Consider the following 54121-nt stretch of genomic DNA (forward strand, 5'->3'; position numbering starts at 1 on the left):
CTGCAGGAACCACTGTGATGTCCGACAATAGGCTTTGTATGATCGAGGCGACCCTGGCCTAGGTGAGGGGAATTGAGCGGATCTGTGCGGCTGTTGGGGTGGTATTGTAGGGTCACTTGATGAATGTCATATTTTCAATTCAGGGTTGAATATTTTGCTTTACGTTGACGATTTGATCCTTTTATAAACTGGATCATGTAAGCCACGTAGAGGTGGATTTTTTAGCGGTACCTCGATTAACCAATTAACCAATTAACCTATTAATGAAAAATTAACGAATGTTTATTGCGTACCCGACACCCCCTATTTAGATCGCCTCCTCGGATGGAAATGGCTCCTCCGGAATGGCTAGATGAGCATTGCTAGAATGAGAATTAAGTTAACGTCTTTAACCATGTGTTTGGCTTTTGTCGCGTCGCAGGCAGTCGCTATTGAACCGTTGATCATCAAGCGGGGGTCGGGCTGGTCGGCGGGGGGAATTGTTGGCACCTATGCCAAAAAGGCAGAGCATTCGATCAATACCGGTCAGCGTATCGAGATTCGTTCCAAAGCCTGCATCAGTGCCTGTACCTACTTTGCGCTGTCGCCCTACACCTGCGCCTTGCCGGAAACGCGTTTCAAGTTTCACGCGCCGCAGCGTGCCCTTTTGGCGTTTGCGGGGATACCTGGAGCCGTTCACCAGCCCAGCTTGAAAATCATGGTGGACGATTTCAACATGATGCGTCCTGCCATTATTCCGGGCTACCCTGCGCTAGGGGATTGGTTTCTTGAGAATGCGGGCAAGCTAACTGGTCCGTTCTTTCGTGTGCTGACTGGTGCCGACATGAACCGAATCTACGGGCTTGCTCTGTGTGACGAGGAAGACGCGTAGGCGTTAGCTCAGCCAGATTTGTCTGGCGCAAGTTGTACTCAGATCAATCCTGCCACAGTTGCAGTGCCGATCAAAATAAGACCGGTTAGCGCTTGTGCTATAGCTCCGCCTGTCAGAACCCAAATGGCCCGTCCGTCGCTGTCGGCCTCTGACAGGGCGTCGCGCCTGACCAGCCAATAGAAGCTGTCATTGGGAAGGATCGCGATGAACGACCCAAGGCAAATTGCAAACACGGCGGCTACATTGGAGATATTACTGCTGGTGACCAAGGGCGCCGCCACGGGGGCAACCGCTGCAAACGTCGCCATGCTCGATCCTTGGGCAAGCTTGAACAGGGTTGAAAGGGCGAACAGGCTCAGAACACCCATTAGCCCGGTGCCGGACGGGAAAAGCGCGCTGACCGAGATAACCTGGATCAGGATCGCACCAAAGGCTGTCGCCGCGCCGATGACAAGCAATAGGGATCCGGTTCGGCGGACTGCGCTTTCCAGGCATGTACGGCGGTGGGCGCTTGGGCAGTCAAACATCGCTAAGGTTGCAGCTACCAGTAGCGCGCCCTTGGGGAGCGTCAGAAAGTCGAGTACCGGCGTGTTGGTTAGGTCGATGGCAGCGCCAGTGAGAAGCAGTAGTGCCAGCACCGCAAACGGGGTGAGGGGGCGAAAGCTTTGCAGATTGACTGGAGCCGATATGTTCTCGGCGGACATGGCGGGAACCGCATTGATACTCCGCGCCCAGAGCGATCCTGCCAGCCAAACCGGCACCAACAGGACCAACCCATAGACTGGCAACATCGGGTCAGTGACGCTTAGTCCGGTTGCGACTATCAATGGTCCAGCCGGAAACAACAGTTTAAACCCCGCATAAGACCCAAAGGCGACATCCAGTTTTTGACGGCCGGCAATAGGCGACAGGGCCGCATAGGCCGTATCTGGACAAATCATGCCAGCCCCCGCAATCGGTGACATTGCCGCCGCTAGGCCTTTTGCTGGGGTGGACGATTGGCGCGATAGGGCCGCGGCCAAGGCAAACGAGGGCAGCAAGATCAGGGCGAATTCCCCTAGAGCACTGCCGAACCCGGTGTTGAACACCCTGATCACCTCGGGCGCAGACATGCCGCTGTAAAAACCCATGCCGATAGCCAAGAGTACCATCCAGATCACCAGTGGCATATCCGGTAGATATGAGGTGATTGCACGCTCGCGTGGAGTTGTGATGTCAGACATGTCGCTAGGCCCTAAAATTCCCTTGCCTTATGATAGATTGAGGCCCTAGCGTTCTAAAATGAGAAATTTGACGGTGTTATCATGAGTTCATGGAATGATAGGTCTCCGCTTCCACTACGTGCCTTGCAGGTGTTTGAGGCCGCAGCCCGGTTTCAGAACTTTACTGCCGCAGGAGAGGATCTGGGGATCACGCAAAGCGCGGTTAGTCGGAAGGTTTCTGAACTGGAGGTTATCCTAGGGGTCCAACTCTTTCAGCGTTCAGGTCCTAATCTTTTCCTGACGCCGCAGGGGAGCGCGCTGGCAGTGCGTGTGACCTATGCCTTGGGGGATCTGAACCGGGCCTGCGCCGAGGTTCAGCCAGCCGCAAAGTCTGATGTTGTGACCCTCTCGATGCTGCCTTCGGTGGCTGCAAAATGGCTAGCGCCTCGGCTAGGGCAGTTCACAGATTTGCACCCGGAAATTGACTTGCGTATCAGTGCGTCGCGGGATCTTGTTGATCTGAGGGTCAACCAAATAGATGGAGCAATCCGGTACGGCGCGGGCCAGTGGCTGGGGTTGGTAGCTGTCTGGTTGGGGGCCGAAACGGTTTGCCCTGTCTGTGCGCCGGACTTGATCGACAAACTCGGCGTAACCACGCCAGCGGATTTGCTCTATGCTCCGCTGTTACATGCTGACATTGTCGAGGACTGGGCCGCCTGGTTTCGCGCGGCAGGCCTTAACGATCCGCAGGTGCCACGTGGGCCTAAACTTGGCGATGATACGGCCATTTTACAGGCCGCACTGTCCGGGCAGGGTTTTGCGCTGGGCCGATCGCAGCTTGTTGCGGATGACCTGCAAGCTGGTCGCTTGATCGCGCCATTTGAGGTGACGCTTGAGGCAAGTTTCAGCTACTGGTTTGTGTCGCCGACAGAGCCCGGCGACAACCTGAGCCTTGTCAGGGATTGGGTTATAAAGGAATTCAACAGGTGCTGACCCGTACAAAACGGGGCGGGATCAGCCTTCGTGGTGCATCCTTAGTTCTTCGCACTCTTGCCGGGCTGCACGCAATCCGTCCATAGCGGCATGCAATTCAGCCTCGGTCTGGGCCAGTTGGTTGCTCAGCTCCGCCTCGCGCTGCTGCAAGTATGTGATGGCCTGATCGCGGGTTTCTTCGGCTTCATGCAGTTCCTGGCTCATCCGATCCAGATCAGCGACATCGCTTTGCTTTACACGGGTGAACCGGTGCACCAGCCAATTGGCAAACCAGCCCATCACAAAAGCGGCGAACAGGATTATGGCGGTGGTGATGATGAACTCAGTTCTGTTCATTGTTCGGGGTCTCCTGTTCGGTGGGCGCATCCGCTTCGGGGGTGGTTTCACCGTTCGCTTCACTGTCTGATGCACTGGCGGCATTTTCACTTGCTGCGCTGTCCAGCGTGCTTGGCGTCTCCGGGCCTTGTTCAGGGCGGATCAAGTGGAAGGTAATACGTCGGTTCTTCTCACGGCCGTCTTCGGTGCCGTTGTCTGCAATCGGGGTGCTCTCGCCATAACCTTTGGCGGCAAAGCTAGAGGTCACAACCCGGCGTGACCGCAATTCGTTTAGAACCGATTGCGCCCGCGCCTGGCTTAGGTTCTGGTTCATTTCTTCGCGGCCCTGACTGTCGGTGTGGCCTTGGATTTCAAGACGAACTTCGCCGCATTGATCCAGTATCACGGCAATCGCATCCATAGTGCCGCGACTTTCGGCGGCAACCGTTGCCGAACCAGGTTCAAAGGCAATTTTGCCCACCTGTTGAATAGACGCCAACTCAGACTCGCACTGCTCGGGCTCCATCGGCTTGTCTTCGGGTTCTGGCAGCGGCTCATAGCTGATCTTCAGATCATAGATCTCGGCCCCGCCCAGTTTGGCAGACAGCAGCTTTGAAATCTCGGCGCTGGCGTCTTCCTGATGGCTCATCCCACGTAGGGTGACGTGGTCAGGTGTCACCGTCAAAGACCCTCGCTGAAGCTCGGACAGGGCTTCTAGCCCGGTCAGTACCCGGACTGGCCAATTGGCTGGCAGGCCGACAACCACACGTGCGGCAACATGGACGTTTTCCGACCCAAACCGCGCCTTGGCAAAGCTGTCGACTAGGTGGCGCATCGTTTCGTTCGATAGCCGTCCGCGCAGTTGGACTTGCCCTTCAGGGCTCAGGGTTGCGGTGAATTCGGGAGGGCCGACTTCAGCCTCGGTCTCAGGCTCTGGCAGTACAGCATGCAAGGCAAATACCTTGGGTAGTGCGTTTTCCAACTCACCTACCACTTGGTCGAACAGCTCGTGGCTGGTGTCAGCGGTTGCGACTAGGGTGATGTCTGCATTGGCGATGGTGACAGAGCCTGCACCGAGTTGGGCAAGGCTGGCAATGCTTAGCTCTGCGGCGCGGGACCAGTTGGGCGAGGGCACGCCCATTCCGATCACGCAGGTGGCCGGAACAGCCAGTTTGGCCTCTTCGGCAGCCGTCATGATCCGGTCACGACTGACCTCACTTTCGGCCGAGCAGGCGTCAAAGCGGCCACCGTTTTCATCGATGTGATAGCGCAGTGTAAACGGTGTGATCACCGGACGGGGGGCGGCAATGTCCAGCGCTAATCGCAGACCCGGAGGGGCGGTGCGGTTCAGAACTTTCTCCAGCGCCTGCTTTTCCTCGGCGCTATCGGTAATAGCGGTGATCGAAACCTGCCCCGCCACCACGGATATTTTTGCCCGTGGCAGGCGTTTTAGAGATTTGACCGCGTATCCCATTGCATCGGACCACCCGTTGGGTGCGTCATAACGGGCGGTTTCCAGCAGGTCGGCAACCCGATCTTCGCCCACCACTCTGGCCAGTTGCTCGACAATGGCTGCACGCCCTGCACCGATTGGGATCAACCCAATGATAGAGATACCACTTTCATTGCGCAGGATTTCTACGGAAAACCGGGGAGGCGCTAGATCTTCTGTTGGGGTGACATCCATCTCATCGATGATGCGTGCAGCGTCGACAGTTCCACCAACGACCGAGATCGCGGTGAAGCGGTTGGCTTCGTCCGGTGCGGTGCCGTTCAGGACAACCCGCAACCCGTCGGCAGTCACTTCGGCCCAGTCGTGGCCTGTTCGGTCCAGTGTTCGGCGCACCGCGATTTCGGTGCTGTATTCCATCCCGGTAACGGCAAATCTTGCGGCGACCAGGCTTAGACCTGCGGCAGCTAGAAATGTAAGGCTGACAATCAGTAGTGAAGAAAGGCGCATAGGCGGGGGAGTATCGTCCAATTAAAGTTTCGTCTTCTTACCGGTTGAAACGCCTCGGATCAATCACGCGAACAGGGCTGCGGCAAAGAAGATCAGCGGAATCAGGCCGGTGTCACGGTTCAGGCGGAACAATTTCAGCAAGTTATCATTGTTATCAGTGTCTAATGCGCGCAATTGCCAGGTCAGGTGCCAGCCCATGGCCCATGGTGCAATCAGGGCCAGCAGCAGCGCCAGAATAGACCCGTTGGGCATTACAGCCATAAGTACCGCCAGCCCCATCAGGCAGACAACGGCGACCAGAAACCTGCGGAGCCAGGTTGCGGTATCCTTGCCGAACAATCGGGCGGTGGACTTTACGCCGATCAGCGCGTCGTCCTCGGTGTCTTGGTGGGCATAGATGGTGTCATAGAACAGTGTCCATGCGATCCCGGCTAGATACAAGTACACAGCCGGCCAGTTCAGAGTGCCGGTATGTGCGACCCAGGCCAGCATTGCGCCCCAGTTAAAGGCCAGCCCAAGAAATATCTGCGGCCACCAGGTGAACCGCTTGGCAAAGGGATAGATCGCAACTGGGAACAGGGCCAGTATGCCCATTGCAACGGCGGCGTAGTTGAAACTGAACAGGATCAGGGCCGAAATCGCAATTTGTATGACCATCCAGACCACAGCGCCTTTGACGGAGACCTGGCCAGAGGGGATAGGACGGGATCGGGTCCGTTCGACCTGTCCATCAAAATCCCGGTCGGTGATATCGTTCCAAGTGCATCCCGCGCCGCGCATCAGCCAGGCCCCAGCCGCACAGGCGATGAATATCCAGGCGTCCTCCCAGCGAGGGCTTTGATCCCACAACATCGCCAGCGCCAGCCCCCACCAACAGGGAATCAGTAGCAGCCAAGTGCCAATCGGACGGTCTGCGCGCGACAGCCGCAGATAGGGGCGCGACCATGCCGGCGCACGGGTATCCACCCAATTGTCTGTAACAGCGTCCGAAACTTGACCTTCAAGGTTCGGTTCGTCTGGATTAGGGGCGTCGCCTTGCATATGTAGGGCCTCATGAGCGCAAAGATCAGACTGTATGTAGAGCACCCGCTGGGGGCAGGGCAATCGCTTCCTCTGGATCGGGATCAGGCACATTACCTGTTTGGGGTGATGCGGCTAAGTGCGGGCAGCCAGGTGCTGCTGTTTAACGGAACAGATGGCGAGTGGCTGGCCGATGTGACCGAGGCCAAGAAACGGGCCGGGGTGTTGACCAGTGTCGAGCAGACCAAGCCGTTGCAAATGCCACCCGACCTGTGGCTTTTGTTCGCCCCGATCAAAAAGGCCCGCACCGATTTCATCGTCGAAAAAGCCGCCGAGATGGGCGCGGCGAAAATCCTGCCTGTGCAGACAGAGTTCACCAATTCTGAACGCATCCGCCAAGACCGCCTGCAGGCCCATGCGGTCGAAGCGGCTGAGCAATGCGGTGGCACCTATGTGCCCGAAGTGGGCGAGCTTCAAAAGCTTGGCCGCCTGCTGGACCACTGGCCCGAAGATCGTCAGCTGATGTTCTGCGACGAGGCTGAAGTAGGGAATGCTCTGGCGCTTGCAGCCGCTGATAAATCCGACGCGCCCTGGGCCATTCTGATCGGTCCCGAGGGTGGCTTCTCCCCATCCGAGCGCAAGCGCTTACACGCTTTGCCCTATTCCCATGTCGTCAGTCTTGGCCCCCGCATCTTGCGGGCCGATACTGCTGCCGTGGCAGCAATGACCCTATGGCAACAGGCGCTTGGGGATTGGGGGTGACCTGGCGGGTCGCTCAGGATGGTGACTTGGATTGGATCCAGTCCTTTCTGATGGCCAACCTTCAGTCGTCGATGTTCCTGCTCAGCAATTTGCGGGACCATGGGCTTCATGACGGGACCTCGGACAAGGGTATGACCATCTGGTTGTCCGAAGGTGCTGCACCAGGCGTTTTTGCCATCACCAACTCAGGCATGATCCTGCTTCAGGCCCCAAATGCCGATGCTGCTATGTGGCGGCGCGCAAATGATCTGATTGCTGATCGGCCAGTTCTAGCCGGATGTATCGGTGAAACCCGACAAGTCCGCGCCTTTCTGACATCGGCAGGGCTGAACGATCTACCAACATTGATCAACGATGATGAACCGGCCTTTCGGCTGGATTTGGCAGAACTGGCAATGCCACAGGGGCAGCAAGGTGAGCTGGTCCTTCTTTCGGCAGTGCCACGTGATTTGATCGTGAAATGGCGGACGGAATATCATCTTGAAGTCATGGGTGCCCCGGAAGCCAAAGCCGCAACACTGGCTGAAACTGACATCGCTAGCTACATCGAGAAAGATAGCCATCGTATTTTGCTGATCGATGGTCAGCCCGTGGCGATGACCGGGTTCAATGCAACCTTGCCATCCGTGGTGCAAATTGGCGGTGTCTACACGCCGCCCGACCTGCGCGGTCGCGGTTATGCGCGTCTTGCTTTGGCGCTGCACTTGCAAGAGGCCCGCGCCAAAGGCGTGACAAAATCTATTTTGTTTGCCGCTAGTACCGCCGCAGTTCGTGCCTATATGTCCTTAGGTTACCAACGGGCAGGAGAGTTCTCGTTGGTCATCTTTGATACTGATGGGAAGGACGCAGCATGAGCTTTATCAGACCCGAGGCCCAGGCCGCGATCTGGCGCTGGCGAGAGATAATTGTTGCGGCAGTTGTTTTGTTGATGGGCCTGCGCTGGGTTCTGGGGGCATTTGGCCTGCTGTTCTGGGGCGGCTGGGTTCTGCTGATCATTGGTACCGCTCTGGCTGTCATCGGTTACCAACGGATGCGATTTCGCCTTGGGGTTGGTGGCCCCGGCGTGGTGCAGGTGGACGAAGGGCAGATCGCCTATTTTGGTCCTCTGACTGGTGGCGCGGTTGCGGTGTCCGAGCTGACTCAGCTGGCGCTGGATCACACCGCCAAGCCACCCCACTGGGTGTTGAACCAACCGGGGCAGGAGCCACTGCACATTCCGGTCAATGCCGAAGGCACCGAGATCCTGTTTGATGTCTTTGCCAGTTTGCCCGGATTGCGCACAGAAAGAATGCTAACCGAGCTGCGCCGTGGCGGGCCTCACACGGTCGTGATCTGGGAAAAACAAAACACCCGCCCCCCGGTTCAAAGGCTGCATTGACAGTCGGCGGGATTCGCACCACGACTTATCCTCTTACATGATTATCCAGCAACGGAGCGCTGCGCATGTCTATTCCCCAGTCCGGTGGCGGACCGATTGAACATCACAGCCAGTTGGCTGGTTATCTGGCCGAAGGCTGCAAGCCCAAGGCCGACTGGCGCATTGGTACCGAACACGAGAAATTCGGGTATTGCAAAGACAGCCTGAAGCCGCTGCCTTTCGCCGGAGAGCGCTCTATTGTGGCGGTTCTGGAAGGATTGCGCGACAGCTATGGCTGGTCGCCGGTCACCGAAGGCGGCAACCTGATCGGGTTGGAAAAGGACGGTGCCAATGTCAGTCTCGAACCGGGTGGCGCGGTAGAACTGTCCGGGGCTCCGCTAGAGACGATCCACGAGACCTGCGACGAGGTGAATGTTCACCTGCGCGAGGTCAAGGATATCGCTGACAAGATTGGCGTCGGATTTATCGGTCTGGGCGCGGCTCCGATCTGGAAACACGATGAAATGCCGCTAATGCCCAAGGGGCGTTATCAGCTGATGAATGATTACATGACCAAGGTGGGAACCATGGGCCGCGACATGATGCGCCGGACCACCACCGTGCAGGTCAATCTCGACTTTGGTTCCGAGGCCGACATGGTGCAAAAACTGCGCGTCGCGCTGGCTTTGCAACCGGTAGCCACTGCGCTATTCGCCAACTCTCCGTTCTTTGAGGGCAAGCCAAACGGGCACAAATCCTGGCGCAGCCGGATTTGGCGCGATCTGGATGACGCTCGAACCGGGATGTTGCCATTTGCGTTTGAAGATGGCTTTGGGTTCGAGGCTTATGCGGAATACGCCTTGGATGTGCCGATGTATTTTGTCTACCGCGATGGGCAGTACATCAACGCGCTGGGCATGTCTTTCCGTGATTTCCTGAAAGGTGAATTGCCGGCACTGCCCGGTGAAAAGCCGACGATGTCGGATTGGGCTGATCACCTGACTACAGCCTTCCCCGAGGCGCGGATCAAGAAATACATGGAAATGCGCGGTGCTGATGGTGGCCCTTGGCGGCGGCTATGCGCGCTGCCGGCATTCTGGGTTGGTTTGATGTACGTCCAGTCCAGTCTTGACGCGGCCTGGGATCTGGCCAAAGGCTGGGATGCTGAAACCCGCGACGGTCTGCGTGTCGCCGCGTCAGAGCAAGGACTTCAGGCGCAGGTAGGCAACATCAAAATGCACGAACTGGCCCGCGAAGTTGTCTCAATTTCCGATGCAGGTCTAAAGGCCCGCGCCCGTGCTGGGGCTGGCGGGTTGGTGCCGGATGAAACCCATTTCCTGAACGCACTGAAGGACAGCCTGGACAGTGGCAAAGTTCCCGCTGACGAGTTGCTGGATCGTTATCACGGCGATTGGAATGGTGACCTGACCAAGATCTACGGCGAGTTCAGTTATTAAAGCCATTAATGGCGCAGCCCGGCCTATGGCGGGCTGCGCTTGGCGCCTTATGGCGCCTGCCTTCGGCAAAGGTATTTGTAACAAGAAGAAACAAACGAGTGTTGTGACGGGTTAGGCTTTCTTGGCCTTTGTCTTTGCGGCTCTTTTTAGGCTCCGATCATAAAGCAAGGCAAATACCAATCCCCAGAGCGGTGCAAAGAACGACCCCAGCCGCAGGCAGAATTCGCCAAACTCTGGGTGTCCAAGCAGGTAGATGCCTGCTGTAACCAAGCCATTCACCGCAAGCATAAGCAAGGCGCAGGCCAGGGGACGGGCTGGGTTGTTTTGTAGGTAGACCCACAGTGCAACGCCGCCAAAAAACAGGTATTGCAGGCCTCCAAAAACTGGCGACAATCCGGCGATCAGCTGTGCGACTGGTAGCACCAAAACAGCTTCGTCCAGGCCTTCTTTTCCTGCTGGCAAAAGCAGAACAAGAGTGGGCTGCAGGGCTAGGAACACAACCGTTAGAGCCAGGAGCCCAAGGCTGGTGATGATGGGAGAGGCGATCAGAGCGAGGATAAACCTGCTATCCGGCACGGAATATGTTGGAGCTATAGACACTCTAAAGAAATCCAAGTGATTTGAAAGTATGGCTTAGGGCACTGAAAATGGGTTTTGCCACAATGGTCTAACGTAATCTAATCTGGGGTTGTTCGCATTCATTTTAGGAGAAAGCCATGCGCGACTTTTTTATTTCATCTCTGGAGAAGCTCATAACCGTTGTTGTGATCCTTATGTGTATCGCCGTTGTTGTTGGTGCCGGCGGCATGATGATGAGCCCAGAAGGCGGGTTGCTGGCGGCAGTTGGTGTTTTGATCGCTGGCAGTCTTTATGTCGTTCTAATGGGGGGGATGATGTATCTGTTCTTGGGTATTTACGACAATACCAAGCGCACCGCCGAGGCCACCGAGAGAATGGCGCAAGGCGGCTGACGTGGCCTTCGGCGAAGGTATTTTTGACAAGAAGAAGCGCAGGTGCCCAGTTTACTTCTGTCCGATCTTTGGTTCGGCACCTGCGAGAATACGGGTAATATTGGCAGAGTGCCGCCAGAAAACGATGGCCGCGAGTAGGGCAGTAAGGGCGCTGGAATTGCTGTAGCCCAGAGCGATCGCCCAAACCGGGGCAGAAGCTGCCGAGACCAATGCGCCCATGGATGAGATCCGCGAAACTGCGGCTGCTGCTAGCCAAGTTAGGCAGCAGGCAACGCCCACAGGCCAGGCGAGCGCCAATATCAGGCCCAGGAAGGTCGCGACACCTTTGCCGCCCTTGAACTGTAGCCAAATTGGAAAACAATGGCCCAGGAATGCGGCAAGACCAGCCAGTTGCGCTGCATCTTCGCCAGCCAGAGCACGGGCCAGCAGCACCGCCGCCGCGCCCTTGCCGCCATCCAAAAGCAGTGTCATTGCCGCGGCGGCCTTGCTCCCGGTGCGCAGCACGTTGGTGGTGCCGATGTTGCCTGATCCGATGTCACGCAGGTTACCCAACCCCATGGCGCGGGTCAGCAGCAGGCCAAAGGGAACAGATCCCAGCCCATAGCCAATCGCGGCCCAAAGCAGCAGCAGGGCGGCAGACGTCTCAAATACTGGCATTAATCTCTCCGATAAACCGGTTCCCCGGCGACATAGGTTGCCAGCACCCTACCTTGCATCCGCTGGCCGTCAAACGGTGTGTTCTGCGATTTGGATTTCAGTGCAAACCGGTCCATCACAAAAGGCACATCTGGATCAAACAGCAGCAGGTCAGCTGGCGCACCGGCACACAGACGACCGCTCTCCAGCCCCAACCGTTTGGCCGGGTTCAGGGCCATGGCGCGGAATAGGGTGGGCAGGTCCAGATGGTCAGAATGATACAGCCGCAGGACGGCAGGCAGCAGGGTTTCCAGAGCAACAGCACCGGCAGCGGCCTCTTCAAACGGCAGGCGCTTGCTTTCTTCATCCTGCGGGGTGTGCATCGAACTGATGATGTCGATCAGTCCTGTCCGCACCGCCTCGACCACCGCCAACCGGTCTTCCTCGGATCGTAGCGGTGGTTTTACCTTAAAAAAGGTCCGGTAGTCGGCTGGGTCCAGCTCGTTCAATGTCAGGTGGTGGATTGAGGTGCCGGCGGTGATGTCCAGTCCGTTGCCCTTGGCGCGTTCCAATGCGGGCAGGGCGCGGGCTGTGGTGATTTGGTCGGCGTGGTATCTCGCACCGGTCATTTCCAGCAGCGCGATGTCACGGTCCAGCCCCATGCGTTCTGCCATAGGCGACACGGCAGGAAGCCCGCGCAGAGCGGCAAACTTTCCGCTTGTAGCAGCCGCGCCTTTGGACAGAATCGGTTCTTGTGGGTGGGCAATGACCAATGCGCCGCAGGATTTGGCATAGGTCAGCGCACGAGAAAATACCTTGGTGTCTGTCACCACTCGATCACAGTCGGTAAAGGCCACTGCACCGGCGTCCATCAAGAACCCGATCTCGGTCATCTCACGTCCGTCCCGCCCCTTGGTCAGGGCGGCCATTGGCAGCACGTTGACCGGCGCATCGGCCTGCGCGCGGCGGGTGACAAATTCCAGCACTTCGGGGCTGTCAATCGCGGGCGAGGTATCAGGGCGTGTGACCATGGTGGTGACACCGCCCGCCGCCGCCGCAAGCCCCGCCGACTTGTAGCTTTCCTTGTGGCGCTCACCGGGTTCGCAAACTTTGACACCGATATCGACGATGCCGGGGGCCAGACAGCGGTTTTTGCAGTCAATGATCTCAACAGCGTCGGATGACAGCCCCCGTTGATCAACCAGCGCGTCGGGGCCGGCACTTGCTGGAAAGGCTTCGACAATCTTTCCGTCTTGCACCAGCAAATGGCCCGGCGCGTCGGTTCCGGCCACTGGGTCGATCAGGCGGGCATTGGTGAAGAGTAGGGTCATGCTGATGTTCCTTTGTCCTTGGCCTGGATCCTTCGCATCAGACGATAAACTTCGCGTCCGTCTGCAAGGCGCTCAAAACCAATTGGGACTGTGTAACTTCGTTTTTTGGTTCGTTTGGTTTCTTCGGCAAAATTCACGCTGCTTAGCGCTCCGTCGATCAGTTCAAGCGAGGAGTTGGCATTGATCGGGTAAGACTTAAGACTTTTGCCACGTAGGGGGATGTTGACGGCAATAAAGGCCCGCCGATCAGTCAAAGTGTACCAACTGTGGCGGCGCTTAAACGTCGCCCAAAATAGTGAGTGGAGCACAAGGCCGAAACCAACCGCAAAGTGGATGAGCCCGAACATCCAAAACTGGCCGTCGCCTTGCGACGCTTGGGCCATCCAGAATACCGCAAAGCCTGCAAAGACCATCCCAAAGAGGGCCGAGAAGACATTGGAAATACCTAGGGCGAAACCACCATCAGGGCGGCCCTGCCAAAGTATCGTTTCATCCGGATCCAAGATGCCGGCCCACTGATCAAGGTCACTCATTATATGTGCCTCTCTATCGTACGAGCGGCACCCGCCGGATCCGCCAAATACTTGATCAGGTGCTTGTCGCCACTCTTGGTCACTACCTGCACATAGCTGCCCATGGTGCGCACCCGCTCGATCTGGGTCAACGGTATGTTCCGTTCAGCGGGGCCGGTCATGTGATGTCTTTCCGTTCTGCTGTCGGAGCCTGTAGTTTACGCAACAATCGATATACTTCGTGACCGTCTTTGATACGCTCAAAGCCAATTGGAACGATGGAATCGCTATGAGCACCGTAATCGTGGATGGCGCCTTGCACTGTTTTTTCAGCGAAAAAACTGATTGCAGTCGGCCATCTTGTAGTTCCGGAGCTTTACAGTCCTGGATCATAAAGGATTGTCGGTACTTGCCGATAAAAGGAATACTGGTGGCAATAAAAATTTGTTTGGTAGTTAAAGTGTACCAAGTATTTTTTTGTTTGCACCTCGGCCACAAAACAGCAGAGGCCATTATTCCGAGACTGATAGCAAGAAGACTCGAGAGGAACAACCAAATCGAAAATACTGTTTCAGGAGTTCCCGTGATTTCTTGTTTAGCTAATTCTGAGCGCAACATTGCCATGAATAGTAACGTACCAACGGCAAAGAAACCTCCAATGAACAAAATGAAAAAGCCAAAAACGGAGGGTATAAAACTCGGCACTGGCTGACCCTGCCAAAGGACGTTTTCTCCTGAAGTTAATACGCCCAATCTAAAGTCACCCGCGCTCATGCCTTGGCCCTTTGTATTGCCATCATCGCTGCAGCCGGATCCACCAGATACTTGATCAGATGCTTGTCGCCACTCTTGGTCACCACTTGTACATAGCTGCCCATGGTCCGTACCCGTTCAATCTGGCTCAGTGGTACATTACGTTCAGCGGGGCCAGTCAGGTGAGTGTCAGATAGCGTCCAGACCACCGCAAGATCTTCGGACATCAAATACCAACCGCGCAGGACGATCGCGGCCAATCCGCCGATGGCTCCCGTCCAGACATGGGGGTTGCCCATTGCCCACAGAATTACCATGCCCGCTGCCATGGCCAGTGCTGCCATCCAAGCATGCGAGCGGATATAGGCGGTGCGGTCGGGGATGAATGTGGTCATGGCCAACCTACCAGTTTGCTTAGCAGCGCAAGAAGCAACAGCATCACCACAGCGAAGATGCTGGCGCCGATGCGGCGGGCTTTGGCGCGATTGGCGCGGGGCGATAGGCGTGGGGCGGAATAGGGTTTGGCGCTGTCGGCCTGAATTTGTGCGCCGGTCCAATGGGTTTGGTCTTCGCCGTAGGCCCCGATGAATGTGATTTGTTCAGCAGGTGTCAGGCGCGTTTCCTCGCCGCCAAACGCACGCGAGCGGATCAGCATCACATGACCGGTCAGCTCCATTAGGCGCTCGCGGTCGGCGGTTATGTGATCGGCTGGAACTGCGCAGCCTTCGGTTAGGTAACCTACAAGACCCAAGTCTTCGAGATCGCTGATCGGGAAAATTTCAACCTGATCCAGGTTGATGTCTTCGATACCCAGCACTTGAGGCAGCGCACCGGGTTCGCGCAGGAAACGGGCCTGTTCAGGGCGCATGTCCAGATTAAAAACGCGGATCATGCCGCGTTCTCCGCTTGGGATATGCACCACCGTGTCCATTGGTTAGCTCGCTGCTGCCTGTTGTTCGGCGCGTAGGTTTTGCGCCAACAGGTCCATCACCGCCATACGCACGGCGACGCCCATTTCGACCTGCTCCTGAATGACCGAGCGGTTGATGTCATCGGCCAAGGTACCGTCGATTTCCACGCCGCGGTTCATTGGGCCGGGGTGCATGACGATGGCGTCGGGTTTGGCCATTGCCAGTTTGTCGGCGTCCAGACCATAGCGGTGGTAGTACTCGCGCTCAGACGGAATAAAGCCGCCGTCCATGCGTTCCTTTTGCAGACGAAGCATCATCACGACGTCGACGTCTTTCAGGCCCTCGTGCATGTCGTCATAAATCTCGGCGCCGAATTCCGCGAATTGGCTCGGCACCAGCGTTGGCGGGCCGATCAGGCGGATGCGGTTTTCCATTTTACCCAGCAGGATCAGGTTGGATCGTGCAACCCGGCTGTGGGCTACGTCGCCACAAATGGCGATGTTCAGGCGGTGCAAACGGCCCTTGGCGCGGCGAATGGTCAGCGCATCCAGCAAGGCCTGAGTTGGGTGCTCGTGGCGGCCATCGCCGGCATTAAGCACTGCACAGTTGACCTTTTGTGCCAGCAGATCCACCGCGCCGGAATGGGGGTGGCGTACGACCAGCAGGTCGGGGTGCATAGCGTTCAGGGTCATCGCGGTGTCGATCAGGGTTTCGCCCTTTTTGATCGATGACGCCTGCATCGCCATGTTCATCACGTCTGCGCCCAGCCGTTTGCCGGCAATTTCAAAACTTGCCTGGGTGCGGGTGGAGTTCTCAAAGAACATGTTGACCTGGGTTAGCCCTGCCAGCGCGTCAGACCGTTTCTCGGCGGTGCGGTTCTGGTCAGCGTATTTGTCGGCCAGATCAAGGATCGCTGTGATCTCATGCGGGCGCAGGGGTTCAATGCCAAGCAGGTGTTTGTGGCCAAATGGGGTGGGGGTCATGTGCAGGCTCCGCGCTGGGTCGGGGGTGTTATAGGGATGTGGGCTGTGGCGGGCAAGATGTTGTGCAGTGGGAAATCCGGGGCGTCGCATGTGTCGTAAGTGTCGGATTTTGAGTATTTTTGGCAACGAGAAGCTGGGGTGTTTCGTATCCGGGGCAAGCGGGGTAGTTTGACGCCATGGAATCGGCATTAGATTATCACAGCGCGCGGGCGCTATTGCAGTGGCAGATCGAACTGGGGGCTACCGAGAGTATCGGTGACGAGCCGGTTGATCGTTATGCGCTACAGGCGACGGTGCCAAAAGCGAAGGCGGATCAAACGCCTGCGGTGATCAAGCCCAGGGAAGTAGACCCCGTTGAGCAGGCGCAAAAGGCAGCGCGGGCGGCCACTGGGTTGCCCAGCTTGCGGGCGGCGCTGGAGGGGTTTGAGCACTGTGCCTTGAAAAAGGGCGCGCGTAATCTGGTGTTCAGCGACGGGCAGGCCGGGGCGCGGGTCATGATCATTGGCGAGGCACCGGGGCGCGAGGAGGACCGGGCGGGGACACCGTTTGCGGGTCAGCCGCTTGGGTTGCTGGACAAGATGCTGGACGCGATTGATCTGTCGCGCGACAAGAATGTTTATCTAACCTGTGCGCTGCCGTGGCGGCCTCCGTTAAATCAGGAATTGCAAGCGTCAGATATCGCGATGATGGTTCCGTTTCTGCAACGACATGTCGAACTGGCCGAGCCTGAATTTCTTGTGTTGATGGGCAATGCGGCCTGTCAGGCTGTGCTGGGGAAACGTGGCATCAGCCGATTGCGGGGGCAATGGCAGCAAGCCTGGGGTAAGGCCGTACTGCCGATGATGCCGCCGGATCGTTTGTTGGGGCAGCCGCATGGAAAACGCGATGCTTGGGCTGACCTGTTGTCGCTTAAGGCGCGGCTGGGGGCTTTGATGTGAAGATACTGGCCTTTTCCGATTTGCATGCGGCACGTGCCCGGGCTGCCGACTTGGTGGCTGCCAGCGCCGATGCGGATCTGGTGATTGGGGCGGGTGATTTTTGCAATATGCGACAGGGGCTGGATCAGGCGATGCAGTTGCTTTCAGGAATTGCTGCCCCGATGGTGGCGGTTCCGGGCAATGCCGAGAGTGCGGATGAATTGCGCGCGGCGGCTTTGGCGAACATGACCGTGCTGCATGGTGCTGGAACGGAAGTTGAGGGTCTTCGGCTGTTTGGTCTGGGTTATGGCGTGCCGGTGACGCCGTTTGGCGATTGGTCCTGTGATTTGACTGAAGCGTTTGCCGGGCAGATGTTGGCGGAGTGTGGTGAGGCGGATATCCTGATCACTCATTCTCCCCCCAAAGGCCTAGCCGATTTGACATCAAATGGGATCTCGGTTGGCTCAACTGCGATACGGGATGGGATTGAGCGGGTTCAGCCGCGACTGGCGCTTTGTGGGCATATACATGACAGTTGGGGGCAGCGCGGCCGTATTGGCGCGACACAGGTGGTGAATCTGGGGCCGACAGTGAATTGGTTTGAGGTGGATCAGTGATCTGCCAAGGCTACTATATTTAAAGGAAGAATTGGCAGCATGTCGCGCATCGACGAAAGCAAAGAGTTTATTCCGGTTCGCATCGCAGTGCTAACCCTGTCAGACAGCCGCACCCTGGCCGAGGACCGCTCGGGGCAGGTGCTGGTGGACCGGTTGCAGGCGGCTGGGCATGTGCTGGCGGATCGCAAGATCATGCCGGATGACCGCGCCGATATTGCCGATCAGCTGCGCGCCTGGGTGGCCGACCCTGATGTGGATGTGGTGATTTCCACCGGTGGCACCGGGCTGACCGGGCGCGATGTCACGGTTGAGGCACACAGGGATGTCTATGAAAAAGAGATCGAGGCTTTTGGTACGGTATTCACCATTGTCTCGATGAAGAAGATCGGCACCAGTGCGGTGCAATCGCGGGCCACAGGTGGAGTGGCGGGCGGGACATATTTGTTTGCTCTGCCTGGTAGTCCGGGGGCTTGCAAAGATGGTTGGGACGAAATTCTGGCGATGCAGTTGGATTATCGGCATCTGCCCTGCAATTTTGTGGAAATAATGCCCAGATTGGACGAACATCAGCGACGGAAATAATCTGATGCTGCGTGTAACCTCGCAAACCCCGCCGAAGCTTGATAAGTTTCAGTAGGGTGCAGAGGGTTGGATTAGGTAGCGGTTGCCACCTGAAAGGTATGATAGATGCGCTTTTTGCGTCAGAGTTTGACGGGGATTTTTCTGGCGGCGGTCAGCGTGGGTTTGCTGTTGTATGCCGGTCAGATGATCTTTGGCGCTGTGCAGCAGCGGATGAGCAATGAGCGCAAGGCGCCGCCACCGCGCGAACGTGTTTTTGCAGTCAACCTTGTTACCGCGCAGTTGCAGGATATTGCGCCCGAGCTGATCGCGTTTGGTCGGGTCGAAAGCCGTCGGCGGCTGGAACTGCGCACACCGGTGGCTGGGCGGGTGACTTCGCTGGCTGAAGAATTTGAAGAGGGCGGAGAGGTTTCTGCAGGGCAATTGTTGTTGCAGATCGACCCGGCGGATGCGCAGTCGGCACTGGATCGGGCCGAGGCTGATATGCAGGACGCCCGTGCCGAAGAGCGCGAGACTGGCAGGGCCTTGATATTGGCGCAGGATGAATTGGCTGCGACACAGGATCAGGCGCAGCTTCGCCAGCGCGCTTTCCAGCGGCAGGTGGATTTGAAAGCGCGCGGTGTTGGCACAGCGGCCACTGTTGAGGTGGCGGAACTGGCTGCGGTTCAGGCTAGCCAGGCGGTCATCTCGAGGCGGCAGGCGGTGTCACAGGCCGAGGCGCGGGTGGATCAGGCCGCGTCTAATCTGGCGCGGGCAGAGATCAATCTGGCGACCGCGCAGCGAGATTTGGCGGACACCACGGTAACGGCGCAGTTTGGTGGCACATTACAGTCGGTTAGTTTGGTTCAGGGGCGATTGGTTTCGGCGAATGAAAAGCTGGCTGAACTGGTAGACCCAACCTTGCTAGAGGTAGCGTTTCGGATTTCCACCGTGCAATACGCCCGGTTGCTGAATGACAGTGGTCAGTTGATTGCGGCCCCGGTTCGGATCTCGCTGGATGCCACCGGCGCAGATCTGAGCGCCGAGGGTGTGATCAGTCGTGACAGTGGTGGCGCTGGCGCTGGGCAGTCTGGGCGTTTGATCTATGCGCGCCTGAGCGCCACGCCGGGCTTCAAGCCGGGTGATTTTGTAACGGTGTCGGTGCGTGAGCCCGAGCTGAGCGCGGTGGCGCGTTTGCCTGCCACGGTGCTGGATGCCAATGGTACGGTTTTGGTTCTGGGGGCAGAGGACCGGTTAGAGCAGATGCAGGTCGAACTGGTGAGGCGTCAGGGTGATGATGTGCTGATCCGGGGTATAGGGCTGGCTGGCCGCGAGGTCGTGTCGGGGCGCACGCCTCTGTTGGGCGCAGGCATCAAGGTGCGGGCGCTGCGCAACGGTGCTGCGCTACAGCCGCAGGCGGAATTCATCGAACTGAGCGACGAAAGACGCGCGCGACTGACCGCGTTTGTTCAAGGAAACAGCCGGATGCCCGAAGAGGCCAAGAAGCGTGTGTTGGGACAGTTGGCCGAGGCCAAGGTGCCCGCCAAGTTGGTGTCTCGCATTGAATCGCGGATGGGGGGCTGAGATTATGGTTCCGACAAATATGCTAAGGGCCGCGCTTGACCTTGGGGAGGTGCAAAGCGCCTTCCCGTTTTGCCAAAGGCAAACCTCCGGTTTGATGGGAAGGTCAGGCGCGGCCCGGCGGTGCCGGGCCAAAATAGAACCAGCACACAGAGCAATCCAATGATCCGGGGGCTTCCCCAATCAGCGGGCGGATTGCTTAGCTATTTCACCCGACACCGGACGGCTGCCAACCTGCTTTTGGTGGTGCTGATGGTGGCGGGGATGGCCGCCATTCCCAATATGCGAGCGCAATTCTTTCCAGATGTTGTGCTTGACCGGATTACGGTCTCGGTTGGCTGGGACGGGGCTGGCCCCGAGGATGTAGACAGCGCAATCGTGCAGGCGCTAGAGCCTGCTTTGCTGGCGGTTGAGGGGGTCGAAACCTCGTCTGCAACATCCCGCGAAGGGCAGGCATCAATCCGTCTGGAGTTCGAACCCGACTGGGATATGGCCCGCGCTGCGGATGATGTGCAGTCGGCGGTGGACTTGGTAACAACGCTGCCCGAGGCCGCAGATGAGCCGACGGTCAAGCGCGCAGTCTGGCGCGATCGGGTTACCGATGTGGTGATCTCGGGGCCGCTGGCGCCTGCGCAGCTTGGGCTGTTAATGGACGAATTGATAACCCGCCTTTTTGAGGCTGGTGTGACCCGCACAACGATCCGTGGCGTTGCCGCTCCGCAAACTTTGGTTGAGGTGCCGTCGTCGAACCTGATCGCCCATGACGTGACCCTGACCCAGATTGCAGATGCAATTGCGGCCGAGGTGGATGCGGATCCGGCGGGGGATATCTCGGGCGCCAATGCGCGGGTGCGTACCGGACGAGAGAAACGAAAGCCGGAAGAGATCGAAGGCATAGTGTTACGCTCTAATGCCGACGGATCTTCGCTGACCATTGGCGATGTGGCGCGGATCTCGGTCGAAGGTGTTGACCGGAACAGGGCGTATTTCGTTGACGGAAATGCTGCAATGTCGCTGCGGGTTGACCGGTCCAATAAGGGCGATGCCATTGGCATTCAGCGTACTGTTGAAGACGTGGTTGACCAGATGCAACTGAGCCTGCCGCAGGGGGTTGAGGTCGAGTTGATCCGCACCCGTGCCGAGGCAATTTCAGGACGTCTAAACTTGTTGGTGGATAACGGGCTGATGGGGCTGGGGCTGGTGGTAATGCTGCTGTTCCTGTTCCTAAATGCGCGGATCGCATTTTGGGTGGCTGCGGGGATACCAGCGGCGATGTTTGCTGCCATTGCCATCATGTATGCAGCTGGGCTGACCATCAACATGATCAGCCTGTTTGGTCTGATTATCACGCTGGGTATGGTGGTGGACGATGCTATTGTGGTTGGCGAACACGCCGATTTCCGCGCCCGACGGTTGGGAGAGCACCCAGTGGTGGCATCAGAAAAAGCGGCACAACGCATGGCGATGCCGGTACTGGCTGCAACCTTGACCACCATCATCGCGTTCTTTGGGTTGGTTGTGATCGGCGGCCGGTTTGGAACCTTGATCAGAGACATACCATATACCGTGATCGCGGTGTTGGTGGCGTCCTTGGTCGAGTGCTTTCTGATTTTGCCCAACCATCTGGCCCACGCCATCGCCCACGGTGCCAAAAAGCACTGGTACGACTGGCCAAACCGGGTCGTAAACCGGGGCTTTCGCTGGGTGCGCGACCATCTGTTCCGGCGGTTGATATCCTGGGTGATCTGGGGGCGATATGTTGTGCTCGCCGGTGCACTGGCTCTCATGGCCAGCCAAGTGTCTCTGATGATCGGTGGCGATGTGAAATGGCGGTTCTTCAACTCGCCGGAACGCAGTTCGGTCACCGGGAACTTTGCCATGGTCGAAGGCGCCAACCGCAGCGATACCCTGGAAATGATGCAAAAGATGCAGCGTGCGACCGAGGCGCTGGGCGCAGAGTATGAAGAGCGTTATGGTCTTAACCCGCTGGTCTTTGTTCTGGCCGAGGTCGGCGGCAATGCGGGCCGCAGTCTGTCGGGGGTGGATACCAAGGATACAGACCTGCTGGGCGGCATTTCAATCGAATTGATCGAGGCAGACCTACGACCAGAGTATTCCAGCTATGCCTTTGTTGCGGAATTGCAGGACAAGGTGCAGCGTCACCCAATGGCCGAAATTGTCTCGTTTCGCGGCTACCGCTCGGGGCCGGGCGGGGATGCGCTGGATGTTCAATTCTTTGGGGCCTCGGTACAGACCCTAAAAGATGCCTCGGAAGATCTGAAAAGCGCCTTGTTGCGATACCCCGAGGTGTCGGCGGTAGAGGATACACTGGCCTATGACAAAGAGGAGGTCATGCTGGACCTTACCCCACAGGGGCAGGCGCTCAACTTTACCATCGACACATTGGGGCGGGCACTGCGCGCGCGTTTGAACGGGATCGAGGCGGCGACCTACCCGGACGGCCCACGGTCGGCCACCATTCGGGTTGAGCTGCCCGAAGGCGAGCTGACGGCAGACTTTCTGGAGCGCACGTTGATGCGGACACCTGCAGGGAATTATGTGCCGCTGGCCGATATCGTCTCGGTGACACAGCGCACGGGATTTTCGACCATTCGGCGTGAAAACGGCATTCGGGTGATCTCGATCACCGGTGATATATCCGAGGATGATCCGGCGAAGGCGGAACAGATTTCGCAAGCATTAGAGACTGAAATACTGCCGAAAATCGCCAGCGAACGGCAGGTCGAATGGCGACTAGCCGGGCTAAGCGAGCAAGAGGATGAGTTCTTGAAGGATGCGCGTACCGGGCTGATCCTGTGCCTGACCGGCATCTATCTGGTGCTGGCCTGGGTGTTTTCTAGTTGGACCCGGCCGATTGTGGTGATGGCGATCATTCCGTTCGGGCTGGTCGGGACGATTTATGGGCACCACTTCCACGGCGTACCTTTGTCGATGTTCTCGGTCGTTGGGTTGCTGGGGATGACGGGTATCATCATCAACGATTCCATTGTGCTGGTGACAACCATTGATCAATACGCCGAGGATCGCGGGCTGATCCCTTCGATCGTTGAGGGGGCGGCAGACCGATTGCGGCCCGTTATGCTGACCACGATGACGACAGTACTGGGGCTGGCGCCATTGCTGGCCGAAAAGTCGCAACAGGCGCAGTTCTTGAAACCGACGGTTATCACTCTGGTCTATGGTCTGGGGTTCGGCATGGTTCTGGTGCTGTTGGTGGTGCCCGCATTGGTGGCAATGCAAAGTGACGTGGCGCGGCCCATGGCTGCCCTGCGCCACGCGGTCAAAGCCGGGGCAACGCGGTGGTTGATACTGGGAGTTGGCGCGGTGCAAGCCGCATGGCTGGCACTGACGATGGGGCAGACAGTGGTCACCGGGGCTTTGTCCCCAACCCTGGTTGAGATGCTGCCGGGGCTGGCAAGTCTTGACCCGATGCGCGCCGCGCTATTGGCATTTTTGGGCGGGGCAGCGGTGATTGTGGTTGTCGGTTACGTGTTAGCTGCGCTGGGGCTTGGGCTGCGATCGCGCAGTCGCGCCTGAGCCATACACGCCACGTCGGCGACCCGATCCAATAGCGGCAACCCGCAACTGTCCAGATCGTTGACTGGCATCCAGATTGCCTGCTCCGCATCGTCAGCCGGGGTTGGCGTGCCCTTTTGATACTCGCACAGCACTGCCACCAGCAGGTACTGGTGCGCAATTTCACCATCGTCGTTGCGCAGGATCACGTCGACATTGGTAAGATATTCCAACGGGAGAGCGGCGACCCCGGTTTCCTCATGCAGCTCACGGACAGCGGCCTGAAGTGCGGTTTCGCCCAGCTCTAGATGGCCGCCGGGGAACCCCCACATGCCAGCGCTGGGTTGCTTACCCCGCTGCACCAGAACGACACGATCACGATGGCAGACCACGGCAATGACGCCGACAAGAGGACGGTTCATGGATGGGGCCTTTTATTATCCAGCGGTGCAGCCGCGAATGTCCACCGCGTGGCGACTGCCTAGTACGGTGATCCGTAGTTTAGAGCGCTCCAGTGCGAAACCATCGTTGCTGGCGGGCAGGAACTCGGTAGTAGCGACCAGCATATTGCCGCGCCGCTCGGTTTCAGTCGCTCCGCCAACGGCCAGCGGTGTCCCGGATTCAATTACCGCCACCTCGGTTCCTCCCGCCGTGGGCATCGAGATATGAGCCTCGACCTGCATACCGTATTTGGTTGGCGACAGTTTACACTTGGCTGACCTGACCCCGGCCTCTTTGGCGGAATAGGGGCGGTTGGCCATGGCGGCGGCGATTGACGGGTTTCGGCCTGATTGCAAATCTAGTTGGTGATCAAACGACACTTCGGCTGGTACGCAGATGTCTTTGCATATTCCCAACTGCATCTCACCGGCCAGAGTCACCGGGGCATCGGCGCTGTTAGGAGTGATTTCAATCGGCAGCACCAATTGACCATGATAGCCGATGGTTTGGAAACCAGAGGTCATGGTGACCTCGGGGGTGGGCCAGATGATTGCCAAGGCTGCGACATTGCGGGATCCGCGCCAGTCAAAACTGGGAGGAATGCCAGCATCGCCGGGGCTGCGCCAATAGGTCTTCCAACCATCCTGCAAGGTCAACCGCAAAGCACCCATATAGGTGCCGCGTGTTGTTGCACCGCCGTCCAGTACCTCTATCTCTACCAATGGGGCAGTGTCACTGGCCGCCAAGGTGGGAGTGACAAGGGCAACAAGCCCGGCGGTTAGAATGTTGAGTGCCTGTTTCATGGCTCAATAGATGCGCTGTTGGTTTCAAAAAGCCAAGTCACGTTGTGGTTAGCTGGCGTCAAAAATTGCTTTGACATCAACCGCTCGGGCTTCCCGCCCTTGCGCAGGGCGTCTGGCCGCGTCATGGTTGAGATAGGACCAGCGCCATCCGATTCACACAAAGTGACATCGGGGCTATGCGGATCAATCACCGTAGAGGCCTATACCACGTTGGAGCAGAGAGGGGACGGCTTATGGATCTCACCGGCAAACTTCTGATCGCCATGCCAGGCATGGGAGACGAGCGGTTTGAGCACACGGTGGTCTTTCTGTGTTCGCATACCGAAGACGGTGCGATGGGGTTGATTGTCAACAAGACTGCCCCCGAAGTGCAATTGAGCGATCTTCTGCGTCAGTTGGACATTGCGCCGGACCCGGCTGCGCGAGGAAAGATTCCGGTTCGTTTTGGTGGTCCAGTCGAGACCCAGCGTGGATTTGTGCTGCATACTCCGGATTATGAGGCCAGCCTGAACTCGCTGCATGTGACCGAAGAGTTTTCAATGACGGCGACGCTGGATATTCTGGAAGACATCGCGGTTGGCAATGGCCCTAATCGGGTCTTGATGATGCTAGGTTATGCAGGTTGGGGAGCAGGGCAGTTGGAGAATGAGATTGGTCTGAACGGTTGGCTAACCGTCGAGGCGAGCTCTGCGCTGGTGTTTGACACTGATGATGACCAGAAGTGGGGTGCAGCTTTGCAATCCATTGGCGTGGATCCGCTGGGATTGTCGAGCGAAGCTGGTCACGCGTGAGAGACTAGTGAATGCCCGGTGAACTCCCGTCCAGCGCCGATCTCCTGACGGAGATCATTGCCGGTTGGGCGTGGCACTGGGCCTGCGGCCCAGTGTGATAGATCTGCTGTGACGTGCTTTAGGTGCAGTTCTGCCCCTAAAGGCACCTGTTCGAGGGTATTGCAGACCTGTACCGCATCAACGAGCTGCGCCCGCGCCCAGGCGCGGTGGCCTGCGGCCATCATTGACCCGGCACCGGTCTACCTAAGAGTCGATATCAGGTCAGAGGATTAGTCCCGGGGGGCAGCGGCGCGTTGCAGGCGGTCATTGATGGCCTGGCCTAGCCCGTGCATTGGGATTGGGGCCACGGCGATGGGCTTGTTTAGGGCGTCGAGCTGGTGAAAATGTCCAAAGAGATTGGCTGCAGCTTCGGCCAAGCCCCCATTTTCGGACAAGTTCAGATCGCAGGGCATTGCGCCAAACCCCAGCAATAGTTCTCCGGGTTCAGCTTGGGTGGCGTTCAACCGGACACGTTCGTTAGGGGCATAATGGGACAGCAGTTGGCCGGGTGCTGTCAGTGGGTCCTGGGTGTCGCGCTGTTGCAGCGGGTGCCCCAGAACAGCTTCGATGTCCTCGGCAGCAAGACCACCGGGGCGCAGTAACATGGGGCGGGATCCGGCCAGACCGATAATGGTGGATTCCAGTCCAACACCGCAGGCTCCGTCATCGACAATTGCGGCCAAACGCCCATCCAATCCGGCCTGAACATGGGCGGCGGTTGTTGGGCTGATCCGCCCTGACGGATTAGCCGAAGGCGCGGCCACTGGGCCATCAACCAGCGCCAGCAAGCGTCGTGCGGTGGGGTGGGCTGGCACACGGATGGCCAATGTCTTCAACCCAGCGGTGACCAGTGGCGAAATGCCGTGTCCATCGCGCAGGGGAAGCACCAGTGTTAGTGGCCCAGGCCAAAAGGCATCTGCCAGTTGCTGTGCCTGATCTGTCCACTGAACATACCGTTGTGCCGTTTCAACCGAGGGTAAATGCGCGATCAGCGGGTTGAAAGTCGGGCGGCCCTTGGCCTCAAATATCCCGGCGACGGCTTGGCCTTGGCGGGCGTCGCCGCCCAGCCCGTAAACGGTTTCTGTGGGGAAGGCGACCAGCTTGCCTGCCCGCAGGATTGCGGCGGCCTGAACCAGGTCGTGCTCTTCAGCCCCCAGTATTTTGGTATGTTCTTTGTTCATATAGGTGACGCCGCGTTTTGGTTTGCTTGAGCGGCTTGCCCCGCTAGGTTCTCGTCCAAGCTTTGACAGATACCGGCTGCGCAGAGGGAAGCCAAGCCCGCGCTGCAGTGACATAGAAAGACATTGCCATGAGTTTTCGCGCGCCCGTTCCCGAGTATGAATTTCTATTGAAGCACATTGTCGACTACGGGCAGGTCGCCGCGACTGACAGGTTTGCCGAGGCATCAAGTGATGTGACAAGCGCGATCCTGACCGAGGCTGGCAAGCTGTGCGACGAGGTGATGGCGCCGTTACAGCGGGTTGGTGATCTACAACCGACAGCGCTAGAGAACGGTGTCGTGCGAAGCTCTCCCGGTTTTGCCGAGGGATGGAAAGCCATCGCCGAAGGCGGCTGGATCGGCATGAGCGCCCCCGAAGAGCAGGGCGGCATGGCGTTGCCGATGACGCTGACCACCTGTGTGAACGAGATGATGAGCGGTGCTTGTCTGTCATTGCAGCTGGCCCCGTTGATGTCTCAGGGGCAAATCGAAGCGTTGGATCATCATGCCAGTGATGCGCTGAAAGATCTGTACATGCCCAAGCTGATATCCGGTGAATGGGCGGGCACCATGAACCTGACCGAACCGCAGGCCGGGTCGGATGTTGGGGCGCTGTCGTCAAAGGCGGAACCAAACGGTGATGGCACCTATGCGGTGAGCGGGCAGAAGATCTTCATCAGCTGGGGCGACAATGATTTCTGCAGTAATATCTGCCATCTGGTGCTGGCACGGCTGCCGGATGGTGTGCCGGGAACCAAAGGGATCTCGCTGTTTCTGGTGCCCAAGTTTCTGCCGGACGAAAACGGTGATGCCGGTGTGGCCAATGATCTGAAGGTGGTTAGCCTTGAGCATAAGATGGGCCTGCATGGCTCGCCGACCTGTGTGATGCAATACGATGGCGCCACCGGTTGGTTGGTCGGCAATGAACATGGCGGTATGGCTGCGATGTTCACCATGATGAACAATGCACGTCTGGGTGTTGGCGGTCAGGGTGTTGGTGCAGGCGAGGGTGCCTATCAGCACGCGCTGGAATATGCGCTAGAACGCAAACAGGGCCGCAGCGAAAGCGGTACCATTGTCGACCACGCCGATGTGCGCCGGATGCTGATGACAATGAAGGCGGATTTGTTCGCGGCCCGCGCGATCATGCTGTCCTGTGCGGTGGCGATCGATATGCAAGCTGCCACGGGTGATGCGACCTGGGCGGCCCGTGCGGCGTTTTTGACCCCGATTGCCAAGACATTTGGCACTGACACGGGGATTGCGGTGGCAGATACGGGCGTGCAGGTGCACGGCGGCATGGGCTTTATCGAAGAAACCGGGGCAGCGCAGTTCTTTCGCGATGTGCGGGTAACCGCGATCTATGAAGGGACCAATGGCATTCAGGCGATGGATCTGGTGGCGCGTAAGATGATGGATGGTGGCGAAATGGCCAACCGCTTGATGGATGAGATCGAGGAACAGGCAGAATGCGCCCGCTCCACCCATCCCAATATGGCCGAAAGCGTCTGGCAGGCTTGCGAGTCCCTTCGTGAAGCGACCGAATGGTTGGTGGCACAGGGCAATATGAACGACCGCTTCGCCGGTGCCGTTCCATATCTGCGTGCCTTTGCCCGCGTGTTGGGTGGGCATTTCCACCTGAGCGCGGCAATGGCTGATCTGGGTGGCCCACGTGAAAAACTGGCGCGGTTCTATATTACGCGACTATTACCGGAACATGCTGGGCTGCTTGCCCATGCTCAGACCGGTGCCGATGGTGCCTATGTACTCACCCTAGAAGAATTGGCAGGCCAATCATGACCAGCGTTCCCGAAGTTTCCATGCGACACCCGTGGGAGGAACCTCCCGCACCGGGCGAGGCTATCGAAGTGGCAGACGGCGTGTTGTGGATGCGCTTGCCGCTGCCAATGAAACTGGACCACGTGAACGTCTACGCGCTGGATGACGGTGACAGCTGGACAGTGATCGACACCGGGTTCTCTTCAAAGAAAACGCGCGCCATATGGGAGCAACTGATGGCTGGCCCGCTGGCAGGTAAGCCGGTCAAACGGGTGGTCGTGACCCATCATCACCCCGATCACATCGGCAACGCTGGTTGGTTCCAGTCCGAACACGGGGCAGAACTGGTGACCACACGCACCTCCTGGCTGTTTGCCCGCATGCTGACACTGGACGTGCAAGAGGTCTGGCCTCAGGAAACGCTAGACTACTATCGCAGTGCCGGCATGGATCCTGCGATCTACGACAAACGGGTTGCCGACCGGCCCTTCAATTTCGCCGATGTGGTTTATCCGATGCCGCTTGGTTTCACTCGCATTCAGCAGGGCGATGTGTTCCGCATGGGTGGGCGCGACTGGGATGTGCACATGGGCAACGGCCACGCGCCAGAACACGCAACTTTCTGGAGTCGCGATGACAATCTGGTGATCACTGGCGATCAGATCCTGTCGTCGATCAGCCCCAATATCGGCGTTTACGCTACCGAACCCATGGCCGATCCTCTGGCGGATTGGCTAGAGGCCTGCGAGCGCCTGTCGCTTTTGGCGCAGCCGGATCATATCGCGCTAGGCGGTCACAAGCTGCCCTTTACCCGCCTGCCGCTCCGGATGCGGCAGTTGATTGATAACCACCACGGTGCGCTCGAACGGCTGTTGGATTTCCTCGATCAGCCCAAAACCGCCGCCGAATGCTTCTCGGTTCTGTTCAAACGCAATATCGGCGAAGGCGAATACGGCCTTGCCTTGGTCGAGGCTGTGGCGCATGTAAACCACCTATATTGTATTGGAAAACTAGACCGCAGCCGCCGCGACGATGGCGCTTGGCTGTACCAGCGCAAGGGGTAGGCACATGGGCGACGAAATTATGACATCCGCAGAGGCGGTCGAAGCAGCTGTGCTGCCCAGCCTGCACGAGGTCCACGCCGACCCCGAGGCGAAGGCAGGGTTGAACACAGTGCCAGCGGCGCTGAACACTCCGGTTGAAAAGAAAAGCCAGGCGCGCTGGGCCTATGAGCGTCTGATCCTCTATATCCAGAATTTCGAACAGCAGCTGGACGGCGAGCACGAGGTCGCCATGGGCTTTGTCGGCGGCGAGGCCGGGGTGCTGCGGATCGAAGGCATGGGGTATTTTGATCCCGATATCATCACCTTCTACGGCACCGATGGCGCAGGCGGGAAAACTCAGCTGGTGCAGCATGTCAGCCAGTTGAACGTGATGTTGCGGGCGCTGCCGAAACCCCAACAGGACAAACCCGCCAACCGGATCGGGTTTAAACTGGCCTCAGACCTCGAAGAGACCTGATTGCCCACCCCTGCATTGTGGCGGGTCAACGATGGCCGACAGGCCACCGCGCCTCTGGCGCGGGCATCGCTCGTTGAGGCGTCTCAAAGCAGACCATACTTGATTTGGCGACCTTAGGGGCAGACCTGCTCCTAAGGCGCTTCTCAGCAAAGTTACTACGCTGATCCGCAGGATCAGCGCCGGGCCCAACGGGGCAAGTGCCTCCGGCAGGAGGCCGAGACCGGGCGGGAGCCCTTGGTTTCGTAAATGACCAAAGTTCCAAACTCAGTTCTGCTCTTGCGATCCGGCGCGTGCCGTCGTTCTATCGGTGTCATTGATCAGGAGTGTTGTTTTGAAGTTTGTATTGGATGTTCTCCAGGCCTATCGCGGTGCCAAACACCGCTGGCGTTTGTTTCTGTCGGTGCATGTGTCGCTTCGATTGCTGGCTTTTGCGCTTATTGCGCCGCTGCTGGGGGTGCTGGTCAATCTCGCGGTGTCGTTCTCCAGCCAGCCTGCGCTAACCGATCAGGATATTGCACTGTTCATCCTGTCGCCTATCGGGTTTGTGCTGTCCCTTGTGGTCCTCAGTATCGTGCTGGTGGCAGAGGTAACCGGCTTTGCGGTTATGGCCGCTTCGCTTCGGTATGAGCAGTCAAATCGCTGGCAAACCGCTCGTGTTGCTCTGCTGGCCGTGGTTCAAAAGCTCTATACACTGGCGGTTTTCATTGGCCTGCTGCTGCTGCGCATTCTGCTGCTGGCGGCCCCGTTTGTCGCCGTCTCTTGGCTGATTGCATGGGGGCTGCTGACTGAATATGACATCAATTACTACCTGACATACCACCCGCCTGCTTTCAAACTGGCCGTGGCCCTGATCGGTGTGGTCGGGTTGGCGCTGGCATTGGTTCTTTTGCAACGCCTGTCAGCTTGGGCACTGGCCCTGCATCTGGTGTTGTTCGAGGATCAGTCACCGCAAGGTAGCTTTGGTCTCAGTGCCGAGCGGATGAAGGGGCACCATCTTAAACTACAGCTTGAATTGGTGGTATGGCTTGCCCTGCGCACCGCGTTGGCGGCTGGTTTGGCCTTTGTCGCCGGGATAGTCATCGCCTGGATGCCGGTTGGGGCTGATGCCAACATGCTCCGTGTTTTGTTGCTGTCACTCTTGGTGTTGCTGCTCTGGGTGATCGGCGATGCGGTGCTGTCGGCCATCGCACTTGGCGCATTGGCACTGATCCTTGATCGGCACTTTGGCGGCGCGCATCCGCCCCTGCCGGACTATCTGCAAAAGCAGCCACGACTACGGATAGGCCTGTACGGTGCTGCGGGTGTAGCCATTGTGCTGGCTGGGTTTTCCATGTGGTTGGGGCAGTCTCTGTTTGATGCAGCCAAGGCCGAGGATAACGTCGAAATCATCGCCCACCGCGGTGCGGCCGGAAGCAAGCCGGAAAACACAACGGCCGCAATTGAAGAGGCCATTGTGCAGGGCGCCGACTGGGTCGAGATCGATGTACAAGAAAGCGCAGACGGTCGCATTGTGGTGATGCATGACGCAGATTTGATGAAACTGGCCAAGGTGAACCTGCAAATCCACGCCGCCCCGTTAGATCAGCTGCAGCAGGTGGATATCGGCAGCTGGTATGATCCGGCCTATGGTGATCAACGCATTCCATTACTCAGCGATGTGTTGGCGCAGGTCAGTGGTCGCGCCAAGCTGCTGATCGAGTTCAAACACTATGGCTTTGATGTAGATCTGGAAGGCCGCACAGTAGAACTGGTCGAGGCGGCGGATATGGTGGATGACATCGCACTTATGTCGCTGAAATACGAATCGGTGCAAAAGGCAAAATCCCTGCGCCCGGATTGGCGCGCGGGTATTCTTGCAGCCACAAAAGTGGGCAATCTGGCGGGATTGGACGGGGATTTTGCCGCCGTACGCGCTGAAATTGCCACTCCTTCGCTCCTCTCGTCGGTCCATGCTGCGGGCAAAGAGCTGTATGTCTGGACCGTCAACGATCCGTTGCAAATGTCCAAGATGATCTCGATGGGTGTGGATGGGCTGATCACGGACGAGCCGGGACTGGCGCGCGATGTGCTGCGGGTGCGGGCCGAGCTGAACACTCCGGAACGCATGGTATTGTGGCTGGTAGAAGAGCTGGGGCTTGATCTTAACCCCAAGGAGTACCGAGATGTCAGCCCATAATTACATACATGTGTTCGCTGCCATTGGGACACTCGCCGCTCTCTGGTCCGGTTCAGCTTTGGCTCAGAATTGGGATCAATTGGGGCGTGGGCTAGAATTAAAGGCGCATCAGGCGCTGATGAAGCAGGTGAAAAAAGTCTCGTCTCCACAGCCCTTTACCACTGATGGCTGTAGCGGTGGCATGTCCAGCGCCTGGCAGGGCGTCGCTGCCTACTGGCCACAGTTTGCGCGTGATCATCAGCAACAGCCACCGTTTGAATCCTGCTGTATCAGCCATGATCGCACCTATCATGATGCCGGTTCGGCGTTGACTGCAACAGACAGCTACGAGGCACGGCTGTCTGCGGACCGCACCTTGCAGTCCTGCGTGATTGAGACAGGTCAGGCGCGCCGGGATGATCTGGCAGAGCGATACGGGGTCAGCACATCGCAGGTCACCGAGGCCTATCAGCTGCTGGCAGGCAGCATGTATTACTCTGTGCGTTTTGGCGGAGGGCCATGCAGCGGGCTTAGCTGGCGCTGGGGTTATGGCTATGATCAGTGCTGGAGCGGAAATTAACGCCGTTTCTGCCTGCCTGCGCTGCAATGACGTGGTGACAGGCTTTTTCATTTGCGATATCCAAGGCGAAATGTACGCGAATAGGATACTACCCATGGCTGATCACAAGCACGGAACTATGGACACAACGGTTCAGGAAAACACTTACTCTGGCTTCATGACCTTCGTGACCCGCTTTTGCATTGCGATGGTCTTTCTGGCCGTTTTCCTGGCGGTTTTCGCAACCTGATCCGAGGTTTCCCTTGCGAGTTTTTTCAACATTGGCGGCATCGCTTTTGGCGGTGTCTGTTTTGGGCGGTTGTGCCAATCAGCCACAGCCCAATGCAACTGACGCAACGCTGTCGACTGTCTCGTATCGCGAGCCGGGTCCCAGCACCCTGACGTTGTATACGATGGTCAATAATCGCAGCGGGCAGGGTGGTCACACCTCGCTGATGATCAACGCGTCCGAGCGTGTGATATTCGATCCAGCCGGATCGTTCTATGCTGATGTCGTGCCAGAGCGCGACGACGTTCTGTATGGTATTACACCGGCCGTCGAAAAAGCCTACCGCAGCAGCCACGCCCGCAGCACGTTCCATGTTGTTGTGCAAACAGTGGAAGTGACAGCCGAGCAGGCCGAAGCTGCCTATCAGCTGGCCAAGGCGAGCGGCCGGGTTCCGGGTGCTTACTGTGCCAAATCCACGTCAGCCTTGTTGGCCAGCATTCCGGGCTTCGAGCAGGTGAAGCAGACGTTCTACCCGGTAAAACTGTCTGATAGTTTTGGGGCGTTTCCTGGTGTTGTGACCAACAAGTACTTTGAGGATGACAGCGAAGACCTGCAAGAAGGTCTAGCCAGAAACAACGCTGCGCTGAACGGCTAGGGCGGTAATGGATAAACGACTGGCGGCCAATATGATGACCGCCGTTGTGTTTAGTTGTTGATACGCGGGTTGCCCGCGCGCCTGTCCTGACGCCGATCAGATCTACGGATTGTTCCAGTTGCGCAGGTCGGCCCCACGGCGCAGGGCTCAACAGTCGTTGTGCCACTCTGCTCAGGCGTAGTCTCTGTCGTTACCACAGTGGTGGTCTCGGTGCCGTCTGGCGCGGTGGTTGTGGTGGTTTCTGTCACTGTCTCGACCAGCAGCGCATTCGCGGGCAGGGCGACGACAAATGCGATCATCAACGCGGTCCGTTTCACGCTATCATTCATAGCTCTCTTCCTTCGCTGAATTATTACTTAACAAATGTAGTAATTCAGGTTTGGTCTGCCAACCCCGCGACCTCAATTTATCCGAATAAGAACAGCAACCCGGCAAGAGCTGCCCCGCCGCAGGCCATCGCCACCAGAACATTCTTGCTGAAATACCCAGCTGCCAAAGTGACCAAAGCGGCCAATAGATGCGGCAGGCTTGTCACGCCATCGGTTGGGGTGGGCCATGCCACCAGCGGGGTGACCAGTGCTGGGATGATCGCCACGGCAGTGTATCGCAGGTGGCGCATCAGCCAAGTGGGCATGGTGCGGTTGGCCATCAAGCCGATAAAGGCAAAACGCAGCCCAAAGCTGCCAATGGCCAGGCCGATGATGACAGTCCATAGAATGGTTTGGTCAATCGTGCTCATTGTACGGCCTCCGTGGCCAGTTTGCGCCGCTCCAGCCACAGCTCGACCTGCGCGCCGACCATCATCCCGACCAGTCCCGCCACGATCAGTCCCAGATTATAGGGTAGCACCACTGCAAACAGAGCGGTGACAATGGCCGCAAAGCAGGCCGCCAGATGTGCGGCTGTACGCAGCATCGGGCCAATCATCGCCAGAAACGCTAGCGGCAGCACAAAATCCAACCCCCAGCTGGCCGGGATCTGCGACCCCACCATCACGCCCGTGACCGTGGCGATCATCCAGACCGGTGCCACCAGCCCATTGGTGCCAAAGAAATAGGCCATCCGCTGTGGCACCGTCATCTTGGGCTCAGACTCAAATTGCACAATGGACAGGGCATAGGCCTGATCCACCGTCAGATAGGCCGCCAGTGCACGCTGCCACAGCGGCGCCGACCCCAGATAGGGTGTCAGCGAGGCCGAATACATCGCCACCCGTAGGTTCACCGCAAGGGCCGAGATCAGCACAATGAACACCGGCGCGTTTTCTTGCATCAGCTGCAGGGCGGTAAATTGCGCCGACCCGGCAAAAACCGCCATCGAAAAGGCAAAGGCTTCGGGGACAATTAGTCCCGCTTCGGCGGCAAGAACCCCGAACAGCAACCCAAAAGGACCCGACACCAGAATAAAGGGGGCGCTATCGCGAAAGCCCTTCCAGAAAGCCGATTTGGTGGTGGTGAATGGCATGGCAAGATCCTAGATTGGCTTTGACGAGACCTAAGGCGGAACCGGGAGAATTTCAATTGGCCAGCAGTGTTGACCTAAAAGAATATTTGATCGCACCTGATCCTTCCAACGCCCGGCTGACCCGCGCAGTCACTGGTATGGATCACAATGGTGAGGCCAGTCAGATCGCTGTGGTCGAGGAACGCCCGCTGACCATCTATCTGAACAGCCAGGAAATTGTTACGGCGATGACCATAGGGGATTACCCCGAATACCTGGCGTTAGGGTTCTTGCGCAACCAGGGCATGCTGCGCGACGACGACGTGATCACCGGGGTGGACTATGACGACGATCTTGAGGTGGTGGTGGTCCGCACCGAGGTTGAAACCTCTCACGAAGAGAAGCTGAAGAAAAAGACCCGCACCTCGGGCTGTGCGGTAGGCACGGTGTTCGGCGACATGATGGAGGGGCTGGAGGGAGTGAAGCTGCCAGCTACCCCGGTCAAGACATCGTGGCTCTACGCTCTGGCAAACAAGATCAACCGCACGCCGTCCTTGTACCTTGAGGCCGGGGCTATCCACGGCTCGGTTCTGTGCCAACAGGATCGCCCTCTGGTCTATATGGAGGACGTGGGCCGCCACAACGCGGTGGACAAAATCGCCGGCTGGATGGTGTCGGAAAAAGCCCCGGCAGCGGACAAAATCATGTACACTACCGGGCGGCTGACCTCCGAGATGGTGATCAAAACCGCAATGATGGGCATCCCTGTGCTGGCATCGCGTTCAGGGTTTACCGCCTGGGGAGTCGAGATTGCGCGCGAAGTGGGCCTGACCCTGATCGGTCGCATGCGCGGACAGCGGTTTGTGTGCCTGTCCGGTGATGAGCGGCTGGAACGGGATGTAGACCCGTCGACCGTGGCGGTCGAGGACAAAAAGCACCGAAGGAAGAGCGCGGGATGAGTAGTATTCATCCCGGCGATGCCGGACAAAGGATAAGAAGGAGCTGCCTTGATGAGTGAATTGATGTCAGTCAAAGCAGTTGTTTCAGAGACTGATTATGAACCATCGACATATTTGAACCTTACAAAGGCTACATAATGACCAAGCCCCTCGGCATAATCCTCGCTGGTGGCCTCGCCACCAGAATGGGCGGTGGTGACAAGAGCCTGCTGGAACTTGGTGGCCAGTCCTTGATGTCCCTCGTAATCGACCGGCTCGCACCTCAGGTTTCCGACATAGCTCTAAATGCCAACGGCGACCCAACCCGCTTTGCCGATTTTGGCTTGCCAGTTTTGCCCGACAGTATCCAAGGCTACGCCGGACCTCTGGCCGGGGTGCTGGCAGGGCTGGACTATGCTGCCGAACAGGGCGCCGACCACATCGTCACCGCCGCCGCCGACACGCCGTTTTTCCCGCAGGACTTGGTCGAGGTGCTGCAACTCGCGGCCAAGATGGACGACACCAACATCGCCCTTGCTGCCACGCCTGATCCCGACCGCGGAACGCTGCGCCAGCCGACCTTTGGCCTCTGGCCGGTTGCCCTGCGTGACGACCTGCGCGCGGCGCTGAACGACGGGGTGCGCAAGGTGGTCCAATGGACCAGCCGCCACAACGCCGCCGTCGCCATGTTCCCCAACTGGGACTATGACCCCTTTTTCAACATCAACCGCCCCGAAGACCTGCAAAAGGCCGAGGCTATGCTGGCAGAACACTCATGAAGATTTACGGCGTCACAGGATGGAAAAACTGCGGCAAGACCGGGCTGATGGAGCGGTTGGTTGCAGATTTTACCGCACGTGGACTGACGGTTTCCACCATCAAACACGCACATCACTCAACGGACGTTGACCAACCCGGCACCGACAGCCACCGCCACCGGCAGGCAGGCGCGGCCGAGGTGATCCTGGCCTCGCGGCAACGGGTGGCAATCATGCAGGAACTACGCGGTGCGGATGAGCCGCCGTTAGGCGACCTTCTGGCGCGGCTGTCTCCGGTCGATCTGGTGCTTGTTGAAGGTTACAAGCGCGAGGCCCACCCTAAGATCGAGGCGCATCGCCAGGCTGCTGGCCAACCACTGATCGCCCGCGATGATCCCTCCATCCGCGCCGTGGCCAGTGACACTCCGCTGGATCTGGACCGCACAGTGTTCGACCTGAACGATACCCGCGCGATTGCAGACTTCATCCTGTCGGAATTGGAGCTCACGAACGAGGCCCCGGCATGATTAAACCACCCCCCCTCCGCAACGACTGCTTTGCCCTGCCAGCGGGCACACATTGGACTCCGGTAGTTGAGGCCTTGGCAACTCTGCGTGAGCGCCTTGGCCCGGTCACCTCATCCGAGGTGTTGCCATTGGAACAGACCTTGGGCCGAGTATTGGCTGAGGATGTCATCGCTCTGCGTTCAAACCCGCCACTGCCTAATACGGCTGTCGACGGCTATGGTTTTGCTGGTCCGATACCCGAAGGTCCACAGATCCTGCCACTGATCGAAGGCCGGGCTGCCGCCGGCATCCCTTTTGACGGTGTTGTGCCAGAAGGGATGGCCATCCGCGTGCTAACTGGCGCCCCGCTGCCGCAGGGGGTGGATACCGTGATCTTGGAAGAAGACGTCAATTGTGACGGTGACCAGATCGCCTTTCACGGCCCGCTGAAAAAAGGCGCCAATGCGCGCCGAGCAGGCGAAGATGTCTCAGTCTCGGATGTGATTTTTGCACGGGGCAGGGTTGTGACACCTGCGGACTTGGCCTTGGCCGCTGCAACTGGCCTGTCCGAATTGCCCGTGCGCCAACAGCTGCGGGTAGGGGTGCTCTCCACTGGTGACGAACTGGTCGAGGTCGGTGAAACGGCGGGCAAAGGCCAGATCTATGACGCCAACCGCCCAATGCTGCTCGGCTTGCTGGAACAGATGGGATTTGCCGCCGTCGATCTAGGCCGCGTCAAGGATGACCGCGATGCACTAGAGGCGCGGCTGAACAACGCCGCAGAACAGGTCGATGTGATCCTGACCAGCGGCGGTGCCTCAGCGGGTGATGAAGACCACGTTTCGGCTCTGTTGACTGAAAAAGGCGCGATCCAGCACTGGAGGATTGCCCTGAAGCCCGGCCGCCCGCTGGCTCTGGGTATGTGGCAGAATACGCCGATCTTTGGATTGCCCGGCAACCCGGTGGCGGCTTTGGTCTGCACGCTGATTTTTGCCCGTCCGGCACTGGGTCAGATGGCCGGGGCTGAATGGACGGTCCCACAGGGATTTGACGTGCCAGCAGGGTTCAGCAAGCGCAAGAAACCCGGCCGCCGTGAATACCTGCGCGCCCGCATCCGAAACGGCCGGGTGGAGACCTTTGCCTCAGAAGGCTCTGGCCGGATCAGTGGTCTGAGCTGGGCAGAAGGACTGGTAGAACTGGGCGATAGGGCGGCCGAGATACAGCATGGCGATCTGGTCCGATACATCCCTTACGGCAGCTTCAACTTGTAAACCAAATCTCCCGCCCGTCATTGGGCCTTGCGGCCCGCTTCCCGTTGGGCCCGGCGCCGCGCTGCGCGCGGCGGGACGTACCGCCGCTGAGCGTGGATCGTCGATAATGCATGTGTCAGCCCAAGACATGGCGCAGGCTTCATGGCCTCTTGCGCAAAGACTGGCTTTTGCGAAACCTTATCTTCTTTTTGTCAAAAATACTTCCGCCGGAGGCCGCCGCGCATAGCGCGGCGCCAGGCCCAACGGTCACCACGCATCTTTGATGCGGCAGTGGTCGGCGGGAGATCTTGTGGCGATTAATCGAAGGTGCCAGCCACGCGTCCCAACAGCATAAATGCGCGTGCAGTTCGGGTTTCACTCAGCGCAGAGACCTCGCTGTCAGAGGCTTCGCTTTCGAATTCAGAGAACATTTGATCAAACCGGCGCAGGAAATGGTGCGCGGCGTCGCGAAAGATCGGGTCTTGCTTCATGCGGGCGGCGGTCAGTGCCAGCGAGGTTCGGTCGCGTACCCCACCCAGAGCAGCCACAGGGCGGCCGCGTGCGCCCAAGGCAAATTGCCGCCAGATTTCAGGGCGCGCCATGTCTGGCCGCAGGTCGTCCATGTAGATGCCGTCCTGGCTTAGCAGGGTCAGAACGTCCTGTGCCGCTTGGATGATCTGCGCTGCCTTGCGATCCTGCAACGCCTGACGCAGGGCAGCAAAGCCTTCCTCATCTTCGCTGGTTTCCGGGAAATTCAGCGCCCGGATAAAGTCGGTCATCGCTAAGGTTGGGGCGATGTCCTCAGCGGTGGTTCCCAGCGCCAGCAGCCCCTGATCCTCGGCGGGTTCTTCAACCACTGGTGCCGGAATCGCCGCACGAGGTGTTTCGCGCCGCGTGGAGTGGAACGTCGCCAAAGTGGTCTCGGTCTTACGTGTAGCCTCGGCGATTTCATCCAGCTTTTTACTTACTGATGGCTCGCTGCCCGCCGTTGCCAGCTGTTGTTGCATGACATAGGCGGTGCGCAACCCATCAATCGCGGCATGCAGGCGCTGGCTCTCTTCGCGCATCTCCTTGCTTGATCGTATCGTTGTCGCCGCCACCCAAACCATGATCACTGGCAGCAGGACCACCAGAATCGCCATCAGTTGATGCAACCCGGCAAGATCTGCCGCCTGATCATCACCCGACAGCCCGAACCAACCAGCCCCCAGAACCCACAAAACACTGATCACCAGTGCCGAGATCTCGACGTGAGTGATCGCGACTGGCCGCGGCTGGTCATACAGTCCCGCCGGTGGGCTGCGCTTGCTGTCTTGGTCTACTTGAGGTCCGGTCATTGGTGAGGCTCAGAAACAATAAATGGGGTCAGGAATAGACGATTTTCAATACTTCATATGAACGCTGTCCACCGGGGGTGCGAACCTCGACACTGTCGCCTTCGTCTTTGCCAATTAGCGCACGGGCGATGGGGGATTTGATATTCAGCATACCGCGTTCTACGTCCGCTTCATATTCGCCGACGATTTGCCATGTCTTCTCTTCGTCAGTGTCTTCATCCACCAGCGTGACCTTGGCGCCGAACTTGATGGTGCCGGACAGTTTCGCCGGGTTGATCACATCGGCAAAGCTCAGCACGCCTTCCAGTTCTTTGACGCGACCTTCGATGAACGAGTGCTTTTCGCGGGCAGAGTGGTACTCGGCGTTTTCAGACAGATCACCATGTTCACGGGCTTCGGCGATGGCCTGAATGATGGCCGGGCGTTCAACGGTTTTCAGTTGCTTCAATTCAACTTCGATGGCGGTGAAACCCGCGGGGGTCATCGGAATTTTATCCATGTGACTTGGTCCAGATATCTAAAACAGTGCGTGTCGATTTAAAAACCGGCGCCCCGATGCAATTTGCAACGAGGCGCCAAGTTTGGTTGACAATTATCTGACCTAAACCTGCCCCAAAATGCAAGGGGCAGGGGCTATCTGTTCGCTGTCATTTCTCCTTATGACGGGAGTTTAGCGTAAAACTGCTTATCAGGCGCACTTAGGCGGCCTCATATTGCACAAGTTCGAACTCAATGCGGTCGTTGTCATGGAAATAGAACCGTCGGCCGGGTTCGTAATCGCCGTGGTTCATGGGGGTGAAACCGGCGTCCTTTACTGCCTGTTCTGATGCGTCCAGGTCATCGACAATCAGGGCAATGTGGTTAAGCCCGCCAACGGTTGTGTAGCTAGACCCCTTGGCGTCTGCCGGATCTGCGGGGCGGTACAGCGCAAGGTAGCTGTCGTCACTTCCCACGTGCACAGTGTAGCCGCCACTGATCGCGGCGCCTGACCAGCGGACGTGCCAGCCAAAGATTTCGCACATCCATGCGGCAGTGGCATCAGGGTCGGATACGGTGAAATTAGAATGTTCAAGAATTGCAGGCATGAAACTGGCTCCGGTTAGATGTTGTTTTGACTTGAGTCGGCTCACCGTAATTTCTAAACCTAACTTGAGGTCAAGGTATTTCTTGACCTAAATTTGTTGAGGAGCAGCTGATGGCATCCAGCGGAATTTCAATTGGCTATCTTGCGGATCGAACAGGCTTGGCTGTTTCGGCGATTCGTTACTATGAGGCGCAGGGGCTGGTAGAGCCTTGGCGTAACGATGGTGGGCAGCGGCGATTTCACCGGGCAGACATCCGGCGCCTTAGCTTTATCATGATTGCCCAACAGATTGGGTTTTCCCTGCCTGAGATTCGCGGCTTTCTAAAGGCTTTGCCGGGCGGGCGAACCCCTACGCCCGCTGATTGGGCCAAGATTTCCGAAGGCTTTCGCAAGCATTTGGATCAGCGCATCGAAACGCTGGTGCAAATGCGTGACAAACTAGACGGGTGTATCGGTTGCGGCTGTCTGTCGCTACCAAACTGTGCATTATACAACCCGCACGATCGTGCAGCGCAAAAAGGTCAAGGTCCCCGGTATCTTATGGGGGACCGTGCCGAGACGGAAAACGACTCTGAGTGACGGTTTTGGGCAAACTTTTCCCCAAAAAACTCTGTTCTACAGGGGCCTAACGTAGAGTTTGGATTGACCTCGCCATCTAGGGATGGCTTATCAGTCGCGAAACAATGTTGCGCCCAGCGGGGCCGGTAGCGAAATATAGCCAAGGAGCGCCAGATGGCCGAGTTTGAACGCGAAGCGATGGAATATGACGTAGTGATCGTTGGAGCGGGTCCGGCTGGTCTGTCTGCTGCGATCCGCCTGAAGCAGCTGGATGCCGATCTTGATGTTGTTGTTCTGGAAAAAGGCTCGGAGGTTGGTGCCCACATCCTATCCGGCGCGGTGCTGGATCCCTGCGGTCTGGATGCGCTGATCCCGGATTGGAAAGAAAAAGGCGCTCCAATCAAGACCGAGGTCAAGGAAGACAACTTCTACATGCTGGGCGAGGCCGGTCAGATCCGTATCCCCAACTTTCCGATGCCGCCGCTGATGAACAACCACGGCAACTATATTGTGTCGATGGGTAACGTCTGTCGCTGGATGGCAGAACAAGCCGAAGAGCTGGGCGTCGAGATCTTCCCCGGAATGGCCTGCTCCGAGCTGATTTTTGGTGACAATGACGAAGTCAAAGGCGTTGTTGCCGGTGAATTTGGCAAGAACCCTGATAGCACACCGGGCCCCAGTTACGAACCCGGTATGGAGCTGCACGGCAAATATGTCTTCCTGGGTGAAGGTGTGCGCGGGTCTCTGTCCAAAGAGGTGATTGCTAAATACGACCTGCAAATGGGTCACGAGCCGCAGAAATTCGGCATCGGTATGAAAGAGATTTGGGAAATTGATCCTGCCAAACACAAAGAAGGCTCGGTCACACATACCATGGGCTGGCCTCTGGGCAGCAACGCTGGCGGCGGGTCGTTTATTTATCACCTGGAAAACAATCAGGTCTACGTCGGCTTTGTGGTGCACTTGAACTACCGCAACCCGAATGTGTTCCCCTACATGGAATTCCAGCGCTTCAAGCATCACCCTATGGTGGCTGAACTGCTGGAAGGCGGCAAACGTGTTGCCTATGGCGCACGGGCTATTACCGAAGGCGGGTATCAGTCGATGCCCAAGATGGTCGCTCCGGGTGTGGCACTGCTGGGCTGTTCGGTTGGCATGGTCAACGTGCCGCGCATCAAGGGCAACCACAATGCCATGTTCTCGGGCAAAGCCGCGGCCGAGGCAGCCTTTGCTGCAATCAAAGCGGATCGCTCCGGTGATGAGCTGACCTCCTACGAGATTGAGGTCCGTCAGGGTGTGATCGGCAAAGACCTGAAGAAGGTTCGCAACGTCAAACCGCTCTGGTCGAAATATGGCCTGACCGCATCGCTGATGCTGGGTGGCATGGACATGTGGACCAACACTCTGCTTGGTTTCTCGTTCTTTGGTACCGTCAGCCACGGCAAGAACGACGCCTTGGCAACCGAAGAAGCCAGCAAGCATAAGATGATCGATTACCCCAAGCCGGACGGAAAGCTGTCATTTGACCGCCTGACCAACGTCAGCTTTGCGATGACCAACCACGAAGAAAGCCAGCCCTGCCACCTGCAACTGGCGGATTCTGATCTGCCGCTGAGCGTGAATTTGCCCAAGTTCAACGAACCCGCACAGCGCTATTGCCCGGCTGGAGTGTACGAAATCGTCGAAAAGGACGGAAAACCTGAGTTTGTGGTTAACTTCCAAAACTGCGTTCACTGCAAGACCTGTGACATCAAAGATCCCAGCCAGAATATCACTTGGGTCACGCCTCAGGGGGGCGACGGACCCAACTATCCAAATATGTAGGTTTTAAACCAACTTGTGCCGATCTCGTCTAACGAGGTCGGCACTTTCTTTTGTTGATCTGGTCAGTCCGGCGGCTCATCGTTGCCGCCGGTACTCTGCCCCAAATTCGGGCTGCTTGTTTTCTGTCAGAAATCGCAAATAACCGTGTATTGCGCCTCTGCATTGATCGTCGCCATTGCGTCGGCTTCGCTGAACGCCTAGCTTGTTAAAAACACGTATAGCGAGGCAATCGATCCGGTGACTTTCCCATTCCGACGCGCCGCAACGGCGGCTTTAGCCCTTTCTATGGCATTTGGTGCAGCGGCCCCGGTCGTGGCACAGGAACCTGCTGGTGCATATCTGGCAGGCCGTGCCGCCACCTATGACAGCGATTTTGCAGCCGCCGCCAATTATTACACCCGCGCACTGGTACGTGACCCGCAAAACGCGGTGTTGATGGAAAGCGTGATCTTTGCCCAGATGGCTCTGGGCGAGTTAAGGCGCGCGCAGCCAGTCGCGCAGCGCATGTGGGACGACGGTATCAACAGCCAGATTGCCAATATGGCGATGGTCGGAAACTTTGCTCAGGCGCAAGACTATCAGGCTTTGCTGGATCGGGACTTGGATTTGCAGGGTATTGGCCCTCTGGTGGATGGATTGGTGGCAGCTTGGGCCCATTTGGGCAAAGGTGATGAATCACAAGCCATGGCCGAGTTTGACCGGGTCGCCGAAGACGAAGGCCTTCGGTTGTTTGCGATGTACCACCGGGCGCTTGCGCTGGCCTCGATGGGGGATTTCGAAGCCTCCGAAGCCATGTTTGCAGCTGACGACGGGCGGCTGGCAAAAATCACCCGACGTGCTGTGCTGGCGCGGGTGCAGGTCCTGTCGCAGCTGGGTCGCAATGAGCAGGCGAAGGAATTCCTGACAAGCGCCTTTGGAACCCAGCTTGACCCTGCGTTATCTGTCATCTTTGACCGCCTTACGAACAATGAAACGCTGCCCTTCACCCAAGCGGCTACAGTTACTGATGGCATCGCCGAGGTATTCTACACCGTGGCATCGGCCCTAAGCGGTGAGGCCGCCAATGACTATGTTCTGGTCTATGCCCGTATTGCCTCGGTTCTTAGCCCTGATCACATCGATTCGGTTCTGCTCAGCGCAGATCTTCTGGAAAACCTGGGCCGTTATGACCTGTCAGAAGCCACCTACAAGCAGGTGAAGCCGGGGCACCCTGATTATCACGCAGCCGAAATGGGCCGTGCCGAGGCCCTGCGCCGCGCGGCCAAGCCAGACGCCGCAATCGAGGTCTTGGAGCAGCTGACACGGGAATTCCCCGATCAGGCCAACGTCTATTCCGCATTGGGGGATCTGCTGCGCCAGCAAGAGGATTATGCCAAGGCGGTTACCGCCTATGACACTGCTCTTTCGATTTTGGATCGGGAAAAAGCGTCAAACTGGTTCATTCTCTATGCGCGTGGCATCAGCTATGAACGCCTGCAAAAGTGGGATCTGGCCGAGGCCGATTTCCGCGCCGCGCTGGAGCTGAACCCGGACCGTCCCGAAGTGCTGAACTATCTGGGCTACTCGTTGGTTGAAAAGCAGATCAAGCTGGACGAGGCGCTGGACATGATCGAACGCGCCGTCGCTGCCCGCCCTGACTCTGGCTATATCCGCGATTCTTTGGGCTGGGTTCTGTATCGACTAGGCCGCTACGACGAAGCCAGTATGCATATGGAGCAAGCAGTTGAGCTGATGCCGGTTGACCCGGTGGTCAATGACCACTTGGGCGACGTGTTCTGGGCAGTTGGCCGCTATCTCGAGGCTGAGTTCCAGTGGAAACGGGCGCTCTCGTTTGTAGATCCCGAAGATATCGACAGCGAGGCCGACCCGGACCGCATTCGTCGCAAACTGGAAATTGGTCTGGATGAGGTTCTGGCAGAAGAAGGCGCCGAACCGCTAAAGATGGCCAATGACGGCTAAGGCATTTGCCCCCGCCAAGATCAACCTGACCCTGCATGTGACCGGCCAACGCGCGGACGGGTATCATCTGCTCGACAGTCTGGTGGTCTTTGCGGATGTGGGGGATCATCTGCATCTGACACTGGGCGATCAGCTCTCGGTTGATGTGATGGGCGAGTTCGCTGATGGCGTGCCCACCGATCACCGCAATCTGGTCTGGCAAGCCGCCAAGGGTGCAGGCTGGTCAGGACAGTTAAAGCTGGAGAAATCGCTTCCTCATGGCGCAGGTATTGGTGGCGGATCATCCGATGCCGCGACGGTGCTAAAAACACTAGCCGCTCAAGGTCTACCAACGACTAAGGATTTTCAGCTCTCCCTCGGGGCAGACGTTCCGGTTTGCATGGCCGCGCAGGCGTCGCGCATGCAGGGCATTGGCGACCAGATCGCGCCAGTCAAATTGCCCAAGCTCCCCGCGGTGCTGGTCAATCCCGGTGCCCACGTTCCAACCGGTGCTGTTTTCTCGGCTCTGGCAACACGTGACAACCCGCCCATGCCAAGCCGCATCCCCGAGTTCACCTCGCCACAGGACTGTGCCGTCTGGTTGTCCGAACAGCGCAATGACTTGCAGGAGCCAGCCGCCGGGGTTGCGCCGCAAATTGACCGTGTCCTAGATGCGCTGAAAAGTACCAGAAATCCGTTGCTAGTGCGGATGTCTGGTTCAGGCGCCACGTGTTTTGCGCTCTATCCGACGATGAAAGATGCTCACCACGCGGCCTATGATATCGAAACCGCGCAATCCGACTGGTGGTGTGTCGCGACAGAGCTCAGCTAACAACGGGGTCAGCAGTCATCTGGCGACACATCAATGCCAAGACCGCCAAGTAAATGATACTGCTGCCCGGCTGAAACCATCATGCCAGCATAGCTGTTCAGATCAGACAGCTGAAATCCATCCAGATCACTGCCACGCAGATCCGCCCCGGCGAAATTCGCATCCGTTGTCTCAATGCCAAGCAGGTTGCAGTCGCGCATCACCGCATTGACCAGTCGTGACCGCTGAAACGTGGCGTAGGACAGGTCACAGCCCTCAAACGTGCAGGCGGTCAGGTCCAGCTTATCAAATATGGCGTCCGCCAATTGGCAGGTTTTAAACCGCACCGAACCAAACCTGCGTTTGCCCGACGTCTGCACAAACTTGGTGTTCTCAACGTCCAAACCCCGCATCTGGCAGTCGTCAAACGACAAATCAAAGCCTTCGCAGCCGTTTATCTTGACCATCGCCATATTGCAGTTTGAAAACTTCGCACGGCCCAAGTCGCAATAGCGAAACGCGGTGGCGCTGGCGGTTGCCCCCTCAAAGAACACAGATCCCTCAAATCGGGTGTCCCGCAGGTTGGCGCCTGTGAATTCGCAGTTGATGAACTTGCAGTTGTTCCAGCTGCTGGCGATCAGGGTATCCCCTTTGATCCGGGTGTCACGCAGGGTGCAGTCGTGAAACGACAGCTCGTCCTCGCCATCGACCCACTCAAAGTCAAAGCCGGACAGGTCCTGCCCCGAACACCCGCTCTCACGTTCAATCCTGTCTCGAAGCGCCGTATGCAAATCCCAAACCCCACGCTTCTTTTTGTCAAAATACTCCAGGGGTGAATTGACCCATAGGGTCAAGAGGGGGCAGAGCCCCCTGTAAGCCCACTCAATTTAGCCGTGCAACTACATAATCCGCCAGATCGTGCAGCATATTGCGAATGGGGTGATCCGGCAAAACTGTCAGGGCGTCCTTGGCCTTGTTCGCCCAGCCATAGGCATCATCCCGTGTCGCTGTCAGGGTGCCATACTTGTCCATCAGCCCCAGCGCATGTTCCAGATCGCCGTCTTCCTGGCGACCCTTCTCTATGGTGCGCTTCCAGAAATCGCGCTCTTCATCGGTGGCCTGCGCCACGGCCTTGATCACCGGCAGGGTCAGCTTGCGTTCACGGAAATCATCGCCAACGTTTTTGCCGGTGGCCTTGGTGTCGCCCTGATAGTCGAGCAGATCATCGGCAATCTGAAACGCAATTCCCAGCGCATCGCCATAATCGAACAGGGCCTTAACCTGCGCATCATCAGCGCCAGCAATCACACCGCCCACTTCGGTCGCAGCTGAAAACAGCGCCGCTGTCTTGCCACGCACCACTTGCAAATAGATGTCTTCACCGGTGTTCAAATCCTGCGCCGCCGTCATCTGCAGAACTTCACCTTCGGCAATGGTGGCCGAGGCATTGGCCAGAATGTCCAGCACCTGCAAAGACCCGGTTTCGACCATCAGCTGAAAGCTGCGGGAAAACAGGTAGTCGCCAACCAGAACCGAGGACTTATTATCCCACAACAGATTGGCAGTGGGACGGCCCCGGCGCTGGCCGCTTTCATCAACCACATCATCGTGCAGCAGGGTTGCGGTGTGAATGAACTCAACCGTGGCGGCCAGCTTCAGGTGATGTTCGCCCTCATAGCCGCACAGTTTTGCCGCGGCGAGGGTCAGCATCGGGCGTAACCGCTTGCCGCCGGCCTCTACCAGATGCGCTGTGACCTCAGGAATGCGCGGCGCGTGCTTCGATGCCATTCGGGTCTGGATCAGCGTGTTCACCGCGTCCATTTCACCGCTAAGGGTCGCCGCCAATTGTTCATGTGGCTTTTGTGCAAGGCTCTGGTTCATCACATTCCCGATTGCAAGGCTCGACATCCGGCCGCCCTTGCCCTTAGATCCCATCTTATGAAGGAACTTTTGCGCAGCACCGACCCAACAATTATGGCCTTTGCCTCTGCCCTTCTTCAGGGGGAGGATATAGACTGCTTTCAGGTGGACGTAAATATGAGCATTCTAGAGGGTGGCATCGGAATTTTCCCGCGTCGTCTGATGGTTCGGGTCGATGACCACGCCGCAGCTGAACGTGTAATGCGCGACAATGAAATCCCCCTTGGCTTATGAGCGATTTTAACGACAGCACCCTGACCTGTAACGACTTCCTTGGTGGCAAGGTCCGGTTATGGCAGCCCAAAGATGGCTATCGCGCCGGGGTGGATCCGGTGTTGCTGGCGGCCAGTGTGCCAGCCCGGCCCAAGCAGCGGGTGCTAGAGCTGGGCTGCGGGGCAGGGCAGGTTCTGTTGTGCCTTGGGGCGCGGGTCGCGGGTCTGGACCTGACCGGGGTAGAGTTGCAGCCAGATTATGCCCAGCTGGCCCGTCGAAACGGGGCAGAGAACGGTATCGACCTGTTGGTCGAGCAATGTGATTTGGCGGGCCTGCCCGAAGAACTGCGTCAGCGTCAGTTTGATCACGTTCTGGCCAATCCACCGTATTTCTCACGCGGGGCGCACAGCCCGTCAACCGATGCCGGGCGGGCGACCGCCTTGGGGGAACAGACACCGCTGTCGGATTGGATCGAGGTAGCCGCGAAACGGCTGGCGCCGCAGGGCATGCTGCACATGATCCAGCGGATTGACCGGCTTCCTGAGATGCTGATCGCCTGCGACGGGCGGCTGGGGTCAATTGAGGTGCTGCCACTGGCTGCGCGGGTGGGGCGTGCCCCTGAATTGCTGATTCTACGGGCCCGCAAATCTGGCCGGGCCGCATTCCGTCTGCACGCACCGCTCATCCTGCACAAAGGTGACCGGCACGAGGTGGATGGCGACAGTTATCAACCCTGTATTGCAGCCGTTCTTCGCAAGGGCGAAGCCCTGGAATGGCCCGGATCGCGTTAGTGCTGCGCGGTGCATTGCCGCAGGCCGGTACTTACCGGCAATAACTAGCCTAAAAGACTCAAACTCATGACAAAATAATGCGCCTGCAGCGTGACAGTTGCGATTTGTTGTGGTCCACTCATTCGGCAAACTAAGCTTTTAAGGAGGATTGCCATGAGCCTCAGCTCACATCTGGTTGAACTGAAAAAGAAGCACGATGCCCTAAGTGAAGAAGTGGAAGTTGCGCAACGCGCACCCAGCACGGACGGGCTCGAAATCGCCGAGATGAAAAAGCAGAAGCTGAAACTCAAGGAAGAGATCGAACGTTTATCAACGGCCGAACTGACCTAGCGTGATGTGGGTAGGGGCCTGATGGCCCCCGCCCAACCGTTATCGAATACAATCGACCCTTATCTGCCGCGTCGGATGCTTCGCGTCAGCGTAGGGATGCGCTGGCCCGTGCCGCAATAATTGCACCAAGGGTGATCAACCCCGCCGCCACCGCCAGTCCCCATGATGGGGCTGCAATCCCGGCAATGACCAATACCAAGGTAGACAACAGTGGCGCGCTGTAGGAACTGGTGCCTAGCATTTGTATGTCGCCCTGTTTGACGCCAATATCCCAGACATAGAACGCCAATCCTACTGGACCCAGTCCCAACAACAGGGTTGCACCCCAACCGACGGGTCCAATCGGCCAGACCGTGTCCTCAATCGCAAAATGCAGCCCCCACGAAGCCACAGCAGAGACACAGCAGAATACCGCAACCGAACTGGTTGGCGCTGTTCCTATCAAGCGGGAGATCACCGAGTACCCCGACCATGTCAGCGCGCACAGTAGCGCCAGCCCGTAGCCGGGCAGATACTGCATCTGAAACCCGGTTCCGCCACCGGCAATGATTGTAGCCGCCCCAACAAACCCCAGTGCAGCGCCGATTAGGTGCCCTCGGCGCAGGGTCTCTCCGGGTAGCAACCCGGAAAACAATACGATCAGCAGCGGCCACAGATAGGCAATCAGCCCAGCCTCGGCCGCAGGGGCCAGTCGCAGAGCCGAGAAATACAATGCGTGATAGCCAAACAAGCCGACAGAGCCAAAAGCATAGACTTTCCATGAGACACGGCGCAATTGCCCCAGTTGGCCAGCGGCTGTGGTCCAGATCAGCCCAAGGGTGCCGCCGATACTAAAGCAGATGGCGTTCAGCAATAGGGGCGGGGTTGGGGCCGAGCCAACGGTGAGAAGGGCCAGAAGCGACCATAACAAAACGGCGACAAAGCCGATTGCAGTTGCCTTGGGTTTGGTCATGCTGGGGGGATGTCCTCGATTGGAATAATAGTTAAAGCCTCTGAAATATGCGCAGTTTTCTCAATCTCTGCGAATATCCATTCCCGAAAAGCGGCGATCTGCGGTTTTGACTCGGATCCCATGGCGCATAGAAACCGAAAATGGGCTTTGGATTCCAGAGCTGTTTTGAATGGGGCGACTAAACGTCCTTCATTCAGGTCCTTAAGCACCATAGCACGACGACCCAAGGCAACGCCTGCGCCATTTATCGCCGCGTCAACCACATGGTCGGCCTGCGAAAAATAGGCACCATGTTCCGGGATGTGATGGATCCCTTGTGATCGAAACCAAGCAGGCCAATCGCAAGGTGGGTTCAGAAAATTGACGGACTCGTCAAATAGCAATGGTGCCTCCGTCAGGCTTTCTGGTGTGGTGTAGCGTTCTGCCAGTTCTGGGGACATTACCGGCAGTACCCACTCACGGCGCAGGGGGCGCGACCACAGATCCGGATCAGGGCCATATCCAAAACGAATTGCCACATCGACTTCATCAAGGGTGAAGTCTTCCCTTCGCAGCGTAGCTGAAAATCTTAAATCAATGTCAGGATGGGCGCGGGCAAATTCATAAAGACGTGGAGCCAGCCATTTGGCGGTAAAGGCCGGGCCAGCTGTCACAGTCAACGTGGTATTGTCCTGCAGGCGTCGTGCGGCACTCCACGCTGCTGACAGTGCGCGAAACCCATCTGCTGCACCGGGGGCAAGTGTGCGTCCGGCTTCGGTCAATTCGACTTTGCGGTTCAGGCGATGGAACAGGGGCTGACCCAGATGTTCTTCCAGTGATTTGATCTGAAACGACAGGGCCGCCGGTGTGACATTCAACTCTGCTGCGGCATGGGCGAATGACATGTGGCGGGCGGCGGCATCAAAGGCGCGCAGGGCAGTAAGCGGAGGGAGGCGGTTCAACATCTCACACAAGTATTACTTAACTGATCTAATGAAAAGTCTCGTTTGTAGGTTCTTTTAGCAGTCGTCATATTGGCTACAGATAAACAAGCCTGAATCGAAGGAGCCTCGCCATGCTGGAATATAACGCAAATGCCGCCACCAGAGACGCCATCGCCCGTGCCCACGCTGAGCGTGGACAAATGATGCGTGATGCATGGAATTGGCTTTGGCGCTCTCGCAAGTCGGGCGCGGTCAAGGCTGTGACCGTTTGATCAGGATACGACTTTCCGCTGAACGCAGCGCGCGCGTTCTTACGGGATACAGAAAGGGCCGGTCCATATGGGCCGGCCCTTGTTGCTTTTGACGGTCTAGATCTTAGACAAAGAACTGCGCGCCATTGGCCGAAATGGTCGAGCCGTTGACAAAGCCTGAGTCATCGGAGGCCAGGAAGACCACGCAACGTGCGATCTCTTCGGGCTCACCCAGTCGACCTGTGGGGATCTGCGAGATAATGCTGTCGCGCACTTTCTCGGGCACGGCCATCACCATTTCAGTGGCGATATAGCCGGGGCAGATGGCGTTGGCGGTAATGCCCGCACGTGCGCCCTCTTGAGCCAGTGATTTCACAATCCCCAGATCGCCAGCCTTGGTGGCGGCATAGTTGACCTGCGCGAACTGACCTTTTTGACCGTTGATCGAGCTGATCACGATAACCCGGCCAAACTTGCGCTCACGCATACCGGGCCAGATTGGGTGCACAGTGTTGAACACGCCGGTCAGGTTGGTGTCGACCACCTGGTGCCACTGTTCGGGTGTCATCTTATGGAACGGTGCGTCGCGGGTGATGCCGGCATTGGCGACCACAACATCAATCGGGCCAAGATCTGCTTGGACCTTTGCGATCCCGGCACTGCTTTCTTCATAGTCCGCAACATTCCACTTGTAGGTCTTGATGCCGGTCTCTTCGGTAAATGCGGCGGCTGCTTGGTCATTCCCGGCATAGGTGGCGGCCACAGTGTAGCCTTCGGCCTTAAGCGCCTGAGAAATTGCTGCGCCGATACCGCGTGTTCCGCCGGTGACGAGAGCTGTTCGTGCCATATAGAGAATCCCTTGGTAAAGTTTCACTTAGTAATCTTGCTACGAATTTAGTCCTACACGCGCAATATTATTGCGCAAGGAAAAATGCTGCATTGCCGCACAATTGTCGCATGCGAGATGTGACATGGGCGTGAAAAGCTTAGCTGCTTATCGGCAATTTACCAAATCTGCCGAACCGGAGCCTTGATTTGCAGCAATAATCAGCGCGAATTCCGGGCGCGCAAAGAAAAAGGGCGCCCAAAGGACGCCCTTAATAGAATCAGTGGTGTGCCGGGTTATGGGCGTTCAACGCACAACGCGACACCCATGCCGCCGCCGATGCACAGAGTGGCAAGGCCCTTTTGGGCGTCGCGGCGCTGCATTTCAAACAGCAAGGTGTTCAGAACACGACAGCCCGAGGCGCCGATGGGGTGGCCAATGGCAATGGCGCCACCGTTGACGTTGACGATCTCAGGATCCCAACCCATTTCCTTGTTAACGGCACAGGCCTGTGCGGCAAAGGCTTCGTTGGCTTCAACCAGATCCAGATCACCAGCGCTCCAACCCGCTTTCTCTAGCGCTTTGCGTGACGCATAGACCGGGCCAACGCCCATGATCGATGGGTCCAGACCGACAGTGGCATAGGACGCGATGCGTGCCAGTGGGGTGATGCCACGCTTTTCCGCGTTGTCGGCTGACATCAGCAGCGTCGCCGCAGCACCATCGTTCAGGCCGGATGCGTTGGCCGCTGTGACCGAACCGCCATCACGCACAAAGGCAGGGCGCAGTTTTTGCATGGCTTCCATAGTGGCGCCGTGGCGGATGTATTCGTCCTGATCGACAACAATGTCACCCTTGCGGTGCTTCACTGTGAAGGCGGTGATCTCATCGGCAAACTTGCCAGCCTTTTGTGCAGCCTCGGCTTTGTTCTGCGAGGCAACCGCAAAAGCATCCTGCTCATCGCGTGAGATTTCGTACTTGTTGGCAACGTTTTCAGCGGTTTGACCCATGTGGTAGCCGTTGAATGCATCCCACAGACCGTCGCGGATCATGGTGTCGATGTATTTCATGTCGCCCATTTTGTGACCGGCACGCAGATGTGCGGCATGGGGCGATAGGGTCATGTTTTCCTGACCACCAGCAGCGACGATTTCAGCGTCACCCAGCATGATGTGTTGTGCGCCCAAGGCTACAGCGCGCAACCCGGAACCACAAACCTGGTTCAAACCCCAGGCCGAGGATTCAATCGGCAGGCCAGCGTTAACGTGGGCCTGACGGGCAGGGTTCTGGCCCTGCGCAGCAGTCAGCACCTGACCAAGAATAGTTTCGGATACTTCACCGCGTTCAATACCGGCGCGCTCGACGACGGCTTGCAGAACAGTGGCCCCCAGATCGTGGGCTGGTGTGTTGGCGAAGGCTCCGCCAAAGCTGCCAACGGCGGTACGCGCGGCGGATGCAATTACAACATTGGTCATTTATGTGGGTCCTCTGCCATCAAATATGCGACGGGAGAATGTACAGAGTTGGTGGTGCTGTTTGCAGGCGCAGCATCTGACATTTCCCTCCCTTACTGGGGTCAAAATAGCGAATTGCTGCAAGTGCAGCAATTCGCAGGGTGTCTCAGAGGGGGGCGTCGAGTCAATTGCGTAAACAGAAAAATACCCGGTTCCAATAAAACCGGGTATTTCTACGTAGCAAATTCGGGGCGTAATCAGGCGCGGGTGCGCTTTTTCAGGTCATCGATCCAGGGTGGGTTGACCGAGGGTGCACCAAACAGGAAGCCCTGCAGGCAATCGACCCCGATCGATACCAGAAACTCAGCATCCTCGCGGTTTTCGACGGATTCAGCCACCACCAGCATGTCAAACTGCTTGGCCACCGACACCAGCGCCCGCGTCATCGCCTGATTGTCATGGTTGGCATGTACGCCGCGGATGAACTGGCCGTCGATTTTGACCGCATCAAAGAAGAAATCACGGAAGTACTTGATAACAGAAGTTCCGGCGCCAAAACTATCCAGCGCAAAGGCGATG

At 57.8% G+C, this 54121-nt stretch carries 62 protein-coding genes (1 of these 62 cut by a window edge); 32 read left to right on the forward strand and 30 right to left on the reverse strand.

Translation table 11 applies throughout. From position 1 onward, the window contains the following. Positions 1–367 precede the first annotated feature (367 nt). Positions 368–871, forward strand: a complete 504-nt coding sequence (locus tag DL239_RS16745) for a hypothetical protein (RefSeq protein ID WP_206188503.1) — start codon at positions 368–370, stop codon at positions 869–871. Positions 872–909: 38 nt separating this feature from the next. Here DL239_RS16745 and DL239_RS16750 read toward each other — a convergent pair whose 3' ends face one another. Then, positions 910–2094 (reverse strand): GntT/GntP/DsdX family permease, encoded by a 1185-nt coding sequence (locus DL239_RS16750; protein ID WP_167685256.1) that lies wholly within the window; start codon positions 2092–2094, stop codon positions 910–912. 81 nt (positions 2095–2175) lie between these two features. On the opposite strand from DL239_RS16750, the gene gcvA reads away from it, so the two are divergent. Then, positions 2176–3066 carry a transcriptional regulator GcvA gene (gene gcvA, locus DL239_RS16755; RefSeq protein ID WP_167685257.1) on the forward strand — a complete coding sequence of 297 codons (891 nt, stop codon included), beginning with the start codon at positions 2176–2178 and terminating at the stop codon, positions 3064–3066. Positions 3067–3087: 21 nt separating this feature from the next. Here gcvA and DL239_RS16760 read toward each other — a convergent pair whose 3' ends face one another. From DL239_RS16760 to ubiA, 3 genes are all read right to left on the reverse strand, one after another. Next, complete coding sequence (locus DL239_RS16760; RefSeq protein ID WP_167685258.1) at positions 3088–3402, reverse strand: hypothetical protein; 315 nt, start codon at positions 3400–3402, stop codon at positions 3088–3090. Beyond that, positions 3389–5341, reverse strand: a complete 1953-nt coding sequence (locus tag DL239_RS16765) for an OmpA family protein (protein WP_167685259.1) — start codon at positions 5339–5341, stop codon at positions 3389–3391. The genes DL239_RS16760 and DL239_RS16765 overlap by 14 nt, the downstream gene beginning before the upstream one ends. A 63-nt stretch (positions 5342–5404) precedes the next feature. Beyond that, positions 5405–6382 carry a 4-hydroxybenzoate octaprenyltransferase gene (gene ubiA, locus DL239_RS16770; RefSeq protein WP_167685260.1) on the reverse strand — a complete coding sequence of 326 codons (978 nt, stop codon included), beginning with the start codon at positions 6380–6382 and terminating at the stop codon, positions 5405–5407. A 12-nt stretch (positions 6383–6394) separates the two neighbouring features. On the opposite strand from ubiA, the gene DL239_RS16775 reads away from it, so the two are divergent. The 4 genes from DL239_RS16775 to DL239_RS16790 all read left to right on the forward strand — a co-directional run bounded on the left by DL239_RS16775 (position 6395) and on the right by DL239_RS16790 (position 9937). Then, on the forward strand, positions 6395–7123 hold the full coding sequence (locus tag DL239_RS16775; protein WP_167685261.1) for a 16S rRNA (uracil(1498)-N(3))-methyltransferase: 729 nt from the start codon (positions 6395–6397) through the stop codon (positions 7121–7123). After that, positions 7093–7977 carry a GNAT family N-acetyltransferase gene (locus DL239_RS16780; RefSeq protein ID WP_206188504.1) on the forward strand — a complete coding sequence of 295 codons (885 nt, stop codon included), beginning with the start codon at positions 7093–7095 and terminating at the stop codon, positions 7975–7977. Before DL239_RS16775 ends, DL239_RS16780 begins: the two co-directional genes overlap by 31 nt. Further along, positions 7974–8501 carry a hypothetical protein gene (locus DL239_RS16785; RefSeq protein WP_167685262.1) on the forward strand — a complete coding sequence of 176 codons (528 nt, stop codon included), beginning with the start codon at positions 7974–7976 and terminating at the stop codon, positions 8499–8501. Before DL239_RS16780 ends, DL239_RS16785 begins: the two co-directional genes overlap by 4 nt. A gap of 65 nt (positions 8502–8566) precedes the next feature. Then, a complete protein-coding gene (locus DL239_RS16790; protein ID WP_167685263.1) occupies positions 8567–9937 on the forward strand; it encodes a glutamate--cysteine ligase in 1371 nt (456 codons plus the stop codon). Between the two features lie 111 nt (positions 9938–10048). Here the strand turns inward: DL239_RS16790 and DL239_RS16795 are convergent, their stop codons facing one another. Beyond that, on the reverse strand, positions 10049–10537 hold the full coding sequence (locus DL239_RS16795) for a hypothetical protein (RefSeq protein ID WP_167685264.1): 489 nt from the start codon (positions 10535–10537) through the stop codon (positions 10049–10051). 116 nt (positions 10538–10653) lie between these two features. Between DL239_RS16795 and DL239_RS16800 the strand changes: the two genes are divergently transcribed. Beyond that, on the forward strand, positions 10654–10908 hold the full coding sequence (locus DL239_RS16800; RefSeq protein ID WP_167685265.1) for a hypothetical protein: 255 nt from the start codon (positions 10654–10656) through the stop codon (positions 10906–10908). A gap of 51 nt (positions 10909–10959) precedes the next feature. Here the strand turns inward: DL239_RS16800 and plsY are convergent, their stop codons facing one another. The 8 genes from plsY to DL239_RS16840 are packed head-to-tail and all read right to left on the reverse strand — an operon-like array spanning position 10960 to position 16034. Further along, on the reverse strand, positions 10960–11565 hold the full coding sequence (gene plsY / locus DL239_RS16805; protein WP_167685266.1) for a glycerol-3-phosphate 1-O-acyltransferase PlsY: 606 nt from the start codon (positions 11563–11565) through the stop codon (positions 10960–10962). After that, positions 11565–12875 carry a dihydroorotase gene (gene pyrC, locus DL239_RS16810; RefSeq protein WP_167685267.1) on the reverse strand — a complete coding sequence of 437 codons (1311 nt, stop codon included), beginning with the start codon at positions 12873–12875 and terminating at the stop codon, positions 11565–11567. The genes plsY and pyrC overlap by 1 nt, the downstream gene beginning before the upstream one ends. Next, positions 12872–13408, reverse strand: coding sequence for an aspartate carbamoyltransferase catalytic subunit (locus tag DL239_RS16815; RefSeq protein WP_167685268.1), 537 nt, complete (start codon positions 13406–13408; stop codon positions 12872–12874). The genes pyrC and DL239_RS16815 overlap by 4 nt, the downstream gene beginning before the upstream one ends. After that, entirely contained in the window at positions 13408–13569 is a 162-nt protein-coding gene (locus DL239_RS16820) for a hypothetical protein (RefSeq protein ID WP_369410584.1), read from the reverse strand. The genes DL239_RS16815 and DL239_RS16820 overlap by 1 nt, the downstream gene beginning before the upstream one ends. Continuing rightward, positions 13553–14161 (reverse strand): hypothetical protein, encoded by a 609-nt coding sequence (locus DL239_RS16825; RefSeq protein ID WP_167685269.1) that lies wholly within the window; start codon positions 14159–14161, stop codon positions 13553–13555. The genes DL239_RS16820 and DL239_RS16825 overlap by 17 nt, the downstream gene beginning before the upstream one ends. Next, positions 14158–14535, reverse strand: a complete 378-nt coding sequence (locus tag DL239_RS16830) for a hypothetical protein (RefSeq protein ID WP_167685270.1) — start codon at positions 14533–14535, stop codon at positions 14158–14160. Before DL239_RS16830 ends, DL239_RS16825 begins: the two co-directional genes overlap by 4 nt. Further along, the gene (locus tag DL239_RS16835) at positions 14532–15032 is read right to left on the reverse strand and encodes a hypothetical protein (protein ID WP_240931903.1); all 501 of its coding nucleotides are present in this window, start codon (positions 15030–15032) and stop codon (positions 14532–14534) included. Before DL239_RS16835 ends, DL239_RS16830 begins: the two co-directional genes overlap by 4 nt. A gap of 42 nt (positions 15033–15074) precedes the next feature. After that, the gene (locus DL239_RS16840; protein WP_167685272.1) at positions 15075–16034 is read right to left on the reverse strand and encodes an aspartate carbamoyltransferase catalytic subunit; all 960 of its coding nucleotides are present in this window, start codon (positions 16032–16034) and stop codon (positions 15075–15077) included. Positions 16035–16210: 176 nt separating this feature from the next. On the opposite strand from DL239_RS16840, the gene DL239_RS16845 reads away from it, so the two are divergent. The 5 genes from DL239_RS16845 (at position 16211) to DL239_RS16865 (ending at position 23265) form a co-directional block, all read left to right on the forward strand. Next, on the forward strand, positions 16211–16972 hold the full coding sequence (locus tag DL239_RS16845) for a uracil-DNA glycosylase (RefSeq protein ID WP_167685273.1): 762 nt from the start codon (positions 16211–16213) through the stop codon (positions 16970–16972). Next, entirely contained in the window at positions 16969–17568 is a 600-nt protein-coding gene (locus DL239_RS16850) for a metallophosphoesterase family protein (protein WP_167685274.1), read from the forward strand. The genes DL239_RS16845 and DL239_RS16850 overlap by 4 nt, the downstream gene beginning before the upstream one ends. Positions 17569–17607: 39 nt before the next feature. After that, a complete protein-coding gene (gene moaB, locus DL239_RS16855) occupies positions 17608–18150 on the forward strand; it encodes a molybdenum cofactor biosynthesis protein B (protein ID WP_167685275.1) in 543 nt (180 codons plus the stop codon). Between the two features lie 105 nt (positions 18151–18255). Next, entirely contained in the window at positions 18256–19710 is a 1455-nt protein-coding gene (locus tag DL239_RS16860) for an efflux RND transporter periplasmic adaptor subunit (protein WP_167685276.1), read from the forward strand. Positions 19711–19869: 159 nt separating this feature from the next. Next, positions 19870–23265: an efflux RND transporter permease subunit gene (locus DL239_RS16865; RefSeq protein ID WP_167685277.1), complete on the forward strand. Its 3396-nt coding sequence runs from the start codon at positions 19870–19872 to the stop codon at positions 23263–23265. On the opposite strand, the gene DL239_RS16870 is transcribed toward DL239_RS16865, so the two are convergent. Both DL239_RS16870 and DL239_RS16875 read right to left on the reverse strand, forming a co-directional pair. After that, the gene (locus DL239_RS16870; RefSeq protein ID WP_167685278.1) at positions 23214–23666 is read right to left on the reverse strand and encodes an NUDIX hydrolase; all 453 of its coding nucleotides are present in this window, start codon (positions 23664–23666) and stop codon (positions 23214–23216) included. The two genes, DL239_RS16865 and DL239_RS16870, sit on opposite strands and share 52 nt — an antisense overlap. Positions 23667–23681: 15 nt before the next feature. Next, positions 23682–24488, reverse strand: a complete 807-nt coding sequence (locus DL239_RS16875; protein ID WP_167685279.1) for a protein-disulfide reductase DsbD domain-containing protein — start codon at positions 24486–24488, stop codon at positions 23682–23684. 233 nt (positions 24489–24721) lie between these two features. On the opposite strand from DL239_RS16875, the gene DL239_RS16880 reads away from it, so the two are divergent. Further along, positions 24722–25279: a YqgE/AlgH family protein gene (locus DL239_RS16880; protein WP_167685280.1), complete on the forward strand. Its 558-nt coding sequence runs from the start codon at positions 24722–24724 to the stop codon at positions 25277–25279. Here the strand turns inward: DL239_RS16880 and DL239_RS16885 are convergent. After that, the gene (locus tag DL239_RS16885) at positions 25270–25503 is read right to left on the reverse strand and encodes a hypothetical protein (protein ID WP_167685281.1); all 234 of its coding nucleotides are present in this window, start codon (positions 25501–25503) and stop codon (positions 25270–25272) included. The genes DL239_RS16880 and DL239_RS16885 overlap by 10 nt on opposite strands. Before the next feature lie 45 nt (positions 25504–25548). Then, positions 25549–26499 (reverse strand): L-threonylcarbamoyladenylate synthase, encoded by a 951-nt coding sequence (locus DL239_RS16890; protein WP_167685282.1) that lies wholly within the window; start codon positions 26497–26499, stop codon positions 25549–25551. A gap of 128 nt (positions 26500–26627) precedes the next feature. Between DL239_RS16890 and DL239_RS16895 the strand changes: the two genes are divergently transcribed. The 7 genes from DL239_RS16895 (at position 26628) to DL239_RS16925 (ending at position 33435) form a co-directional block, all read left to right on the forward strand. After that, positions 26628–28337 carry an acyl-CoA dehydrogenase gene (locus tag DL239_RS16895; protein ID WP_167685283.1) on the forward strand — a complete coding sequence of 570 codons (1710 nt, stop codon included), beginning with the start codon at positions 26628–26630 and terminating at the stop codon, positions 28335–28337. Continuing rightward, on the forward strand, positions 28334–29380 hold the full coding sequence (locus DL239_RS16900) for an MBL fold metallo-hydrolase (protein ID WP_167685284.1): 1047 nt from the start codon (positions 28334–28336) through the stop codon (positions 29378–29380). Before DL239_RS16895 ends, DL239_RS16900 begins: the two co-directional genes overlap by 4 nt. Before the next feature lie 4 nt (positions 29381–29384). Further along, complete coding sequence (locus DL239_RS16905) at positions 29385–29837, forward strand: DUF6173 family protein (protein ID WP_167685285.1); 453 nt, start codon at positions 29385–29387, stop codon at positions 29835–29837. Positions 29838–30168: 331 nt separating this feature from the next. Continuing rightward, a complete protein-coding gene (locus tag DL239_RS16910; protein WP_167685286.1) occupies positions 30169–32013 on the forward strand; it encodes a glycerophosphodiester phosphodiesterase family protein in 1845 nt (614 codons plus the stop codon). After that, a complete protein-coding gene (locus DL239_RS16915) occupies positions 32000–32572 on the forward strand; it encodes a hypothetical protein (RefSeq protein ID WP_167685287.1) in 573 nt (190 codons plus the stop codon). The genes DL239_RS16910 and DL239_RS16915 overlap by 14 nt, the downstream gene beginning before the upstream one ends. 94 nt (positions 32573–32666) lie before the next feature. Beyond that, positions 32667–32801: an aa3-type cytochrome c oxidase subunit IV gene (locus DL239_RS16920; RefSeq protein ID WP_167685288.1), complete on the forward strand. Its 135-nt coding sequence runs from the start codon at positions 32667–32669 to the stop codon at positions 32799–32801. Positions 32802–32832: 31 nt separating this feature from the next. Next, positions 32833–33435, forward strand: a complete 603-nt coding sequence (locus DL239_RS16925) for a hypothetical protein (protein ID WP_240931906.1) — start codon at positions 32833–32835, stop codon at positions 33433–33435. A gap of 50 nt (positions 33436–33485) precedes the next feature. On the opposite strand, the gene DL239_RS16930 is transcribed toward DL239_RS16925, so the two are convergent. From DL239_RS16930 to DL239_RS16940, 3 genes are all read right to left on the reverse strand, one after another. Further along, on the reverse strand, positions 33486–33764 hold the full coding sequence (locus DL239_RS16930; RefSeq protein WP_167685290.1) for a hypothetical protein: 279 nt from the start codon (positions 33762–33764) through the stop codon (positions 33486–33488). Positions 33765–33841: 77 nt separating this feature from the next. Next, positions 33842–34174: an AzlD domain-containing protein gene (locus DL239_RS16935; RefSeq protein WP_167685291.1), complete on the reverse strand. Its 333-nt coding sequence runs from the start codon at positions 34172–34174 to the stop codon at positions 33842–33844. Further along, entirely contained in the window at positions 34171–34899 is a 729-nt protein-coding gene (locus DL239_RS16940; RefSeq protein WP_167685292.1) for an AzlC family ABC transporter permease, read from the reverse strand. Before DL239_RS16940 ends, DL239_RS16935 begins: the two co-directional genes overlap by 4 nt. 56 nt (positions 34900–34955) lie before the next feature. Here DL239_RS16940 and DL239_RS16945 point away from each other — a divergent pair, with 56 nt between their 5' ends. The 4 genes from DL239_RS16945 (at position 34956) to DL239_RS16960 (ending at position 38351) form a co-directional block, all read left to right on the forward strand. Beyond that, on the forward strand, positions 34956–35837 hold the full coding sequence (locus DL239_RS16945) for a formate dehydrogenase accessory sulfurtransferase FdhD (protein WP_240931917.1): 882 nt from the start codon (positions 34956–34958) through the stop codon (positions 35835–35837). 137 nt (positions 35838–35974) lie between these two features. Continuing rightward, on the forward strand, positions 35975–36595 hold the full coding sequence (gene mobA / locus DL239_RS16950; protein WP_167685294.1) for a molybdenum cofactor guanylyltransferase MobA: 621 nt from the start codon (positions 35975–35977) through the stop codon (positions 36593–36595). After that, the gene (gene mobB, locus DL239_RS16955) at positions 36592–37101 is read left to right on the forward strand and encodes a molybdopterin-guanine dinucleotide biosynthesis protein B (protein ID WP_167685295.1); all 510 of its coding nucleotides are present in this window, start codon (positions 36592–36594) and stop codon (positions 37099–37101) included. Before mobA ends, mobB begins: the two co-directional genes overlap by 4 nt. Then, a complete protein-coding gene (locus DL239_RS16960; RefSeq protein ID WP_167685296.1) occupies positions 37098–38351 on the forward strand; it encodes a molybdenum cofactor synthesis domain-containing protein in 1254 nt (417 codons plus the stop codon). Before mobB ends, DL239_RS16960 begins: the two co-directional genes overlap by 4 nt. 296 nt (positions 38352–38647) lie before the next feature. Here the strand turns inward: DL239_RS16960 and DL239_RS16965 are convergent, their stop codons facing one another. The 3 genes from DL239_RS16965 to DL239_RS16975 all read right to left on the reverse strand — a co-directional run bounded on the left by DL239_RS16965 (position 38648) and on the right by DL239_RS16975 (position 40752). Then, positions 38648–39667, reverse strand: a complete 1020-nt coding sequence (locus DL239_RS16965; protein WP_167685297.1) for a hypothetical protein — start codon at positions 39665–39667, stop codon at positions 38648–38650. 28 nt (positions 39668–39695) lie between these two features. Further along, positions 39696–40166 (reverse strand): transcription elongation factor GreA, encoded by a 471-nt coding sequence (gene greA, locus DL239_RS16970; RefSeq protein WP_167685298.1) that lies wholly within the window; start codon positions 40164–40166, stop codon positions 39696–39698. Between the two features lie 199 nt (positions 40167–40365). Next, positions 40366–40752 carry a VOC family protein gene (locus tag DL239_RS16975; RefSeq protein ID WP_167685299.1) on the reverse strand — a complete coding sequence of 129 codons (387 nt, stop codon included), beginning with the start codon at positions 40750–40752 and terminating at the stop codon, positions 40366–40368. Between the two features lie 107 nt (positions 40753–40859). On the opposite strand from DL239_RS16975, the gene soxR reads away from it, so the two are divergent. From soxR to DL239_RS16995, 4 genes are all read left to right on the forward strand, one after another. Beyond that, positions 40860–41330, forward strand: a complete 471-nt coding sequence (gene soxR, locus DL239_RS16980; protein WP_167685330.1) for a redox-sensitive transcriptional activator SoxR — start codon at positions 40860–40862, stop codon at positions 41328–41330. Between the two features lie 153 nt (positions 41331–41483). Then, entirely contained in the window at positions 41484–43133 is a 1650-nt protein-coding gene (locus DL239_RS16985; protein WP_167685300.1) for an electron transfer flavoprotein-ubiquinone oxidoreductase, read from the forward strand. Positions 43134–43418: 285 nt separating this feature from the next. Then, on the forward strand, positions 43419–45092 hold the full coding sequence (locus tag DL239_RS16990; RefSeq protein WP_167685331.1) for a tetratricopeptide repeat protein: 1674 nt from the start codon (positions 43419–43421) through the stop codon (positions 45090–45092). Beyond that, on the forward strand, positions 45082–45903 hold the full coding sequence (locus DL239_RS16995) for a 4-(cytidine 5'-diphospho)-2-C-methyl-D-erythritol kinase (protein WP_167685301.1): 822 nt from the start codon (positions 45082–45084) through the stop codon (positions 45901–45903). Before DL239_RS16990 ends, DL239_RS16995 begins: the two co-directional genes overlap by 11 nt. An 8-nt stretch (positions 45904–45911) precedes the next feature. Here DL239_RS16995 and DL239_RS17000 read toward each other — a convergent pair whose 3' ends face one another. Both DL239_RS17000 and DL239_RS17005 read right to left on the reverse strand, forming a co-directional pair. Further along, positions 45912–46736: a pentapeptide repeat-containing protein gene (locus tag DL239_RS17000; RefSeq protein ID WP_206188505.1), complete on the reverse strand. Its 825-nt coding sequence runs from the start codon at positions 46734–46736 to the stop codon at positions 45912–45914. Positions 46737–46764: 28 nt separating this feature from the next. After that, entirely contained in the window at positions 46765–47763 is a 999-nt protein-coding gene (locus tag DL239_RS17005) for a polyprenyl synthetase family protein (RefSeq protein WP_167685332.1), read from the reverse strand. A 57-nt stretch (positions 47764–47820) separates the two neighbouring features. Between DL239_RS17005 and DL239_RS17010 the strand changes: the two genes are divergently transcribed. The 3 genes from DL239_RS17010 (at position 47821) to DL239_RS17020 (ending at position 49136) form a co-directional block, all read left to right on the forward strand. After that, entirely contained in the window at positions 47821–48036 is a 216-nt protein-coding gene (locus DL239_RS17010; protein ID WP_167685303.1) for a putative signal transducing protein, read from the forward strand. Next, positions 48033–48806 (forward strand): tRNA1(Val) (adenine(37)-N6)-methyltransferase, encoded by a 774-nt coding sequence (locus DL239_RS17015; RefSeq protein ID WP_167685304.1) that lies wholly within the window; start codon positions 48033–48035, stop codon positions 48804–48806. Before DL239_RS17010 ends, DL239_RS17015 begins: the two co-directional genes overlap by 4 nt. A 153-nt stretch (positions 48807–48959) precedes the next feature. Then, a complete protein-coding gene (locus tag DL239_RS17020; RefSeq protein ID WP_167685305.1) occupies positions 48960–49136 on the forward strand; it encodes a YdcH family protein in 177 nt (58 codons plus the stop codon). An 85-nt stretch (positions 49137–49221) separates the two neighbouring features. On the opposite strand, the gene yddG is transcribed toward DL239_RS17020, so the two are convergent. Both yddG and DL239_RS17030 read right to left on the reverse strand, forming a co-directional pair. Then, a complete protein-coding gene (gene yddG / locus DL239_RS17025) occupies positions 49222–50088 on the reverse strand; it encodes an aromatic amino acid exporter YddG (RefSeq protein ID WP_167685306.1) in 867 nt (288 codons plus the stop codon). Then, positions 50085–51032 (reverse strand): transcriptional regulator GcvA, encoded by a 948-nt coding sequence (locus tag DL239_RS17030; protein WP_167685307.1) that lies wholly within the window; start codon positions 51030–51032, stop codon positions 50085–50087. Before DL239_RS17030 ends, yddG begins: the two co-directional genes overlap by 4 nt. Positions 51033–51142: 110 nt before the next feature. Between DL239_RS17030 and DL239_RS17035 the strand changes: the two genes are divergently transcribed. After that, positions 51143–51283, forward strand: a complete 141-nt coding sequence (locus DL239_RS17035; protein ID WP_167685308.1) for a hypothetical protein — start codon at positions 51143–51145, stop codon at positions 51281–51283. A gap of 103 nt (positions 51284–51386) precedes the next feature. On the opposite strand, the gene phbB is transcribed toward DL239_RS17035, so the two are convergent. The 3 genes from phbB to DL239_RS17050 form a co-directional block, all read right to left on the reverse strand. Then, on the reverse strand, positions 51387–52109 hold the full coding sequence (gene phbB, locus DL239_RS17040) for an acetoacetyl-CoA reductase (RefSeq protein ID WP_167685309.1): 723 nt from the start codon (positions 52107–52109) through the stop codon (positions 51387–51389). 275 nt (positions 52110–52384) lie between these two features. Next, a complete protein-coding gene (locus DL239_RS17045) occupies positions 52385–53563 on the reverse strand; it encodes an acetyl-CoA C-acetyltransferase (RefSeq protein WP_167685310.1) in 1179 nt (392 codons plus the stop codon). A gap of 236 nt (positions 53564–53799) precedes the next feature. Continuing rightward, positions 53800–54121, reverse strand: partial view of an EAL domain-containing protein gene (locus tag DL239_RS17050; RefSeq protein ID WP_167685311.1) — the end only. 518 nt of this gene lie beyond the right edge of the window; 322 of the gene's 840 nt are visible here — the last part of the coding sequence; its start codon lies beyond the right edge, outside the window; it ends in the stop codon at positions 53800–53802.

Source organism: Parasedimentitalea denitrificans, from assembly GCF_011813015.1.
Taxonomy (GTDB): Bacteria; Pseudomonadota; Alphaproteobacteria; order Rhodobacterales; family Rhodobacteraceae; genus Parasedimentitalea; species Parasedimentitalea denitrificans.

Bases quoted from the DNA above. Each gene is read 5' to 3' on its own strand.
- greA (WP_167685298.1), bottom strand. From the start codon at position 40,166: ATGGATAAAATTCCGATGACCCCCGCGGGTTTCACCGCCATCGAAGTT.
- DL239_RS16745 (WP_206188503.1), top strand. From the start codon at position 368: ATGAGAATTAAGTTAACGTCTTTAACCATGTGTTTGGCTTTTGTCGCG.
- DL239_RS16920 (WP_167685288.1), top strand. From the start codon at position 32,667: ATGGCTGATCACAAGCACGGAACTATGGACACAACGGTTCAGGAAAAC.
- DL239_RS17030 (WP_167685307.1), bottom strand. From the start codon at position 51,032: ATGTTGAACCGCCTCCCTCCGCTTACTGCCCTGCGCGCCTTTGATGCC.
- DL239_RS16765 (WP_167685259.1), bottom strand. From the start codon at position 5,341: ATGCGCCTTTCTTCACTACTGATTGTCAGCCTTACATTTCTAGCTGCC.
- DL239_RS17045 (WP_167685310.1), bottom strand. From the start codon at position 53,563: ATGACCAATGTTGTAATTGCATCCGCCGCGCGTACCGCCGTTGGCAGC.
- DL239_RS16860 (WP_167685276.1), top strand. From the start codon at position 18,256: ATGCGCTTTTTGCGTCAGAGTTTGACGGGGATTTTTCTGGCGGCGGTC.
- mobA (WP_167685294.1), top strand. From the start codon at position 35,975: ATGACCAAGCCCCTCGGCATAATCCTCGCTGGTGGCCTCGCCACCAGA.
- pyrC (WP_167685267.1), bottom strand. From the start codon at position 12,875: ATGACCCTACTCTTCACCAATGCCCGCCTGATCGACCCAGTGGCCGGA.
- DL239_RS16750 (WP_167685256.1), bottom strand. From the start codon at position 2,094: ATGTCTGACATCACAACTCCACGCGAGCGTGCAATCACCTCATATCTA.
- DL239_RS17005 (WP_167685332.1), bottom strand. From the start codon at position 47,763: ATGAACCAGAGCCTTGCACAAAAGCCACATGAACAATTGGCGGCGACC.
- DL239_RS16760 (WP_167685258.1), bottom strand. From the start codon at position 3,402: ATGAACAGAACTGAGTTCATCATCACCACCGCCATAATCCTGTTCGCC.
- DL239_RS16960 (WP_167685296.1), top strand. From the start codon at position 37,098: ATGATTAAACCACCCCCCCTCCGCAACGACTGCTTTGCCCTGCCAGCG.
- DL239_RS16775 (WP_167685261.1), top strand. From the start codon at position 6,395: ATGAGCGCAAAGATCAGACTGTATGTAGAGCACCCGCTGGGGGCAGGG.
- DL239_RS16880 (WP_167685280.1), top strand. From the start codon at position 24,722: ATGGATCTCACCGGCAAACTTCTGATCGCCATGCCAGGCATGGGAGAC.
- DL239_RS16900 (WP_167685284.1), top strand. From the start codon at position 28,334: ATGACCAGCGTTCCCGAAGTTTCCATGCGACACCCGTGGGAGGAACCT.
- yddG (WP_167685306.1), bottom strand. From the start codon at position 50,088: ATGACCAAACCCAAGGCAACTGCAATCGGCTTTGTCGCCGTTTTGTTA.
- DL239_RS16975 (WP_167685299.1), bottom strand. From the start codon at position 40,752: ATGCCTGCAATTCTTGAACATTCTAATTTCACCGTATCCGACCCTGAT.
- DL239_RS16935 (WP_167685291.1), bottom strand. From the start codon at position 34,174: ATGAGCACGATTGACCAAACCATTCTATGGACTGTCATCATCGGCCTG.
- DL239_RS16990 (WP_167685331.1), top strand. From the start codon at position 43,419: ATGGCATTTGGTGCAGCGGCCCCGGTCGTGGCACAGGAACCTGCTGGT.
- DL239_RS16905 (WP_167685285.1), top strand. From the start codon at position 29,385: ATGGGCGACGAAATTATGACATCCGCAGAGGCGGTCGAAGCAGCTGTG.
- phbB (WP_167685309.1), bottom strand. From the start codon at position 52,109: ATGGCACGAACAGCTCTCGTCACCGGCGGAACACGCGGTATCGGCGCA.
- moaB (WP_167685275.1), top strand. From the start codon at position 17,608: ATGTCGCGCATCGACGAAAGCAAAGAGTTTATTCCGGTTCGCATCGCA.
- DL239_RS16940 (WP_167685292.1), bottom strand. From the start codon at position 34,899: ATGCCATTCACCACCACCAAATCGGCTTTCTGGAAGGGCTTTCGCGAT.
- DL239_RS16830 (WP_167685270.1), bottom strand. From the start codon at position 14,535: ATGACCACATTCATCCCCGACCGCACCGCCTATATCCGCTCGCATGCT.
- DL239_RS16840 (WP_167685272.1), bottom strand. From the start codon at position 16,034: ATGACCCCCACCCCATTTGGCCACAAACACCTGCTTGGCATTGAACCC.
- DL239_RS16930 (WP_167685290.1), bottom strand. From the start codon at position 33,764: ATGAATGATAGCGTGAAACGGACCGCGTTGATGATCGCATTTGTCGTC.
- DL239_RS16785 (WP_167685262.1), top strand. From the start codon at position 7,974: ATGAGCTTTATCAGACCCGAGGCCCAGGCCGCGATCTGGCGCTGGCGA.
- DL239_RS16890 (WP_167685282.1), bottom strand. From the start codon at position 26,499: ATGAACAAAGAACATACCAAAATACTGGGGGCTGAAGAGCACGACCTG.
- ubiA (WP_167685260.1), bottom strand. From the start codon at position 6,382: ATGCAAGGCGACGCCCCTAATCCAGACGAACCGAACCTTGAAGGTCAA.
- DL239_RS17035 (WP_167685308.1), top strand. From the start codon at position 51,143: ATGCTGGAATATAACGCAAATGCCGCCACCAGAGACGCCATCGCCCGT.
- DL239_RS16865 (WP_167685277.1), top strand. From the start codon at position 19,870: ATGATCCGGGGGCTTCCCCAATCAGCGGGCGGATTGCTTAGCTATTTC.
- DL239_RS16845 (WP_167685273.1), top strand. From the start codon at position 16,211: ATGGAATCGGCATTAGATTATCACAGCGCGCGGGCGCTATTGCAGTGG.
- DL239_RS16825 (WP_167685269.1), bottom strand. From the start codon at position 14,161: ATGAGCGCGGGTGACTTTAGATTGGGCGTATTAACTTCAGGAGAAAAC.
- plsY (WP_167685266.1), bottom strand. From the start codon at position 11,565: ATGCCAGTATTTGAGACGTCTGCCGCCCTGCTGCTGCTTTGGGCCGCG.
- DL239_RS16915 (WP_167685287.1), top strand. From the start codon at position 32,000: ATGTCAGCCCATAATTACATACATGTGTTCGCTGCCATTGGGACACTC.
- DL239_RS17020 (WP_167685305.1), top strand. From the start codon at position 48,960: ATGAGCCTCAGCTCACATCTGGTTGAACTGAAAAAGAAGCACGATGCC.
- DL239_RS16875 (WP_167685279.1), bottom strand. From the start codon at position 24,488: ATGAAACAGGCACTCAACATTCTAACCGCCGGGCTTGTTGCCCTTGTC.
- DL239_RS17010 (WP_167685303.1), top strand. From the start codon at position 47,821: ATGAAGGAACTTTTGCGCAGCACCGACCCAACAATTATGGCCTTTGCC.
- DL239_RS16820 (WP_369410584.1), bottom strand. From the start codon at position 13,569: ATGACCGGCCCCGCTGAACGGAACATACCGTTGACCCAGATCGAGCGG.
- DL239_RS16870 (WP_167685278.1), bottom strand. From the start codon at position 23,666: ATGAACCGTCCTCTTGTCGGCGTCATTGCCGTGGTCTGCCATCGTGAT.
- DL239_RS17015 (WP_167685304.1), top strand. From the start codon at position 48,033: ATGAGCGATTTTAACGACAGCACCCTGACCTGTAACGACTTCCTTGGT.
- DL239_RS16815 (WP_167685268.1), bottom strand. From the start codon at position 13,408: ATGAGTGACCTTGATCAGTGGGCCGGCATCTTGGATCCGGATGAAACG.
- DL239_RS16965 (WP_167685297.1), bottom strand. From the start codon at position 39,667: ATGACCGGACCTCAAGTAGACCAAGACAGCAAGCGCAGCCCACCGGCG.
- DL239_RS16985 (WP_167685300.1), top strand. From the start codon at position 41,484: ATGGCCGAGTTTGAACGCGAAGCGATGGAATATGACGTAGTGATCGTT.
- DL239_RS16800 (WP_167685265.1), top strand. From the start codon at position 10,654: ATGCGCGACTTTTTTATTTCATCTCTGGAGAAGCTCATAACCGTTGTT.
- mobB (WP_167685295.1), top strand. From the start codon at position 36,592: ATGAAGATTTACGGCGTCACAGGATGGAAAAACTGCGGCAAGACCGGG.
- DL239_RS16790 (WP_167685263.1), top strand. From the start codon at position 8,567: ATGTCTATTCCCCAGTCCGGTGGCGGACCGATTGAACATCACAGCCAG.
- DL239_RS16895 (WP_167685283.1), top strand. From the start codon at position 26,628: ATGAGTTTTCGCGCGCCCGTTCCCGAGTATGAATTTCTATTGAAGCAC.
- gcvA (WP_167685257.1), top strand. From the start codon at position 2,176: ATGAGTTCATGGAATGATAGGTCTCCGCTTCCACTACGTGCCTTGCAG.
- DL239_RS16835 (WP_240931903.1), bottom strand. From the start codon at position 15,032: ATGATCCGCGTTTTTAATCTGGACATGCGCCCTGAACAGGCCCGTTTC.
- DL239_RS16995 (WP_167685301.1), top strand. From the start codon at position 45,082: ATGACGGCTAAGGCATTTGCCCCCGCCAAGATCAACCTGACCCTGCAT.
- DL239_RS16780 (WP_206188504.1), top strand. From the start codon at position 7,093: ATGGCAACAGGCGCTTGGGGATTGGGGGTGACCTGGCGGGTCGCTCAG.
- DL239_RS16885 (WP_167685281.1), bottom strand. From the start codon at position 25,503: ATGATGGCCGCAGGCCACCGCGCCTGGGCGCGGGCGCAGCTCGTTGAT.